The 57671-nt window shown below is 42.2% G+C and carries 44 protein-coding genes, 2 tRNA genes and 6 rRNA genes (1 of these 52 running past the window's edge); 37 read left to right on the top strand and 15 right to left on the bottom strand.

What is annotated here, in order from left to right; genetic code table 11:
- The 6 genes from rpoB to tuf form a co-directional block, all read left to right on the top strand.
- Positions 1–1228, top strand: the 3' portion of a protein-coding gene (gene rpoB / locus ABX891_RS00260; protein ID WP_138488388.1) for a DNA-directed RNA polymerase subunit beta. It extends 2798 nt beyond the left edge of the window; the window shows 1228 of its 4026 coding nt (coding positions 2799–4026); its start codon lies beyond the left edge, outside the window; its stop codon occupies positions 1226–1228.
- 104 nt (positions 1229–1332) lie between these two features.
- Positions 1333–5508, top strand: coding sequence for a DNA-directed RNA polymerase subunit beta' (gene rpoC / locus ABX891_RS00255; RefSeq protein WP_165743938.1), 4176 nt, complete (start codon positions 1333–1335; stop codon positions 5506–5508).
- Positions 5509–5702: 194 nt separating this feature from the next.
- Positions 5703–6077, top strand: coding sequence for a 30S ribosomal protein S12 (gene rpsL / locus ABX891_RS00250; protein WP_002958885.1), 375 nt, complete (start codon positions 5703–5705; stop codon positions 6075–6077).
- A 97-nt stretch (positions 6078–6174) separates the two neighbouring features.
- Positions 6175–6645, top strand: coding sequence for a 30S ribosomal protein S7 (gene rpsG / locus ABX891_RS00245; RefSeq protein WP_010555004.1), 471 nt, complete (start codon positions 6175–6177; stop codon positions 6643–6645).
- A gap of 27 nt (positions 6646–6672) precedes the next feature.
- Positions 6673–8787 carry an elongation factor G gene (gene fusA / locus ABX891_RS00240; RefSeq protein WP_002958887.1) on the top strand — a complete coding sequence of 705 codons (2115 nt, stop codon included), beginning with the start codon at positions 6673–6675 and terminating at the stop codon, positions 8785–8787.
- 62 nt (positions 8788–8849) lie between these two features.
- Entirely contained in the window at positions 8850–10034 is a 1185-nt protein-coding gene (tuf, locus tag ABX891_RS00235) for an elongation factor Tu (RefSeq protein WP_024596766.1), read from the top strand.
- A 434-nt stretch (positions 10035–10468) separates the two neighbouring features.
- Here the strand turns inward: tuf and ABX891_RS00230 are convergent, their stop codons facing one another.
- The 7 genes from ABX891_RS00230 to ABX891_RS00200 all read right to left on the bottom strand — a co-directional run bounded on the left by ABX891_RS00230 (position 10469) and on the right by ABX891_RS00200 (position 17367).
- Positions 10469–10903, bottom strand: a complete 435-nt coding sequence (locus ABX891_RS00230) for a hypothetical protein (RefSeq protein ID WP_502936037.1) — start codon at positions 10901–10903, stop codon at positions 10469–10471.
- Positions 10904–11344: 441 nt separating this feature from the next.
- Positions 11345–13753: a TOTE conflict system archaeo-eukaryotic primase domain-containing protein gene (locus ABX891_RS00225; protein WP_354628692.1), complete on the bottom strand. Its 2409-nt coding sequence runs from the start codon at positions 13751–13753 to the stop codon at positions 11345–11347.
- 25 nt (positions 13754–13778) lie between these two features.
- Complete coding sequence (locus ABX891_RS00220; protein ID WP_354628691.1) at positions 13779–14150, bottom strand: helix-turn-helix domain-containing protein; 372 nt, start codon at positions 14148–14150, stop codon at positions 13779–13781.
- 31 nt (positions 14151–14181) lie between these two features.
- Complete coding sequence (locus ABX891_RS00215) at positions 14182–14484, bottom strand: type II toxin-antitoxin system HigB family toxin (RefSeq protein WP_024603720.1); 303 nt, start codon at positions 14482–14484, stop codon at positions 14182–14184.
- A gap of 196 nt (positions 14485–14680) precedes the next feature.
- Positions 14681–15019, bottom strand: a complete 339-nt coding sequence (locus ABX891_RS00210; protein WP_354628690.1) for a hypothetical protein — start codon at positions 15017–15019, stop codon at positions 14681–14683.
- A 1-nt stretch (position 15020) separates the two neighbouring features.
- Positions 15021–16271: a tyrosine-type recombinase/integrase gene (locus ABX891_RS00205; RefSeq protein ID WP_354628689.1), complete on the bottom strand. Its 1251-nt coding sequence runs from the start codon at positions 16269–16271 to the stop codon at positions 15021–15023.
- Positions 16272–16506: 235 nt separating this feature from the next.
- Positions 16507–17367, bottom strand: coding sequence for a YicC/YloC family endoribonuclease (locus ABX891_RS00200; RefSeq protein ID WP_138488390.1), 861 nt, complete (start codon positions 17365–17367; stop codon positions 16507–16509).
- A 179-nt stretch (positions 17368–17546) separates the two neighbouring features.
- Here ABX891_RS00200 and rph point away from each other — a divergent pair, with 179 nt between their 5' ends.
- The 6 genes from rph to rrf (ABX891_RS00170) all read left to right on the top strand — a co-directional run bounded on the left by rph (position 17547) and on the right by rrf (ABX891_RS00170) (position 24958).
- On the top strand, positions 17547–18260 hold the full coding sequence (rph, locus tag ABX891_RS00195) for a ribonuclease PH (RefSeq protein ID WP_002958890.1): 714 nt from the start codon (positions 17547–17549) through the stop codon (positions 18258–18260).
- Between the two features lie 18 nt (positions 18261–18278).
- Positions 18279–18923 (top strand): orotate phosphoribosyltransferase, encoded by a 645-nt coding sequence (gene pyrE / locus ABX891_RS00190; protein WP_002958891.1) that lies wholly within the window; start codon positions 18279–18281, stop codon positions 18921–18923.
- 56 nt (positions 18924–18979) lie between these two features.
- Positions 18980–19360, top strand: a complete 381-nt coding sequence (locus tag ABX891_RS00185; RefSeq protein ID WP_002958892.1) for a diacylglycerol kinase — start codon at positions 18980–18982, stop codon at positions 19358–19360.
- Between the two features lie 609 nt (positions 19361–19969).
- A 16S ribosomal RNA gene (locus tag ABX891_RS00180) occupies positions 19970–21505 on the top strand.
- Between the two features lie 298 nt (positions 21506–21803).
- Positions 21804–24693: ribosomal RNA gene (locus ABX891_RS00175) — 23S ribosomal RNA — on the top strand.
- Positions 24694–24843: 150 nt separating this feature from the next.
- Positions 24844–24958, top strand: a 5S ribosomal RNA gene (gene rrf, locus ABX891_RS00170).
- Together the 16S, 23S and 5S rRNA genes form the textbook arrangement of a ribosomal RNA operon.
- A gap of 801 nt (positions 24959–25759) precedes the next feature.
- Here rrf (ABX891_RS00170) and ABX891_RS00165 read toward each other — a convergent pair.
- The 4 genes from ABX891_RS00165 to hslR all read right to left on the bottom strand — a co-directional run bounded on the left by ABX891_RS00165 (position 25760) and on the right by hslR (position 30154).
- The gene (locus tag ABX891_RS00165; RefSeq protein ID WP_294120242.1) at positions 25760–26881 is read right to left on the bottom strand and encodes a PepSY-associated TM helix domain-containing protein; all 1122 of its coding nucleotides are present in this window, start codon (positions 26879–26881) and stop codon (positions 25760–25762) included.
- 182 nt (positions 26882–27063) lie between these two features.
- A complete protein-coding gene (locus tag ABX891_RS00160) occupies positions 27064–28602 on the bottom strand; it encodes a phosphoenolpyruvate carboxykinase (protein WP_024605970.1) in 1539 nt (512 codons plus the stop codon).
- A gap of 271 nt (positions 28603–28873) precedes the next feature.
- Positions 28874–29719, bottom strand: coding sequence for an Hsp33 family molecular chaperone HslO (gene hslO / locus ABX891_RS00155; protein WP_002962025.1), 846 nt, complete (start codon positions 29717–29719; stop codon positions 28874–28876).
- 12 nt (positions 29720–29731) lie between these two features.
- The gene (gene hslR, locus ABX891_RS00150; RefSeq protein WP_024605969.1) at positions 29732–30154 is read right to left on the bottom strand and encodes a ribosome-associated heat shock protein Hsp15; all 423 of its coding nucleotides are present in this window, start codon (positions 30152–30154) and stop codon (positions 29732–29734) included.
- A gap of 209 nt (positions 30155–30363) precedes the next feature.
- Here hslR and gspC point away from each other — a divergent pair, with 209 nt between their 5' ends.
- The 13 genes from gspC to ABX891_RS00085 all read left to right on the top strand — a co-directional run bounded on the left by gspC (position 30364) and on the right by ABX891_RS00085 (position 42372).
- Complete coding sequence (gene gspC, locus ABX891_RS00145) at positions 30364–31305, top strand: type II secretion system protein GspC (protein ID WP_024605968.1); 942 nt, start codon at positions 30364–30366, stop codon at positions 31303–31305.
- A gap of 23 nt (positions 31306–31328) precedes the next feature.
- Positions 31329–33392 (top strand): type II secretion system secretin GspD, encoded by a 2064-nt coding sequence (gspD, locus tag ABX891_RS00140; RefSeq protein WP_039488559.1) that lies wholly within the window; start codon positions 31329–31331, stop codon positions 33390–33392.
- Complete coding sequence (gene gspE, locus ABX891_RS00135; RefSeq protein ID WP_002962032.1) at positions 33385–34950, top strand: type II secretion system ATPase GspE; 1566 nt, start codon at positions 33385–33387, stop codon at positions 34948–34950. Before gspD ends, gspE begins: the two co-directional genes overlap by 8 nt.
- Positions 34951–34952: 2 nt before the next feature.
- Entirely contained in the window at positions 34953–36188 is a 1236-nt protein-coding gene (gspF, locus tag ABX891_RS00130; RefSeq protein ID WP_002962033.1) for a type II secretion system inner membrane protein GspF, read from the top strand.
- Between the two features lie 82 nt (positions 36189–36270).
- Complete coding sequence (gspG, locus tag ABX891_RS00125) at positions 36271–36693, top strand: type II secretion system major pseudopilin GspG (RefSeq protein WP_002962036.1); 423 nt, start codon at positions 36271–36273, stop codon at positions 36691–36693.
- Between the two features lie 49 nt (positions 36694–36742).
- On the top strand, positions 36743–37330 hold the full coding sequence (locus tag ABX891_RS00120; RefSeq protein WP_294120270.1) for a pilus assembly FimT family protein: 588 nt from the start codon (positions 36743–36745) through the stop codon (positions 37328–37330).
- Complete coding sequence (gene gspI / locus ABX891_RS00115; RefSeq protein WP_002962039.1) at positions 37330–37704, top strand: type II secretion system minor pseudopilin GspI; 375 nt, start codon at positions 37330–37332, stop codon at positions 37702–37704. Before ABX891_RS00120 ends, gspI begins: the two co-directional genes overlap by 1 nt.
- Positions 37705–38343 carry a type II secretion system minor pseudopilin GspJ gene (gene gspJ / locus ABX891_RS00110; RefSeq protein ID WP_165744596.1) on the top strand — a complete coding sequence of 213 codons (639 nt, stop codon included), beginning with the start codon at positions 37705–37707 and terminating at the stop codon, positions 38341–38343.
- Complete coding sequence (gene gspK, locus ABX891_RS00105) at positions 38336–39325, top strand: type II secretion system minor pseudopilin GspK (protein WP_024596391.1); 990 nt, start codon at positions 38336–38338, stop codon at positions 39323–39325. The genes gspJ and gspK overlap by 8 nt, the downstream gene beginning before the upstream one ends.
- Positions 39322–40530, top strand: a complete 1209-nt coding sequence (gspL, locus tag ABX891_RS00100; protein WP_294120280.1) for a type II secretion system protein GspL — start codon at positions 39322–39324, stop codon at positions 40528–40530. The genes gspK and gspL overlap by 4 nt, the downstream gene beginning before the upstream one ends.
- Positions 40527–41000, top strand: coding sequence for a type II secretion system protein M (locus ABX891_RS00095; RefSeq protein ID WP_024596393.1), 474 nt, complete (start codon positions 40527–40529; stop codon positions 40998–41000). The genes gspL and ABX891_RS00095 overlap by 4 nt, the downstream gene beginning before the upstream one ends.
- Positions 41001–41003: 3 nt before the next feature.
- Positions 41004–41762, top strand: coding sequence for a type II secretion system protein N (locus tag ABX891_RS00090; protein WP_294120283.1), 759 nt, complete (start codon positions 41004–41006; stop codon positions 41760–41762).
- A 22-nt stretch (positions 41763–41784) separates the two neighbouring features.
- A complete protein-coding gene (locus ABX891_RS00085) occupies positions 41785–42372 on the top strand; it encodes a UPF0149 family protein (protein ID WP_165744588.1) in 588 nt (195 codons plus the stop codon).
- 27 nt (positions 42373–42399) lie between these two features.
- On the opposite strand, the gene ABX891_RS00080 is transcribed toward ABX891_RS00085, so the two are convergent.
- Together ABX891_RS00080 and ABX891_RS20550 are read right to left on the bottom strand one after the other, a co-directional pair.
- Complete coding sequence (locus ABX891_RS00080; protein WP_024605961.1) at positions 42400–42606, bottom strand: hypothetical protein; 207 nt, start codon at positions 42604–42606, stop codon at positions 42400–42402.
- Entirely contained in the window at positions 42606–42965 is a 360-nt protein-coding gene (locus ABX891_RS20550; protein WP_002962051.1) for a hypothetical protein, read from the bottom strand. The genes ABX891_RS00080 and ABX891_RS20550 overlap by 1 nt, the downstream gene beginning before the upstream one ends.
- Before the next feature lie 288 nt (positions 42966–43253).
- Here ABX891_RS20550 and ccoG point away from each other — a divergent pair, with 288 nt between their 5' ends.
- The 4 genes from ccoG (at position 43254) to ABX891_RS00055 (ending at position 47057) form a co-directional block, all read left to right on the top strand.
- A complete protein-coding gene (gene ccoG, locus ABX891_RS00070; RefSeq protein ID WP_294120288.1) occupies positions 43254–44684 on the top strand; it encodes a cytochrome c oxidase accessory protein CcoG in 1431 nt (476 codons plus the stop codon).
- Positions 44685–44769: 85 nt separating this feature from the next.
- Positions 44770–45744: a serine/threonine protein kinase gene (locus tag ABX891_RS00065; RefSeq protein WP_024596396.1), complete on the top strand. Its 975-nt coding sequence runs from the start codon at positions 44770–44772 to the stop codon at positions 45742–45744.
- 34 nt (positions 45745–45778) lie between these two features.
- Positions 45779–46402 (top strand): thiol:disulfide interchange protein DsbA/DsbL, encoded by a 624-nt coding sequence (locus ABX891_RS00060; RefSeq protein ID WP_149594832.1) that lies wholly within the window; start codon positions 45779–45781, stop codon positions 46400–46402.
- Between the two features lie 16 nt (positions 46403–46418).
- Complete coding sequence (locus ABX891_RS00055; RefSeq protein WP_002962055.1) at positions 46419–47057, top strand: thiol:disulfide interchange protein DsbA/DsbL; 639 nt, start codon at positions 46419–46421, stop codon at positions 47055–47057.
- A gap of 65 nt (positions 47058–47122) precedes the next feature.
- On the opposite strand, the gene trmA is transcribed toward ABX891_RS00055, so the two are convergent.
- Positions 47123–48220 carry a tRNA (uridine(54)-C5)-methyltransferase TrmA gene (gene trmA / locus ABX891_RS00050; RefSeq protein WP_294120299.1) on the bottom strand — a complete coding sequence of 366 codons (1098 nt, stop codon included), beginning with the start codon at positions 48218–48220 and terminating at the stop codon, positions 47123–47125.
- 162 nt (positions 48221–48382) lie between these two features.
- On the opposite strand from trmA, the gene ABX891_RS00045 reads away from it, so the two are divergent.
- The gene (locus tag ABX891_RS00045; protein ID WP_182197436.1) at positions 48383–49522 is read left to right on the top strand and encodes a DUF5610 domain-containing protein; all 1140 of its coding nucleotides are present in this window, start codon (positions 48383–48385) and stop codon (positions 49520–49522) included.
- A gap of 65 nt (positions 49523–49587) precedes the next feature.
- Positions 49588–50388, top strand: coding sequence for a glutamate racemase (murI, locus tag ABX891_RS00040; RefSeq protein WP_294120296.1), 801 nt, complete (start codon positions 49588–49590; stop codon positions 50386–50388).
- Here murI and ABX891_RS00035 read toward each other — a convergent pair.
- Positions 50351–50830 (bottom strand): RNA recognition motif domain-containing protein, encoded by a 480-nt coding sequence (locus ABX891_RS00035; RefSeq protein WP_354628688.1) that lies wholly within the window; start codon positions 50828–50830, stop codon positions 50351–50353. The genes murI and ABX891_RS00035 overlap by 38 nt on opposite strands.
- Before the next feature lie 681 nt (positions 50831–51511).
- On the opposite strand from ABX891_RS00035, the gene ABX891_RS00030 reads away from it, so the two are divergent.
- From ABX891_RS00030 to ABX891_RS00005, 6 genes are all read left to right on the top strand, one after another.
- Positions 51512–53047: ribosomal RNA gene (locus ABX891_RS00030) — 16S ribosomal RNA — on the top strand.
- A 76-nt stretch (positions 53048–53123) separates the two neighbouring features.
- A tRNA-Ile gene (locus ABX891_RS00025) sits at positions 53124–53200 on the top strand.
- A gap of 50 nt (positions 53201–53250) precedes the next feature.
- Positions 53251–53326, top strand: a tRNA-Ala gene (locus tag ABX891_RS00020).
- Positions 53327–53630: 304 nt separating this feature from the next.
- Positions 53631–56520, top strand: a 23S ribosomal RNA gene (locus ABX891_RS00015).
- 211 nt (positions 56521–56731) lie between these two features.
- Positions 56732–56846 (top strand): 5S ribosomal RNA (gene rrf / locus ABX891_RS00010).
- A gap of 499 nt (positions 56847–57345) precedes the next feature.
- The coding region (locus ABX891_RS00005) for a VOC family protein (protein ID WP_354628687.1) at positions 57346–57671 on the top strand (326 nt) is incomplete at its 3' end.

The raw sequence follows: 57671 nt of genomic DNA, 5'->3' as shown, positions 1-57671 counted from the left end.
TTTCACCCGTGATGGTGTTGAAAAAGATAAACGTGCGTTAGAAGTTGAAGATATGCAGCTTCGCGAAGCGAAGAAAGACTTCAACGAAGAGTTCCGTATTCTAGAAGCAGGCGTTTTAGACCGTGCACGTAAGCTACTTATAGCTGCTGGTTTTGATGAAGATAAACTTGCATCTCTTAATGCTGAAAAAGTACTTACGCAAAGCCTTGCTGAAGAAGACAAGCAAGCTGAGCTTGAGCAACTAGCTGCACAGTACGATGAGCTTAAAGCTGAATACGATAAAAAGTTTGAAAACAAACGTCGTAAAATTACCCAAGGTGATGATTTAGCACCAGGCGTACTTAAGATTGTTAAAGTATACCTAGCTGTTAAACGTCGTATCCAACCGGGTGATAAAATGGCGGGTCGTCACGGTAACAAAGGTGTTATCTCGACTATCGTACCAGTAGAAGATATGCCTTACGATGACAAAGGTCGTACGGTAGATATCGTATTGAATCCACTAGGTGTACCATCGCGTATGAACATCGGTCAGATCCTTGAAACACATATGGGTCTTGCTGCACGTGGTATCGGTGAACGTATTGAAGAGATGATGAAAGAACAACGTGAGCTTCATGAGCTACGTGAATTCATCAAGCAAGCTTACGAAATTGGTGAATCTCGCCAAGTTGTAGACATTGCTAGCTTCACTGATGACGAAATTCGTCGTCTAGCTGAAAACTTAAAAGGTGGTTTACCAATAGCTACTCCTGCATTTGATGGCGCGAAAGAAAGCGAAATCAAAGACATGCTTGAGCTTGGTGGATATCCTCGAAGTGGTCAGGTTACACTTTATGATGGCCGTACTGGCGATCAGTTTGAACGTCAAGTAACTGTTGGTTACATGTATATGCTTAAACTTAACCACTTGGTTGACGATAAGATGCACGCACGTTCTACTGGTTCTTACAGCCTTGTTACTCAGCAGCCGCTGGGTGGTAAAGCACAGTTCGGTGGCCAGCGTTTTGGTGAGATGGAAGTATGGGCACTTGAAGCTTACGGTGCTGCTTACACTCTACAAGAAATGCTAACAGTGAAATCGGATGACGTGAACGGTCGTACTAAGATGTATAAAAACATCGTTGATGGTAACCATAAAATGGAACCAGGTATGCCAGAATCGTTCAACGTATTGTTGAAAGAAATCCGCTCACTGGGTATCAACATCGAGTTGGAAGAAAATTAAGCCAATTAGATGCTGCAGTTAACGCTGCAGCATCTGTTACGGCTGAATAGAATGTAGGGACGAGACTATCCGTCCTCAAGATTAACTCCGACAGGAGAGCTAAGGTGAAAGACTTACTTAAGTTTCTGAAGCAACAAAATAAGACCGAAGAATTCGATGCAATTCGCATTGGTCTTGCTTCACCAGACATGGTTCGTTCATGGTCATACGGTGAAGTAAAGAAACCTGAGACTATTAACTACCGTACTTTCAAGCCTGAGCGCGACGGCTTATTCTGTGCCCGTATTTTCGGCCCAGTGAAAGATTATGAGTGTTTATGTGGTAAATATAAACGCCTTAAACACCGTGGTGTGATCTGTGAAAAGTGTGGCGTTGAAGTAACACTCACTAAAGTGCGACGCGATCGTATGGGTCATATCGACCTTGCGAGCCCAGTTGCACATATATGGTTTTTAAAATCATTACCGTCACGTATTGGCTTAATGCTAGATATGACGCTTCGTGATATTGAACGTGTTCTTTACTTCGAATCATTCGTAGTAACTGAGCCTGGTATGACAACGCTTGAGCGTGGTCAACTATTAGGTGAAGAAGAATACTTAGATTCACTAGAAGAGCACGGTGATGAATTTGAAGCGAAGATGGGTGCTGAAGCAGTTTTAGACTTGCTTCGTGAACTCGATCTTGCTCAATTAATTGCTGAGATGCGTGAAGAGTTACCAACAATTAACTCTGAAACTAAGCGTAAAAAAATCACTAAACGTCTTAAGTTAATGGAATCGTTCCACCAATCAGGCAATAACCCTGAGTGGATGATCATGACAGTACTTCCAGTATTGCCACCAGATCTACGCCCATTAGTACCATTAGACGGTGGTCGTTTTGCGACATCTGATCTAAATGACCTTTACCGTCGTGTTATTAACCGTAATAACCGTCTTAAGCGTCTACTAGATTTAGCAGCACCAGACATTATTGTACGCAACGAAAAACGTATGTTACAAGAAGCGGTAGATGCGCTACTTGATAACGGTCGTCGTGGTCGTGCAATTACAGGTTCTAACAAACGTCCTCTTAAATCTCTTGCTGATATGATCAAGGGTAAGCAAGGTCGTTTCCGTCAGAATCTACTTGGTAAGCGTGTAGATTATTCAGGCCGTTCTGTTATCACAGTAGGTCCTACACTTAAGCTTCACCAATGTGGTCTTCCTAAGAAGATGGCACTTGAGCTATTCAAACCATTTATCTATGGTAAATTAGAGCGTCGCGGCATGGCTACGACAATCAAAGCAGCTAAGAAGATGGTTGAACGTGAAGTTCCGGAAGTATGGGATGTACTTGACGAAGTAATTCGTGAACATCCAGTATTACTTAACCGTGCACCAACACTTCACCGTTTGGGTATCCAAGCGTTTGAGCCTGTGCTTATCGAAGGTAAAGCGATCCATTTGCATCCATTAGTATGTGCGGCGTACAACGCCGATTTCGATGGTGACCAAATGGCGGTACACGTACCGTTAACAATCGAAGCGCAGCTTGAAGCTCGTGCATTGATGATGTCAACAAACAACATTCTATCTCCTGCGAATGGTGAGCCAATCATCGTTCCTTCACAGGATGTTGTATTGGGTCTTTATTACATGACTCGTGACCGCATTAACGCTAAAGGCGAAGGCGCGATATTTAAAGATCCAAAAGAAGCAGAAAAAGCATACCGCAGTGGCAATGCTGACCTTCACGCAATCGTGAAAGTACGTATTAGCCAATCAGTTAAAAACGAAGACGGCATAGTAGAAGACACTGTTACTGTAATCGATACAACTGTTGGTCGTGCAATTCTATCTTTAATTTTACCTAAAGGTATGCCGTTTGAGTCAATCAACCAAGCATTAGGTAAAAAGCAGATTTCTAGCTTATTGAATGAATGTTACCGTCGTCTAGGTCTTAAAGACACTGTTGTTTTTGCTGACCAAGTTATGTACACCGGTTTCCATTATGCAATGAAATCAGGTGTTTCTATCGGTATTGATGACTTAGTTATCCCACCGGTTAAAGCACAGATCATTGAATCAGCTGAAGCTGAAGTTACTGAAATCAACCAACAATTCCAATCAGGTCTTGTAACGGCTGGTGAAAAGTACAATAAAGTTATCGATATCTGGTCACGTGTAAACGAAAACTTGTCACGTGAGATGATGGCTAACTTGTCAAAAGATACAGTTATCAATGCAAAAGGTGAAGAAGTAGAGCAACCGTCATTTAACTCAGTGTTTATGATGGCCGACTCAGGTGCTCGTGGTAGTGCTGCACAGATTCGTCAGTTGGCGGGTATGCGTGGTCTAATGGCACGTCCAGATGGTTCAATCATCGAGACGCCAATCACAGCTAACTTCCGTGAAGGTCTAAACGTACTTCAGTACTTCATCTCAACGCATGGTGCGCGTAAAGGTCTTGCCGATACTGCACTTAAAACAGCTAACTCGGGTTACCTAACGCGTCGTCTAGTAGACGTAGCACAAGATTTGGTAATCAACGAAGATGATTGTGGCACAGAAGATGGCTTAACAATGAAACCGCTTATTGAAGGTGGTGATGTTGTAGAAGCACTTCGTGAACGTGTTCTTGGTCGTGTTGTTGCTGAAGATATTGTAATTCCAGGTACTAATACTGTACTTGTTGAGCGTAATATCATGCTTGACGAAAAACTGTGTGACCTTTTAGAAGAGCACTCAGTGGATGAAGTTCGCGTACGTTCTGTTATCACATGTGATAACGACTTTGGTGTATGTGCTAAGTGTTATGGTCGTGACCTTGCACGTGGTCATATCATCAACGCGGGTGAATCAGTAGGTGTTATCGCGGCGCAGTCAATCGGTGAGCCGGGTACACAGCTTACGATGCGTACATTCCACATCGGTGGTGCGGCATCAAGAGCGTCAGCTGAAAATAATGTACAAGTTAAAACTAACGGTACATTAAAACTTCATAACGCTAAATATGTATTAAATACAGATGGTAAGATTGTTATTACCTCACGTTCTACTGAGATCACTATCATTGATAGCTATGGTCGTGAAAAAGAACGTTATAAAGTACCTTACGGTGCGGTATTAACAGTGCAAGACAATGCTGAAGTTCAAGGTAACGACATCGTTGCTACTTGGGACCCGCATAGTCACCCAATCGTTCTTGAGCATAAGTCAAAAGTATCGTTTAGCGACATCGATGACTCAAATACTGAAGCACAGACTGATGAACTAACAGGTTTAACCCGTGTAGTTGTTAAAGATCTTGCTAAAGTAAATACTAAAGAACCTAAGCTTATCATTGAAAGTGAAGAGCGCGGTCTGCAAGAAACACGTCTTCCTTCATTCACTACGATTGAAGTTATTGACGGCGTTACAGCAAACCCTGGTGACGTGTTAGCACGTATACCACAAGAAGGTTCGAAAACTCGTGATATCACGGGTGGTCTACCACGCGTAGCCGACTTATTTGAAGCGCGTAAACCTAAAGAGCCAGCTATCTTAGCTGAGATCACAGGTACTATTAGCTTCGGTAAAGAGACTAAAGGTAAGAAACGTTTAGTTATTACTCCAGCTGAAGGTGATCATTACGAAGAAATGATTCCTAAGTGGCGTCAACTTAACGTGTTTGAAGGTGAGCAAGTGTCTAAAGGTGAAGTTATCGCCGATGGTCCTGAATCGCCGCATGACATCTTACGCCTACGTGGTGTGACTCATGTTGCTAACTACATCGTTAACGAAGTGCAAGAGGTTTACCGTTTGCAAGGCGTTAAGATCAATGACAAGCACATTGAAACAATTATCCGTCAGATGATTCGTAAATGTACCATTATACACGGCGGTGATACTGACTTCTTAGCCGGTGAACAAATCGAAGTGGCGCGCGTTAATATCGCAAACCGTGACCTTGAAAAACAAGGTAAGATACCAGCTAAGTTTGAAATCCAGTTAATGGGTATCACAAAAGCATCACTAGCAACAGAATCTTTCATCTCTGCAGCGTCTTTCCAAGAGACAACACGTGTTCTTACAGATGCGGCAGTGAATGGTAAGAGCGATGAGCTTCGCGGTCTTAAAGAAAACGTAATTGTGGGTCGTTTGATCCCAGCCGGTACCGGTTTTGCGTATCATCAAGAACGTATGGCTCGCCGTAAACAAAGCAAAGTAGTAGTAGAAGAGCAAACAGTAAGTGCAGAAGAGGCGACTCAAGCACTTACAGACGCTCTAAATGCTGATTTGTCTGGAAATCAATAAACTGTTCTTAATCAATAGATTAAGTGATCGTAAGGCAGTTATATGCTGTCTTACGATTAGTTTAGGTTGACAGGTTAAACTTTGCTCATTAAAATTCCGCCACCCATTTACTTGTGTGCTTAATGCAGGCTCGTAAATAAAGGGCGGATTTTTTATTTTTTTCAGTAGTAATTTTAATTTCAGGAGCTATTTAAATGGCAACTATTAACCAGCTAGTGCGTAAGCCACGCCGTAGCAAGGTTACGAAAAGTAACTCAGCTGCACTAAAAGCGTGTCCGCAAAAGCGCGGTGTATGTACTCGCGTATATACAACTACACCTAAGAAACCAAACTCGGCGTTACGTAAAGTAGCACGTGTACGTTTAACTAACGGTTTCGAAGTAACTTCATACATTGGCGGTGAAGGTCATAACCTTCAAGAGCATAGTGTAATCCTAATCCGTGGTGGTCGTGTTAAAGATTTACCAGGTGTGCGTTTTCACACTGTTCGTGGTGCACTTGACTGTGCAGGCGTTAGCGATCGTCGTCAAGCTCGTTCTAAATACGGTGCAAAACGCCCTAAAGGCTAATTGTTTTCCGTTAGTAAGGCCAAGCACTAAATATTTATAATTATTGTTTTGGGTGATTGACTCGAAAGAGCAAACCTGAATAAACCGGAGATACAAAATGCCTAGAAGACGCGTAATCGGTCAACGTAAAATTCTTCCAGATCCTAAGTTCGGATCGGAACTTCTTGCTAAATTCGTTAACATCGTGATGTTAGACGGCAAGAAATCTACTGCTGAAAAAATTGTTTATGGTGCGCTAGACGTGGCTGCTGAGAAATCAGGCAAGTCGCACCTAGAAATCTTTGAAACTGCACTTGATAACATCCGCCCACAGGTAGAAGTTAAATCTCGCCGTGTTGGTGGTTCAACTTATCAAGTACCAGTTGAAGTACGTCCAGTTCGTCGTAACGCATTAGGTATGCGTTGGTTAGTAGACGCTGCACGTAAGCGTGGCGAAAAATCTATGGGCTTACGTTTAGCTCAAGAAATCGTTGACGCTTCTGATAATAAAGGCACTGCGGTTAAGAAACGTGAAGACGTTCACCGTATGGCTGAAGCGAATAAAGCATTCGCTCATTACCGTTGGTAATCTGTCTTTAACCTTTAAGAGGATCATATGGCACGTACAACTCCACTTGAGCGCTATCGTAATATAGGTATTGTTGCTCACGTAGATGCAGGCAAAACCACCACAACAGAACGTGTTCTGTTCTACACAGGTCTTTCTCATAAGATCGGTGAAGTACATGATGGCGCTGCAACTATGGATTGGATGGAGCAGGAACAAGAGCGTGGTATCACAATCACTTCTGCTGCAACAACGTGTTTTTGGAAAGGGATGGACGCTCAATTTGACGCCCATCGTATCAATATTATTGATACTCCAGGACACGTAGATTTCACTATCGAAGTAGAGCGTTCTTTACGCGTACTAGATGGTGCGGTAGTTGTTCTTTGTGCTTCATCTGGTGTACAGCCGCAAACTGAGACAGTTTGGCGTCAAGCGAACAAATACGAAGTTCCGAGAATGATCTTCGTAAATAAAATGGATCGCACGGGCGCAGACTTCTTAGCAGTGGTCAGCCAGGTGAAATCTCGTCTTGGAGCAACGCCTGTTCCAATTCAGTTGCCTGTAGGCGCTGAGGACGACTTTAAAGGTGTTATTGACCTTATAAAAATGAAAGTGATTAACTGGAACGAAGCGGACCAGGGTATGACTTTCTCTTATGAGGCAATACCGGCAGAACTTCTGGAATTAGCTGAAGAATGGCGCGCTCATTTAGTTGAAAGCGCTGCTGAAGCAACAGAAGAACTAATGGATAAATACTTAGAAGGTGAAGAGTTAAGTGAAGCAGAAATTAAAAATGCTTTACGCCAACGAACATTAGCAAATGAGATTGTTCCAGTTACTTGTGGTAGCGCATTTAAAAACAAAGGCGTTCAAGCTGTGCTTGATGGCGTTGTTGAATATATGCCGTCACCAGAGCAAGTGAAACAAATCCAAGGTATCTTAGAAAATGGTACTGAGGAAGAACGTCCAGCTAATGATAAAGCGCCGTTTGCTGCACTCGCATTTAAGATTGCAACAGACCCGTTCGTTGGAACCTTGACCTTTTTCCGTGTTTACTCTGGTACTGTTAAACAGGGTGACACGGTATATAATCCAGTAAAAAGTAAGCGTGAGCGACTTGGCCGTATCGTACAGATGCATTCAAACTCTCGTGAAGAGATCAAAGAAGTTTTCGCAGGCGACATCGCGGCAGCTATTGGTCTTAAAGACGTAACAACAGGTGAAACACTGTGTGATCCGAATTCTATTATTACGCTTGAGCGTATGGAATTCCCAGAACCAGTAATCTCTATTGCGGTTGAGCCCCGCACTATAGCTGACCAAGATAAGATGGGTATCGCACTAGGTAAACTAGCTGCTGAAGATCCTTCTTTTCGCGTACAAACTGACGAAGAATCAGGCCAGGTTATAATCTCTGGCATGGGTGAACTTCACCTAGATATCATCGTCGACCGTATGAAACGTGAATTCAGTGTTGAATGTAACGTTGGTAAGCCGCAGGTCTCATACCGAGAAGCTATTCGTTCAACTGTTAAGGTTGAAGGGAAGTTTATACGTCAGTCAGGTGGTCGTGGCCAATATGGACACGTTTGGATTAAACTTGAACCGATGGATATTACGGATGATGAGTCACCAATTTACGAGTTCGTTAACGAAACCGTAGGTGGTTCAGTTCCTAAAGAATTCGTTCCTGCGGTAGACAAAGGTATCCAAGAGCAAATGTCTCAAGGTGTACTGGCAGGCTACCCATTACTTGGCGTTAAAGCGACTTTATATGATGGTTCATTCCATGATGTAGATTCGAATGAAATGGCATTTAAAATAGCAGGTTCACTGGCAATGAAAAACGGGGCGCTTGAAGCTAACCCTGTACTTTTAGAGCCAGTAATGAAGGTTGAAGTACTCACTCCTGATTCAAATATGGGTGATGTAGTTGGCGACTTAAACCGTCGCCGCGGCATAATCGAAGGCATGGAAGATGCATTAGGTGGACTTAAGCAAATTAATGCGCAAGTTCCTCTTTCTGAAATGTTTGGTTATGCAACTGCTTTACGATCTGCAACACAGGGCCGTGCCTCATACTCTATGGAGTTTGTGAAGTACGCTGAAGCCTCTAAAAATGTCGCAGATACAATAATTTCAGCTCGCGCTGTTATATAATTTTAGCTTGTCTGGCTCAATAGTGAGTCAGGCTTTAATTTCTTTATTAGGAATTTTTTAAGATGGCAAAAGAAAAGTTTGAACGCGTAAAACCGCACGTAAACGTTGGTACAATCGGCCACGTTGACCACGGTAAAACTACACTAACTGCAGCAATCACTAACGTACTTGCAAAAGTATACGGCGGTGTTGCTAAAGATTTCGCATCAATCGATAACGCTCCAGAAGAGCGCGAACGTGGTATCACTATTTCAACGTCTCACGTTGAATACGATACACCTACACGTCACTACGCACACGTAGATTGTCCTGGTCACGCCGATTATGTTAAAAACATGATCACTGGTGCTGCTCAAATGGACGGCGCGATCTTAGTAGTTGCTGCGACAGATGGCCCTATGCCACAAACGCGTGAGCACATCCTTCTTTCTCGTCAGGTTGGCGTTCCTTACATCATCGTATTCATGAACAAATGTGACATGGTTGATGACGAAGAGCTACTTGAACTAGTAGAAATGGAAGTTCGTGAACTTCTTTCTGAATACGATTTCCCAGGTGATGACTTACCTCTAATCGCTGGTTCTGCGCTTAAAGCGTTAGAAGGCGAGAAAGAGTGGGAAGATAAGATTGTTGAGCTTGCAAACGCACTTGATTCTTACATCCCAGAGCCAGAGCGTGACATCGATAAGCCATTCATCATGCCTATCGAAGACGTTTTCTCAATCCAGGGTCGTGGTACTGTTGTAACTGGTCGTGTTGAAGCTGGTATCATCCGCATCAATGACGAAGTAGAAATTGTTGGTATCAATGATACAACTCGTTCTACTTGTACTGGTGTTGAAATGTTCCGTAAGCTTCTTGACGAAGGTCGTGCTGGCGAAAACATCGGCGCACTTCTACGTGGTACTAAGCGTGAAGACGTTGAACGTGGTCAAGTACTAGCTAAGCCTGGTTCAATCAACCCACATACTACATTCACTTCAGAAGTATACGTACTTTCTAAAGATGAAGGTGGTCGTCATACTCCATTCTTCAAAGGTTACCGTCCACAGTTCTACTTCCGTACAACTGACGTAACTGGTGACGTACAGTTACCAGAAGGCGTAGAAATGGTAATGCCTGGTGATAACATCAAGATGACAGTAACTCTAATCGCACCAATCGCGATGGATGAAGGTCTTCGTTTTGCTATCCGTGAAGGTGGTCGTACTGTAGGTGCTGGTGTTGTAGCAACTATCGTAGCGTAATTATTAGCCTAGCTAATTATTACCAAAAAGCCCGAGCTTAGTCTCGGGCTTTTTAATGTCTAAAATAAAGTACGATTTAAGATGCCGCTTTAACCTTAGGTGAAGATACTTGGTAACAATACTCAAAGTATCATTAGTGGTATTACTAAAAACCCGAGCTAAGCTCGGGTTTTTTAATGTCTAAAATAAAGTGCCATATGAAGGTGGTGCTCTTACTTCAGGTGTAGGTGCGTTTTAGTAACGTTCAAAGCGTAATTATTAGCCTAGCTAATTATTACCAAAAAGCCTGAGCTTCGTCTCGGGCTTTTTAATGTCTAAAATAAAGTACGATTTAAGATGCCGCTTTAACTTTAGGTGAAGATACTTGGTAACAATACTCAAAGTATTATTAGTGATATTACTAAAAACCCGAGCTAAGCTCGGGTTTTGATAAGTTATGAATGTGTCATACTTAGCTGAAAACTATTCAATATTTTGAATTTGCTCGTGTAATCCACATATACCGGTAACAAATGCGCTGCTAACAAAACTAGTCCGCCTTGCGCGTGGCCATCAATCTCAGGTAAAGGCAACCAATACAGGTTTGGCCATTGCTCGGGGTGCTGCCATTTCTCTACGATCACTTGTACGCCAATGCTATTCAGCCATTGGTGAATCGGGCAGCCAGGGTGTGCTTGTTTAACGCGCGGTAACTGATAGGTCAGCCAGCGGGTTAAGCGTTCGGCGGCATTCTCGCATTGGCTTAATGCTGGGTAGAGGGTAAATGCGTCATGCCCAACGAGTAAATCGACCACCTGTTGTATCCACTCTCTATCCCAATCGTTGCCTCTAGCCCATAACACGTCACTTATCACCTTTTGGTTCTTCATGCCGTCTATTTTTAGTGGTCGGGTGCAGACTCGGTGGTGAAATAGATGAAAGAAATGGCCATCAAACTAACCAGTCAAAACGGTTTTTCCTGATGGCCTGTGTGCGGCTAACTCTTTGATATACATAGTCCAATACGGCACTGTTTGGCGGCATTTGGCTAATGCAAAAAAATCGAGACGCCAAACGATCGTTTGTATTCTGGGTTTAAAAAATCAAACGGTTTGTACTTGGGATTCGAGGTTGGTTTAGGGCGAAAAAAGTGCTAAACCTTGCTTTGAGCCAGTATTGGCAAGGCCTAGCAGCGTTGGATTTCAATCGAGAAGCCAAACAGTAAATGGGCTAATTTCCCTGTTTGGCGTTTCGATCCAAAAGCCAAACGGATAGTGGTTTTGGCGTATGGGGGTAAAGGCATGGGGAAGTGTTTAATGAAGTGCTGCTGTTTATTTTGGCTTGGTATTTGATGAAGGGACGTTTTCTAACTTCAGTGAAGGTTGTTTGTCACTGTTACCCGCAAAGTATTCAAGGGCGTACCCCATTGCCTTGTAGCTTTTCTCGCGTTTTTTAAACATGCGTTGCAGCATTGGGAGGGCGCAGTCTACATAGTCGTGAATGGTCACTTGTGTTTTTCCTTCCGATTCACGATGAATACGACCGGCATATTGGGCCAACGTGCCTTTCCATGCGATTGGCATGGCCAAAAACAACGTATCCAGTCTTGGCAGGTCAAATCCTTCACCTACATATTTTCCCGTTGCGACGACAACTTGAGCCGATTGCAGATGATTGTCAGCGTTCTTGCGTTCGGCAGCTTTCATGGCGCCTTTGAGTACGACAGTGCTTATACCCATCTCGGTAAGTTGTGAGTGTATGTACTCTGCGTGCTCTCTACGCTCTGTAAGGACTAACGGGTGTCCGCCATTTTGAACACACTGAGAGGCGTCCGAGACGATTTTTGAAGTGCGCTGTTCGTTATCGACGAGCCAGCGGTAGGCATCGCTTATTTTTGGGCGCTCATCTGTTTTTATTAGCTCAGCTGGCGGTATATCGTAGTGCTGATGAATAATCACGGTTTGAGTAAATTGCTCATTAGAGCTTTGCTTCACTTTGTAGCGAATAGGCCCTGCCGCCATAAAAATGATCTTTTGGTGGCCATCTTGTCGCTCAGGTGTTGCTGTTAGGCCCAATACATATTTTGCTCTTACCTCATTGAGTACCATTTCAAACCTTGGTGCGGATAAGTGATGGCATTCATCAACAATAATGTGGCCGTAGTCTTGGATGAAATCTGCGATGGAATTGTCTTTTTTATTGACCAAACTTTGGTAGGTAGCAATATCTATAATGCCACTCGGCTTTCTTTTACCTCCTCCTATACTGCCAATGTTTACTTCGGGTAGGAACGTGCGTAAGCGCTCTTGCCACTGTTCGAGCAGCTGTCGGCTATGAACCAGTATTAGGGTGTTTACTTTACGCCTTACGATCATGCCAATGGCTGTAACCGTTTTTCCAAATGCGGTTGGCGCATGCAAAATTCCGAAGTCGTGTTTAGTTATTGCGGCGACCGCGTCACGCTGGTTCTTTCGCAAAGTAAACTCGGGGGTAAGTTTTAATAATGGTTTGCCGATTTCACGCTTATCGTCAAACAGTGGCGAAATGTTTTGCTCTTGTAGCAAAGCAATCGCGTCATCGAGACAGCCTCGCGGTAGTGCTAGATAACCGTTTTCAATACGAGCACAGGAAATAAACCTCGGAATGCCATGGGTTGAAAAGCGCAACGCTTGTGTTTTAAAAAACACAGGATTAGAAAAACTAGCTAATCGCTTTAGTCCGGCCAGTAGTGGCCCAGGTAACTCGCTCATCAAAAAGTAGATATGGTTGGCCAAGGTAATGGTCACGTTTTTCGGCAAAGACTCTAATTTTATTGGTGCGGCTTTGGCTGTGATTTCCCAAGGAGGGCGGTTGTCTGTTAGCCCTTGTTCGGACAGTAATAGGGTGTTGGGTGAAATAGTTGTTATGAGTTGGTCAATACTCGACTGAGTGAGCGTTTTAAGCTCAGCAAGGTACCGCCATTGATCATCAATGGCATTCAGGTCACTGTCAACAAAGCAACTACGACCTGAAAGGCGAGCCTCCTTTTGAAGTGGTAACGCAATGAGATTGCCAAACCCGCCTTCAGGAAGTACATCTTGGTTAGGAAAGAGCCTGTCATAGGAGTCAAACGATAGATTTGGAAATATTTCCATGGCTTTATCAAGCAAAGCGAAACCCAGTGCCCGAGCCTGGTTCGCTGGGATATTGGTTTCAAAAAATATCCATAAGTGAGCCCCGTTGCCAGAACGCGAGATTTCTATCGCGTGCGGAATATCAAACGCTTGGCACGCTTTAGACATTGCTTTGACTTCTTCTTGCCAACAGCCTTTGTCAAAATCGGCTGCCAACAAATAGCACGAATTATCTTTAAGTAGTGGATACAGACCAACCACTTGATGACCGGCAAGGTGCCTGTAAATAATGTGCTCGTTTAATTCGCTAAACTTTCGGTGTGAACAGTCTTGGCATTTAATGCGGGGTTTGTTGCATAGCCCGCTTACCCACTCATTATCACAGGCTACGGAATAGCCACTGCGCCCCTGTTGATTTTGCCAACGATTGGCAAAGATATCCTCTCTTCCACGAAATCGTTGTCTGAATAAGGCGACCTTTTGTTCTGGCGTGAATGTCTGTACTGAACGCTCGATTTGAGCGCTACGCAAAGCCTCTCTTAATGCGAGAAGCTGCTGCTTTTCGTTTTCAAGCTCAGCTAGCCTGTTATCAATAGCAGAAATGTTTGGGTAGCGAGCGTCATTCATAACAAACTAATTTTGATTCGCAGCACTATAAAGCGCGAACTTGCGGTGGCTTGATCAGCGACTCTGCTGGAATACCTAACCCTTCATGAAGTTTCCAAATCATTTTTAGCGTGAGTGATCGCTTATGGTTTAGGATTTCATAAACACGATTGCTTTTACCTATCATGGGTTCAAGATCTTTAACGGTTAAGCCTTTGCGCTCCATCTCAAACTTTATTGCCTCAACAGGGTCTGGCAAATCCATTGGAAAATGCTTTGCTTCGTAGGCCTCGACTAACGTAACCAAAATGTCCAGCTTTTCGCCTTCAATGGTATCTGGCTCCGCTATCATTAGGTTTTCGATGTCGTTTAATGCCGCGCGGTAGTCGGCATCTGTTTTAATAGGTCTGATGTCCATTATATTTACCTCTTGTTACTACCTTTTGGCTTCAAATCGTTTGTACATCAATTTTATCGTATTGCGCATGGCTGCCGATAAACCGTATGTAAACCACTTTGTAGGCATAATTGATCCAAACAACTAACCGGTATTTATTACCGGCAATGTTAAACACGACACGCCCATCTTTGAGGATGCTGGCATTTCTAAAGTCCTGTTTCACATCCGCCGGTGCTCCCCAATCAGCGTTTAATGCATGCCTATACCACGCTAACGTTGGCTCTTTAGCGTCAATGTATTCTGAGCTGTCTTCCCAAAATGTTTTTAAGGTTGATAGTGCGATAATTCTCATAAATAGATGTTAGTCCCAATTTGGGACTTTTGCAAGTTTGGTATTCTTGATGCGGTTAGGAGTTGTTACCGCATCCCCAATTGCCCCATTCCTTGGGGCGGTTCAAATCCCTCTTATTCACCTTCTAAAGCCTGTGGTATCAAATGTTGCCCCATTGTCCCAACTGCCCACAGTAAGTGAGCAGTTGGCTGTCTTGTTAGTTTCGCCTGATTGGCTTTTTTGGCATACGGCTGCGTTTGCCATCGAAGAACGCCAATACTCTGAACCAATAGAGTGATTCTTCATAACCTAGGCTGTACGTTGGGCGTGCAGGCGGGATGAGTCCTAGTTTACGTCCTAGGCTGACAATCACGTAGAACGTGAGTTTTAACGTCAGCCAAGGAGCGAGTACCACGAATACCATCAGGCAATGCCGGGTAAGTGCGTAGCCTATGCCATGAGGTTGTTCGAGTAAGGCAATGCCAATACACCAACCAAGGCCTGCCAGCACGGCTATTGGAAAGGTAATGGGGGCGAGTCGCATCATCAGTTGCATGTTAACGCCCTCCTGTGTGGTGTTGTGAAGCGGGCTCAAAGTTCACCAGCGGTTCAACCACATCAGCTACGGTTTGGTGGGCAATACGGCGCTCTTCAAAGTAATCGTGTCGGTCGTAGATACCCTCAACGCCTTTTAGCTTATGGTTAAGACAGCGTTCGGCCACGTTGCCTGCAATGCCTAAAGATGCAGCAAGACTGCGAAAGGTGCGGCGTAAATCGTGTACGGTAAAGTGTTCGAGTTTACCCATTTTATTGGGAGGCTGTTTTTTGCGCCCAGGCTCGCGACCAAAGAGTTTAGAAATGGCCCGGTTTAGCGTATCTGGCCCCATATGTGGACGATGGCTTGCTCGTCTGGCCGGGAAAACATAAGGCGAGCCACAAGCGCGGATTTGCAGCTCGTTAAACCAAGCAATGGCTTGGCGCGGTAAGGGGATGCTGATTGGCACGCCGGTTTTGCTGCGTTCTTTGGGTAGATCCCACACGCCCGTGGTTAAATCCATTTCACGCCACATGGCTTCGCACAGTTCGCTTTTGCGCACGCCCAACACCAAAAACAGGCAGCAAGCGAGGTAGTTGTCGCGGCCAAAGCTATTGATATGGTTATGAAACACGCTAAAGGCGTAGTGAATTTCCTCTTTGCTAAGCATCCTGTCTTTACTGGACTCCACGCCATCGGCATCGTCCACGGTAAATGCTGCGGCTGGGTTGTTCAGCGTTAAGTCGAGCTTTATCGCATGCCGAAACAGCTGCTTCATGTACATCAAGGTATCGTTGGCAATGGTAGGGCGGTTACTTTCTCGAATACGCTCTAATACTTCGCGCACGTCTCGTGCGGTCACCTCAGCAATACACTTAATGCCAATGACAGGGCTTATGTCTTTGGTGTAAACCCGATACGGAATCTTGGGATGCTTTAGTCGTCTACTCAGATCGGTTCGATACCAGTCATGGAACAGTTGATCCACGGTTTCAATGTCAGGTAACTCGATTTTCTGTTTTTCTAGAAGAGGATCTATGCCGTCACGTACTTCCTTTCGAAAGTATGCGGCGGCAATTCTGGCGTCTGCCAACGACATTAAAGGAAATTGCCCCAAGGTTGCTTCTCGTCTTCCTTTGGCTGTGGTGTAGCGGATCATCCAGTAAGGCGAGCCTTGTTTGCGGACGCAAAAGTATAGACCTTCACCATCTGAATATTTTTTTGGGTCGGCTTTGCTGTATGCAATAACCTGTTTTGCTGTGAGTTTTTCCATGTTTACTCCATAGTTGCTGAAATAATGGAGGGGGCAATAATGGCTGCCCACCAATTTGCTCACCGCAAAACGCTTATTGAGCCAAAATGAGGGGGCTGCCCACCATTCTGCCCACCACTAAACAGGTAGTTGGTAACGGATATCTGCAAACCAATTTGGACGGGAAAAATAAAAAAGCCCTGTATTTACAAGTAAATAACAGGGCTTTTAAGACATTCTTGGACGGGTAAAAAAACTATTCGATGTTTTGAATTTGTTCTCTCATTTGTTCAATTAGTACTTTTAGCTCTACGGCTGCAGTAGTGATGTCACTATTGATAGACTTAGACGCTAGCGTGTTAGCTTCACGATTAAATTCTTGCATCATAAAATCTAAGCGGCGGCCACATGCGCCTCCTTTTTTAAGGATTTTTTTAGTTTCTTTAACGTGAGACTTTAAGCGATCTAGTTCTTCAGCTACATCTTGTTTTTGAGCAAGATAAATAAGTTCTTGTTCAAGGCGTGACTCGTCAATGTTTGCTGCTAAGTCTTCTAGCTTTTGAGCAAGTTTTTCACGCTGCCATTTAGCAATCTCAGGCATATGCGTTTCTACAATTTCTACTTGCTCTAGAATTGCATCAAGGCGTATTGCTATCATTTCTTCAAGGTTTGCACCTTCATCGCCACGTGCAGATTTAAAATCTTCGATTACTTGATCAAGACCAGCTATTAATGCTGTATTAACGCTATCCATATCAAGCTCTTCTGCTTCCATAACGCCAGGCCAACGTAATATATCAACAGGGTTAATATCACCATTACTTTGTTGTTGAACCCATTTAGCGCTATTTATTAGTTGTTCAGCAAGGGCTTGGTTAATTGATAGCTCGCCAACGTGGGCTGGATTTGCCACAAACTTTAAAAAGACCTCAACTTTACCGCGTTGTAAGTGTTTGCGTAAACGCTCACGAATAACTGGCTCCATGCCACGAAATTGCTCTGGTGCGCGTATAAATGTTTCAAGGTAACGCTGGTTTACTGAGCGAACTTCCCAAGTGCCAGTACCCCAATCGCCTTTTATTTCGCGACGCGCATAAGCTGTCATACTGTGGATCATGGATATTTTCCTAAATTTATAAATACAATATTATGATGATTATACCGTAACACTGCTTAAGCTCTAGGGAAAATTTAATACACTGAATATTTTGCATACAGCTATTTATTTAAATCAACATGGTATCTATACCCACATACACTTATAATGTCGCAAATTCTGAATTAAGGGGATCGTCAATGCGTCCAAGCGAAAGAACACCTAACCAAATTAGACCTGTTACATTTACACGTAATTATACTTTGCATGCTGAAGGCTCAGTACTTGTTGAGTTTGGTAACACCAAAGTACTTTGTACAGCTACTGTTGAATCGGGCGTTCCTCGTTTCATGAAAGGTCAGGGTAAAGGTTGGATCAATGCTGAATACGGTATGTTACCGCGAGCAACGCATACGCGTAATGCTCGAGAAGCTGCACGTGGTAAGCAGGGCGGTCGTACTATGGAAATTCAACGCTTAATTGCACGTGCACTTCGTGCGGCTGTTGACTTAAAAGCACTTGGCGAAAACACAATTACCATTGACTGTGACGTTATTCAAGCTGATGGCGGTACACGTACAGCTTCTATAAGTGGTGCATGTGTTGCACTTGTTGATGCACTAACACATATGCGTGCAAAAGGTATGATTAATTCAAACCCACTTAAACATATGATTGCAGCTATTTCAGTTGGTATTTACAAAGGCCAAGCAATTAGCGATTTAGAATACATTGAAGATTCAGCAGCAGAGACTGATATGAACGTAATTTTAACCGAAACAGGTAAAATTATTGAAATTCAAGGTACAGCTGAAGGCGAACCTTTTTCGTTTGATGAGCTAGATGAGTTACTTACTTTAGCTAAACATTCTATTCGTGAAATAATTGACGTACAAAAGCAAGCATTAGCATAAATAGGTAGGCCACAAGATATGAAAGATTATCAAAAAGAGTTTATAGAATTTGCTCTAGAGAAGCAGGTGTTAAAATTTGGTGAGTTTACATTAAAGTCTGGACGCACAAGTCCTTACTTTTTTAATGCTGGTTTGTTTAATACTGGTCGAGACTTAGCGCGTTTAGGTCGCTTTTATGCATCGGCACTCGAAGATTCTGCTATAGAGTACGATGTATTATTTGGTCCTGCGTACAAAGGTATTCCAATAGCGACAACAACAGCGGTTGCCTTAGCGGATCATCATGATAAAGATGTACCTTACTGCTTTAATCGTAAAGAGAAAAAAGCACACGGTGAAGGCGGTACATTAGTAGGCTCAGAACTCAATGGCAAAATTATGCTAGTTGACGATGTAATTACTGCAGGTACTGCTATTCGTGAGTCGATGGAAATCATTGCACAAAATGGTGCTGACCTTAGTGGTGTTTTAATTGCGTTAGATCGCCAAGAAAAGGGTAAAGCTGAATTATCAGCTATTCAAGAAGTTGAGCGTGACTTTAATACCAAAGTGATTTCAATTGTAAAATTAGCTGATCTTATCAGTTACCTTGAAAGCCAAGGCACAATGGATGAGCATTTAGCCTCAGTTAAAGCTTACCGTGATCAATACGGCGTAGCATAAATAAAAAGCCTCGCAGTGCGGGGCTTTATTTTGACCTTCATTCATAGAGTTTATTAATGAAAGATGTATTAAAACCAAATGGCTTAGGCCTCAAGCGTGTTTTCAAAGCAACCTATTGCTCTTACCTTGGCTTTAAAGCAGCATTTAAAGAAGAAGCAGCATTTAGGCAAGAGCTACTATTAAGCCTTATATTATTTCCTATTTCATTTTGGCTTGCTTCATCACTATTGCACTGGGCAATACTAATTAGCTCATTGCTTATTATATTAATAGTTGAATTACTAAACTCCGCCATTGAAGCATTAACAGATCGAGTAAGTACAGAGTTACATGTATTGTCAGGTAGGGCCAAAGATATGGGATCTGCAGCCGTAACACTTTCATTAACGATCGTATTGATCATCTGGGGTGTAAGCCTCTATATGAAGATCGTTTAACTCTACTTCTAATATAAAATAGGTTTAAACCCCCTTAGTTGTTAATAATTTGATGGTTATGTTGTGTTTTTAACGTGTTTAGCTCAAATTCTCAGCGAACAGCATATTATTTCAAGTTTTCTTCAAAAAAGGGTTGATCTGTTTTCGGATCTCCCTATAATGCGACCCCACTGAGACGGGAAACGGCAACGCATAGCGAGGCACGAACTACTCAGAGAGTTAAATAAAACTTCGGTTTTAAATCTTCCAAAAGAAAGTTTAAAACAAAGTGTTGACTCGAAAAATAAAGGGTGTATTATTCGCATCCCTTGAGACGCTAAAGCGACTCAAAACGTTCTTTAACAATATAAAGCAATCATCTGTGTGGGCACTCGTACAGATTGAGTTCTAACAGCCAAGCTACTTCGTTCTTTATTGAGCAAGTAATGAGGCAAACAAATTAGAGTCTCAATTGAAACTGAGTGACCATATGTTATTAAAAGATTCAGCCTTGAGCTGTTTTGATTTTACTTTTTTAAAAGTGAAAATAATAACGCACAGTCAATTCGTTTTTGGCAACAAAAACAAAAATTCAGAATTCATTGAGCTGTCGAAAGACATAAAACTTTTTAATTGAAGAGTTTGATCATGGCTCAGATTGAACGCTGGCGGCAGGCCTAACACATGCAAGTCGAGCGGTAACAGAGAGTAGCTTGCTACTTTGCTGACGAGCGGCGGACGGGTGAGTAATGCTTGGGAACATGCCTTGAGGTGGGGGACAACAGTTGGAAACGACTGCTAATACCGCATAATGTCTACGGACCAAAGAGGGCTTCGGCTCTCGCCTTTAGATTGGCCCAAGTGGGATTAGCTAGTTGGTGAGGTAATGGCTCACCAAGGCGACGATCCCTAGCTGGTTTGAGAGGATGATCAGCCACACTGGGACTGAGACACGGCCCAGACTCCTACGGGAGGCAGCAGTGGGGAATATTGCACAATGGGCGCAAGCCTGATGCAGCCATGCCGCGTGTGTGAAGAAGGCCTTCGGGTTGTAAAGCACTTTCAGTCAGGAGGAAAGGTTAGTAGTTAATACCTGCTAGCTGTGACGTTACTGACAGAAGAAGCACCGGCTAACTCCGTGCCAGCAGCCGCGGTAATACGGAGGGTGCGAGCGTTAATCGGAATTACTGGGCGTAAAGCGTACGCAGGCGGTTTGTTAAGCGAGATGTGAAAGCCCCGGGCTCAACCTGGGAACTGCATTTCGAACTGGCAAACTAGAGTGTGATAGAGGGTGGTAGAATTTCAGGTGTAGCGGTGAAATGCGTAGAGATCTGAAGGAATACCGATGGCGAAGGCAGCCACCTGGGTCAACACTGACGCTCATGTACGAAAGCGTGGGGAGCAAACGGGATTAGATACCCCGGTAGTCCACGCCGTAAACGATGTCTACTAGAAGCTCGGAGCCTCGGTTCTGTTTTTCAAAGCTAACGCATTAAGTAGACCGCCTGGGGAGTACGGCCGCAAGGTTAAAACTCAAATGAATTGACGGGGGCCCGCACAAGCGGTGGAGCATGTGGTTTAATTCGATGCAACGCGAAGAACCTTACCTACACTTGACATACAGAGAACTTACTAGAGATAGTTTGGTGCCTTCGGGAACTCTGATACAGGTGCTGCATGGCTGTCGTCAGCTCGTGTTGTGAGATGTTGGGTTAAGTCCCGCAACGAGCGCAACCCCTATCCTTAGTTGCTAGCAGGTAATGCTGAGAACTCTAAGGAGACTGCCGGTGATAAACCGGAGGAAGGTGGGGACGACGTCAAGTCATCATGGCCCTTACGTGTAGGGCTACACACGTGCTACAATGGCGCATACAGAGTGCTGCGAACTCGCGAGAGTAAGCGAATCACTTAAAGTGCGTCGTAGTCCGGATTGGAGTCTGCAACTCGACTCCATGAAGTCGGAATCGCTAGTAATCGCGTATCAGAATGACGCGGTGAATACGTTCCCGGGCCTTGTACACACCGCCCGTCACACCATGGGAGTGGGTTGCTCCAGAAGTAGATAGTCTAACCCTCGGGAGGACGTTTACCACGGAGTGATTCATGACTGGGGTGAAGTCGTAACAAGGTAGCCCTAGGGGAACCTGGGGCTGGATCACCTCCTTATACGATTTAGAACTTATTTGTTCGTAGTGTCCACACAGATGATTGTTAATTAGTGCGTGTCCTTCGGGATAACTAATTAATATGCTCTTTAAAAATTTGGAAAAGCTGATAATAAAATTCTGATAGATACATTGTATTTATCAAGAGTTTTCAAAAGTAAAAAAAGAATGGTAGCAGTACCATTCAGTGCCATTTAATTAACTCTTAGGAGTTGATTGATTGGTATCTACTTTAGTATTCAATATTGACTTCTGGCGAAGTTAAACTGTCACAAAACAAAGACCCGTTTGGGTTGTATGGTTAAGTGACTAAGCGTACACGGTGGATGCCTTGGCAGTTGGAGGCGATGAAGGACGTATTAACTTGCGATAAGCCTAGTCAAGCTAGTAAAAAGCGCTTGAGACTAGGATTTCCGAATGGGGAAACCCACCTGCTTGCAGGTATCGTTAACTGAATACATAGGTTAACGAGGCGAACGCGGAGAACTGAAACATCTAAGTACCCGTAGGAAAAGAAATCAACCGAGATTCCGAAAGTAGCGGCGAGCGAAATCGGAACAGCCCTTAAGCTTATTATGTGTTAATGGAAGGCTCTGGAAAGTGCCACGATACAGGGTGATAGTCCCGTACATGAAAAGACATTTTAAGTGAAATCGAGTAGGTCGGAGCACGTGAAACTTTGACTGAATATAGGTGGACCATCATCTAAGGCTAAATACTCCCAACTGACCGATAGTGAACCAGTACCGTGAGGGAAAGGCGAAAAGAACCCCTGTGAGGGGAGTGAAATAGAACCTGAAACCGTGTACGTACAAGCAGTAGGAGCCCACTTGTTGGGTGACTGCGTACCTTTTGTATAATGGGTCAGCGACTTATATTTTGTAGCGAGGTTAACCGAATAGGGTAGCCGTAGGGAAACCGAGTCTTAACTGGGCGACTAGTTGCAAGGTATAGACCCGAAACCCGGTGATCTAGCCATGGGCAGGTTGAAGGTTGAGTAACATCAACTGGAGGACCGAACCCACTAACGTTGAAAAGTTAGGGGATGACCTGTGGCTAGGAGTGAAAGGCTAATCAAACCGGGAGATAGCTGGTTCTCCCCGAAATCTATTTAGGTAGAGCCTCGGACGAATACTTACGGGGGTAGAGCACTGTTAAGGCTAGGGGGTCATCCCGACTTACCAACCCTTTGCAAACTCCGAATACCGTAAAGTAATATCCGGGAGACACACGGCGGGTGCTAACGTCCGTCGTGAAGAGGGAAACAACCCAGACCGCCAGCTAAGGTCCCAAAGTCATAGTTAAGTGGGAAACGATGTGGAAAGGCCCAGACAGCCAGGAGGTTGGCTTAGAAGCAGCCATCCTTTAAAGAAAGCGTAATAGCTCACTGGTCGAGTCGGTCTGCGCGGAAGATGTAACGGGGCTAAACTATGCACCGAAGCTGCGGATTCAGAATTTATTCTGAGTGGTAGGGGAGCGTTCTGTAAGCGGTTGAAGGTGTACCGGGAGGTATGCTGGACGTATCAGAAGTGCGAATGCTGACATGAGTAACGATAATGGGAGTGAAAAACTCCCACGCCGGAAGACCAAGGGTTCCTATCCCATGTTAATCAGGGTAGGGTAAGTCGACCCCTAAGGCGAGGCCGAAAGGCGTAGTCGATGGGAAACAGATTAATATTTCTGTACTCGATATAATTGCGATGGGGGGACGGAGCAGGCTAAACAAGCATGGCGTTGGTAGTCCATGTGAAAGTGAGTAGGTTGGCGACTTAGGTAAATCCGGGTTGCTATTAAGACTGAGACACGAGACGAGTCACTAAGGTGATGAAGTTGTTGATGCCATACTTCCAGGAAAAGCCTCTAAGCTTCAGATTATATGGAATCGTACCCCAAACCGACACAGGTGGTCAGGTAGAGAATACTAAGGCGCTTGAGAGAACTCGGGTGAAGGAACTAGGCAAAATCGTACCGTAACTTCGGGAGAAGGTACGCTCCTATCTGTGATGAGACTTGCTCTCTAAGCGGACGGGAGCCGCAGTGACCAGGTGGCTGGGACTGTTTATTAAAAACACAGCACTGTGCAAAATCGCAAGATGACGTATACGGTGTGACACCTGCCCGGTGCCGGAAGGTTAATTGATGGGGTTATCCTTAGGGAGAAGCTCTTGATCGAAGCCCCGGTAAACGGCGGCCGTAACTATAACGGTCCTAAGGTAGCGAAATTCCTTGTCGGGTAAGTTCCGACCTGCACGAATGGTGTAACCATGGCCACGCTGTCTCCACCCGAGACTCAGTGAAATTGAAATCGCAGTGAAGATGCTGTGTACCCGCGGCTAGACGGAAAGACCCCGTGAACCTTTACTACAGCTTGGCACTGAACATTGAACCTACATGTGTAGGATAGGTGGGAGACTTTGAAGCAGCGACGCTAGTTGTTGTGGAGTCGTCCTTGAAATACCACCCTTGTAGTTTTGATGTTCTAACGTTGGCCCCTGAATCGGGGTTACGGACAGTGCCTGGTGGGTAGTTTGACTGGGGCGGTCTCCTCCTAAAGAGTAACGGAGGAGCACGAAGGTTGGCTAAGTACGGTCGGACATCGTACGGTTAGTGTAATGGTAGAAGCCAGCTTAACTGCGAGACAGACACGTCGAGCAGGTACGAAAGTAGGTCATAGTGATCCGGTGGTTCTGAATGGAAGGGCCATCGCTCAACGGATAAAAGGTACTCCGGGGATAACAGGCTGATACCGCCCAAGAGTTCATATCGACGGCGGTGTTTGGCACCTCGATGTCGGCTCATCACATCCTGGGGCTGAAGTCGGTCCCAAGGGTATGGCTGTTCGCCATTTAAAGTGGTACGCGAGCTGGGTTTAGAACGTCGTGAGACAGTTCGGTCCCTATCTGCCGTGGGCGTTTGAGAATTGAGAGGGGTTGCTCCTAGTACGAGAGGACCGGAGTGAACGAACCGCTGGTGTTCGGGTTGTCATGCCAATGGCATTGCCCGGTAGCTACGTTCGGAACTGATAAGCGCTGAAAGCATCTAAGCGCGAAGCAGGCCTCGAGATGAGTTCTCACTAGACTTTTAAAGTCTCTGAAGGGCCGTTGAAGACTACAACGTTGATAGGCAAGATGTGGAAGTGGTGTGAGCCATTAAGCTAACTTGTACTAATTACCCGTGAGGCTTAACCATACAACGCCAAACGCGTTTTATGTGATAGTGAAACAAGCGAAGAAGTTAATATAACTAAAGTAGAAATTACTTAGAAAGACTTAAAAAATATTATCAGATATTTTCCAAATTCAGTTAGTGCGTAGAAATACGAATTAACGCCCATATTTGCTTGGTGACAATAGCGTTTTGGACCCACCTGATTCCATGCCGAACTCAGTAGTGAAACGAAACAGCGCCGATGATAGTGTAGCATTTGCTATGTGAAAGTAGGACATTACCAGGCTTCAAATTAAAGAAACCCGTTACAGCAATGTGACGGGTTTTTTGCTGTCTGGGATTTAGTAAATAGCCAAGAGCCCAAACCGCACTCAGTAGTGAAACAAAACAGCTCGAAGGCGAGACCCATTGAAGGCCGCCCTGACACAAAGAGAGTGTAGCATTTGCTATGTGACTTTCTACCGCTGTGGGCACTACGACACCACCAAGCTTCAAATTGTAGAGAGCCCGACTAGAAATAGTCGGGCTTTTTTACGTCTGAAGAAAAGTAAAATACGCGCAATTAACACACACTCACATCAACACCCATCACGTAGGTCGGGCGATCGTAGCGACTCCCGACGTCAAAAGCATTAAAAACCTTCGCTCGACAATGAGTGGTAGCATTTGTACTATGGGTAAATAATACCAATTGGTTTAACATCTGACCTAATATAAAAGCGTTAATTATCTGGTCTTGTGATAAGTATTGAACATGACCTTTAAGCCTTTATATACGCTTTGGGTAGGTTACTGAAGAGAATAAAAGTAGTTATGCAGAGGTTGATATAGAGGTTCACGCATAGAACTTAAATCTAATGGGCATGAGGTTTTTAAATAATAGTGTTCATGGAGTGCCTATCTAAACTTGCAGTATTAACTACCCTTCATTAATTGTTTTATAGCCAGATAAGCGGTTAGGGGCTGCTTTAATTTCATATGTACTGAGCGTTATTAATTTTTAATCCTAAGATTAACGAAGGCCATATACTTTATATTAAAAACTATCGACAAGACTTACTGAAAAGCAATTCATGTACTCCTTCAACTAAAGTTTATTTTGTATTCTCTTGGTTCTAACTAACCACCTATATACGCCAATAAAGAACAATGCAGCAGATCCGAAGCCACTTAACACCCAAATGACTTTTAAAATGTTACCGCCAATGCTGCCGTCATGTAGAGGGTGCATCCAGTTTTTTATTTTACTAGTCGTACTTTGCTTATCTATATTAAACACGCTCTCTAACTTTCCTGTAAGTGCATTAACCTCTATATAGCTATGTGGAAAGCGATACGAAGGATCGTTTACAGTTTGAAATCTTAATCTGTAAATAGCATTTAAGTTTGATGGTGTTTCAATCCAAGCTAAACGCGCATTCGGTAATGCTTTTTCAGCTATTAATACCGCTTGTGATAAAGGAATATCGGTTTGTTTGCTCGGTTGAATTTGTGTTTTTGGTGGGGAGTTTATATCGCTAACTAGAGCGGTTAATATAGGATCTGTTTGTTTTGGAATAGCGAGCATAACACCTGTAACAGTTAAAGCTAGTAGCGGTATGCAGAAGGTTAAACCAATTAGTTTATGCCAGTCGTATAGCAAACCTATTTTAGAGCTACGAGATTTAAATTTTAGTGCCTTTACCCACTGCCCAGGCTTTGGAAACCAAGCAAAGAACCCAGAGATAAGAAGAACTATTGAGGCTATGCCTATATAGCCAACGACGAGAGTGCCCGTTGCTCCTGTTAGTAATGAAAAATGTAAGTTGTACATCCAAGTTACTAAGTATTTTCCCCAATAATTTTTACGTATTACTTTATCACTACTGCTAGATAGCCATACCATTAAGGGGGCAAAGCCTTGCTCTTTTGTTTCTATTGGATTGTAGTATCGCGCGGGAATTACTGAGTTTATACCTGTGTTTTCTAATCGCCATGGCCCTTGCTTTGAAGGGAAATTGGCTCTTAGCGTATTATATGCTTGATCCCAATTAGGCGTTTTTATGTTTGTAGTAGCGTCATTTGCTGGATTTAGCAGTAAGTCTATTTGCGGATAGTAAACTAATATAGAGCCAGAAAGAGTGATAATAGTAAGTAAAACACCTACTGATAGGCCTAAGTATAAATGTAACCGCCTGAATGTTTTTCGCCATGAAAGCTTTAGTGTCATTAATTAAATAGCCGTAATGAGTAATGCAGGTTTATTGGGTATAAAGGAATGATTAATTACGCGGTATATTATATGGTTTTTGATATGAGTTGTGCGGCATTTTGTCGCACTTAGTAAATTAGGTATTTAGAAAGTAAAACGCCAGCCCTTGGCTGGCGTTAGAATACAAGCTTGAAGCTTATTTAAGCTTTAGGCCCTGCATTTTTTATATCGTCAGATACGTCATACTTAGCAAAGTTTTCAGTGAAGTCAGCGGCAAGTTTTGCTGCATATTCATTGTACTTAGCTTTATCTTCCCACGTATTTATAGGATTAAGTAAGTTAGTATCTACACCTGGAACTGCTACCGGTACATCTAGGTTTAAAACATCAATGTGCTGAGTTTCAACACCGGCTAATTTACCAGATACGATTGCATCAACTACTGCGCGAGTAGTCGGAATATCAAAGCGCTTACCTGTGCCGTAAGGACCGCCAGTCCAACCTGTATTTACAAGGTATACTTTAGCGCCAAACTCGCGTACACGCTTCATAAGAAGCTCAGCGTAAACACCAGCAGGACGTGGGAAGAATGGCGCACCAAAGCAGGTTGAAAACGTTGATTCAATATCGCTAGTAGAGCCAATCTCAGTTGAGCCAACTTTAGCTGTGTATCCACTTAAGAAGTGAAAGGCAGCCGCTTCTTCGCTAAGAACAGATACCGGTGGTAATACACCGCTTACATCACAAGTTAAAAATACAACAGCTTTTGGTTCGCCTGCGCGGTTTTCAATTTTACGTTTTTCAACATGTTCAAGTGGATATGCTGCACGGCTATTTTGAGTAAGGCTAGTATCGTTAAAATCTGGAACGCCTTTTTCATCTAGCACTACATTCTCTAAAATAGTACCAAAGCGAATTGCATTCCAAATTACAGGTTCGTTCTTTTGTGACAGGTCGATACATTTAGCATAGCAACCGCCTTCAATATTAAACACGCTTCCAGGTGCCCAACCGTGTTCGTCATCACCAATTAAAAAGCGAGTAGGATCTGCTGAAAGAGTTGTTTTGCCCGTACCAGATAAACCGAAGAATAATGCTGTATCGCCTGCTTCACCAACGTTAGCAGAACAGTGCATTGGTAATACACCTTTTGCTGGTAGTAGGAAGTTTTGTACAGAAAACATCGATTTTTTCATTTCACCGGCGTAGCGCATACCTGCTAGTAATACTTTACGCTGTGCAAAGTTAATAATAACGGTGCCATCGCTATTTGTGCCATCACGTTCCGGCTCGCATACAAACGAAGGAACGTTCATTACTTGCCATTGTGGTAAGTTTGAAGCGTTATAGTTTTGTGGTTCGATAAACATGTTTTTGGCAAAAATATGGTGCCACGCTGTTTCTGTAGTTACGACTACAGGTAGATAATGCTCAGGGTCAGCGCCAACTTCTAGGTGAGAGGTGAAGTGGTCATTACTTTGAACATGTGCTTCTACGCGAGCCCATAATGCGTCAAATTTTTCTGCATCAAATGGGCGGTTAACGTTGCCCCATTGAATGTCATCTTGAGTTGTTGCTTCTTGAACAATAAAACGATCTTTTGGTGAACGGCCAGTTCGTTTTCCTGTAATTGCAACAAAAGCACCATTTGCGGCTAAAGTACCTTCGCCACGGCGGATCGCATGCTCGACAAGTTCAGCTGCGGTTAAATCGACAAAACGTGTAGCGCCTGTAGTCATGTTTATACCTAACTATAATGTGTGAGAGTTTGAACGGGATAGCTCTGGGGTTATCAGTGCCCTTAAGCTGAAATTATAGTAACAGAAGGTTTTGAGATATTCGAGCCCGTAAAGCCTCTAAAAACACATATATTTGCTAAAAAACATGAATAATTTCAATGATACCGGTGTCAGTAAATTAACAAAATTCATGACACCGGTATCATCTTTTTATAATATAAAACCGCATATTTTGCGGCTTTAATTACTATATATAAATGAAGCTGAACATTTAGTTGAAAATGCTTTTTATGTCTTGTTCGTTAAAAACATACTCTTTTAAACAGTAATGACAGTTAATGTTAACAGTCCCTTTCTCAGCTACATCTTTGAGTAGTTCTTCTTGTCCAATATTAACAAGTGCAGTAATTGTTTTATCACGACTACAACCACATTTGAATTTAATAGCTTGAGGTTCAAATACGCGAGGATTATCTTCGTGATAAAGACGTGTAAGAACAGTGTTCGCATCTAAGTGTAACAACTCTTCATTTTTAATCGTGTTACTTAATGCTTCTAGGTGTGCAAAGTCTTCAATTGATTTTTGTTTATCAACTGGAAGCACTTGTAAAAATAGACCACATGCTTTTGCGCTACCTTCAGTAGTGTCAGTTGCAAACCAAAGACGTGTTTTTAGCTGCTCAGATTGCTCAAAGTAACTTTCAATACATTCACTAAGAGTATCATGCTCTAGCGGCACTATACCCTGGTAGCGCTCACCTTTTTCAGGGGTAATAGTGATTACCATATAGCCTTGGCCAATAAGCTCTTTTACAGTTGTGCCCGTAATTTCGCTTTGCAGGCGTGCAATGCCACGCATATTTTGTTTGTCATCACCATTTATAACAGCATATTTAACTGGGCCATCACCTTGAAGCTGTACAGCAATTTCACCTTCAAACTTTAAGGTGGCAGTAAGTAAACAGGTTGCAACGAGTAACTCACCAAGTAATGCTTTAACAGGGTCTGGGTAATTATGGTCGGCAATCATTTCATTATAAGCACTCTCGATTTGTACGAGTTCGCCACGAACATCTAGTTCGTTGAATAAATAACGGTGAAGTAAATCTTGTTGCATGAGCGGCTATACCTAACTTGATTTCATTTTTAAAAGTTCGCGTCTTTGCTTTTTATCCGGTTTTTTATCCGGATGGGGGGCAAAAAAGCTGTTATTTTTGCGTGCGATGCTGTTCTCTTCGCGTTTAGCAATACTGGCATCAGATTCTTGATACATGGTCTGTGCAATGGGGGCGCTTTGGCGTTTTTCAAGCACTGAGAGTATGGTTATCAGCTTTTCATCTACTCCTTGTGCAAGTTTTATGTTTGCGCCAACTTCTACTATTTTACTCGCTTTTGTACGTTGTCCATTATAATGCACTTTGCCGCCTTGTACCATTTCACGTGCAATAGCACGAGTTTTATAAAATCGCGCAGCCCACAACCATTTATCTAATCGAACTTTTAACCCATCCGCATGGTCTGGGTTGGTATTAGCGTTACTTTTTTTACTCATAAGGCATTTCCCCACGTTTTATAGCTTAAAATTTATCATGAAATCATCGTAGGATGAAGGTATTACAATAGCCGTTTACTTTTTATACGGTTATGTAAAGTTAATTTAATCTGTTTACAAAGTTTAATATTAGTGTGCTTGTTGAAAGAAAAATGAAAGGGTACTATGGGTACGCGCTAACGCAGTAAATTAAAATAAGAACACTATTTATGGAACAGCAAATCCAACAACTAAAACAATTTTTAACTCGTTTACCGCATGCTAAGTTAAGTGCATTAGTGACACTCTTAGTTGTTGTTTATCTTGCATTTTTATTATCAAAACTAGTTTGGCTTTTATGGCCAAAACCACCGATAACTCTGCTTACCCCTAGCCATCATGCTAATCAGACATCTGGTGCGAGTAATAACTCTGCGAAGCATATTGTTGAGCAATTCTTATTTGGTAAAAAAACTGTAACAAACAACAATAATACTGCAAAGCAATCGCAGGTTATAAACAACGCGCCAGAAACACGCCTAAGTATAAATTTAACCGGTATTGTAGCGGTTAATAACGATGATAAAGCAGGTATCGCAATTATTGAATCACAAGGTAAGCAAGTAAGCTATCTTGTTGAAGAAGTTGTATTAGGCACGCGTGCTGAAGTAGCACAAATATTACCAGATCGCGTTATTTTGAATGTTAATGGGCGTTTTGAGACATTGATGCTTGATGGGCTCGATTTTAATAAAACGGTATCTATGCCAGTACTCGCTGCCCGTGATGATGCTGAAATGGGTCCGCAAAAAGTAGAGCCAAGTGAACTACAAATAGATGCTACTGCAGATCCAGACGTTAAAGAAGCAATTATAGAAACACGTGAAGAACTGCTCGAAGAGCCAGGCAAATTATTTGACTATATACGTGTTTCACAAGCTATGAATGATGGCGAACTAATCGGATATCGTTTAAGTCCAGGTAAAGAGCCTGAACTGTTTAAACAAATGGGATTAAAAAATAACGATTTGGCTATTTCTATAAATGGCTATCAATTAACAGATTTAAAACAGGCTATGTCAGCTATCAACGAGCTGCGTAATAGTACAGATGCCAATATCACTATAGAACGTGATGGTGAACAAATCGATGTGCAATTTAGTCTGCAATAATTTAGCTTTGGAGTTTTAATATAATGGTTCAGGTGCTACACCTCAAAAAAATTAAAAAAGGGTTAGCTAAGTACGCAGCACTTTTTTTGGCGGCAAGTATTTCTTTGTCTGTTTCTGCTGTTGAATATGCTGCTAACTTTAAAGGAACTGATATCAACGAGTTTATTAATATTGTTGGTAAAAACCTTAATAAAACAGTGATTATTGACCCTAACGTGCGCGGCAAAGTAAATGTTCGCAGCTATGAGTTAATGGACGAAGCACTTTATTATCAGTTCTTCTTAAATGTATTGGAAGTTTATGGCTACTCAGCTGTTGAAATGGACAATGGCATAATTAAGATAGAAAAAAGTTCAGACGCCAAAAAATCAAATGTACCACTTATTGACGAAGGTAGTGAAGCTAGCGGCGACATGATGATTACACGTGTTGTACGTGTTAAAAATGTAAGTGTACAAGAGCTTGGCCCTTTGGTTCGTCAATTTAGCGATCAAAAAGATGGTGGTCACGTTGCCAACTTTAATGCGGCTAACGTTATGATGCTAACGGGTCATGCAGCATCGGTTAATCGCTTAGTTGAGATTATTCGCTCTGTTGATCAGGCGGGTGACAAGCGTGTAGACATCGTTAAGCTTAAATATGCGACGGCAGATGATGTTGTCTCTGTGGTAGATAATATTTATAAAGACAGCGGTAAAGGCAGTGTACCTGAATTCTTAATTCCAAAAGTTGTGGCTGATGGCCGAACTAATAGCGTTATTGTAAGTGGTGAAGGCCAAGCACGTACACGTGCTATTGAGCTCATTAAGCGCTTAGATGGTGAGCTAGAAAGCCAAGGTAACACCAAGGTGTTTTACTTAAATTATGCTAAAGCTGAAGATTTAGTCAAAGTATTACAGGGTGTTAGTAAGTCCCTTGTTGAAGATGCACAAGGCGGTACTACTAAAACTCGTAGCAGAAGCAATAATGAAAGCAGTATAGAGTCTCACCCTGACTCAAACTCATTAATTATTACCGCACAGCCAGACACAATGCGATCACTTGAATCTGTAATTGAACGCCTTGATATTCGCCGTGCCCAAGTACTAGTTGAAGCCATTATTATTGAAGTTATGGAAGGCGACGGGGTTAATTTAGGCCTGCAGTGGATTTCTGAGCAGGGCGGTATGCTGCAGTTTAACAACGGCACTACGGTTCCCGTGGGTTCATTAGCTGTTGCTGCAGAGCAAGCACAAGATACAACCGTAACTAAAACTATCATTGGTACAGAAACTGGAACCGTTACTAGTTATGACGAAACGACTGAGGGTGACTATGATGCGCTTGCTTCATTGCTAAGTGGCATTAATGGTTTAGCGCTAGGCGTTGTTAAAAATGATTGGGGCGCAATTATTCAGGCTGTTGCCACTGATACAAATTCAAATATATTGGCTACCCCTTCTATTACTACAATGGATAACGAAGAAGCCTCTATTTTAGTCGGTCAAGAAGTGCCTATTATTACAGGCTCACAAACGGGCAGTAATAATGCTAACCCATTTCAAACAGTTGAGCGTCAAGAAGTCGGTATTAAACTGATAGTTACGCCACAGATTAACGATGGCTCTGCAGTACAACTTACTATTGAGCAAGAAGTATCGAGTGTAAGTGGTGCAACTGCTGTTGATATTTCAGTTAATAAACGTGCAATTAAAACAACGGTTATGGCCGATGATGGCGGTATGGTTGTACTTGGCGGTTTAATTGACGAAGACGTACAAGAAAGTGTTTCTAAGGTACCGTTATTAGGCGATATCCCTATTTTAGGTCACCTGTTTAGATCAACAAATACAACGCGTCGTAAGCGTAATCTTATTGTATTTATTCGGCCAACCATTATTCGTGATGGCGTAAGCATGAATAAGTTAAGCTTTAATAAATATAACTTTATTCGTGGTGAGCAGTTTAAACAAAAAGAAGACGGTATTGAGTTAATGCCAATGACAGATACGCCTATTTTACCTGAGTGGAATGACGAACTAGTACTTCCACCTACGTATGAAGAGTCTCTACGTAAACAAAATGCACAAGAGCGTAAAGATGACTAATGCGATTCAAGAGATAAACCAAGATGTGGTTCATCCTCAAACGCATAATCAGGATGAGCTATTAACGAGTGATGTGTTAGTTGAGTTACCAGCAAAGCGTTTGCCATTTTCCTATGCAAGACGCGCAGGTGTGTTGCTTGGTAAAAACAAAGATCATCGTATAGTTTACTACCGTGGTGAGCTAGATGTGGAAGTACTATTAGAAGTACGCCGTATCGCAGGCCATGGTTTTACACTTGAGCAATTGGATGATGATAAATTTGAGCTATTGCTTGAAGCGTCATACCAACGTGATAGCTCTGAAACACAACAAATGATGGAAGATATTGGCAACGAGGTTGATTTATTCTCGCTTGCTGATGAGCTCCCGCAAACGGAAGATTTACTTGCTGGTGACGATGATGCGCCAATCATCAAGCTTATTAATGCCATGCTAAGTGAAGCGATTAAAGAAGGGGCTTCTGATATTCATATCGAAACCTTCGAGCAAGAGCTTGTTATTCGCTTTAGGGTCGATGGCGTGCTTAAAGAAGTGCTTAAGCCTAATCGTAAACTTGCATCGTTACTTGTATCTCGTATTAAAGTAATGGCTAAGCTTGATATAGCTGAAAAACGTATTCCACAAGATGGTCGTATTAGTTTACGTATTGCTGGGCGTGCAGTTGATGTGCGTGTATCTACAATGCCATCGAGCTTTGGTGAGCGCGTAGTACTGCGTTTACTTGACAAAAATAACGCGCGCTTAAACCTTGAAGATTTAGGTATGACCGCAGAAAATCGCGCATTGTTTTCAGATTTAATTAGTAAACCCCACGGCATTATTTTGGTAACAGGGCCTACGGGCTCTGGTAAAAGTACCACTTTATACGCTGGTATGAGCCAAATTAACTCACGCGATCGTAATATTCTTACCGTTGAAGATCCGATAGAGTACGAAATTCCAGGCATTGGGCAAACACAAGTTAATGCAAAAGTTGATATGACATTTGCACGTGGTTTACGTGCAATATTACGTCAAGATCCTGATGTAGTAATGGTGGGTGAAATACGCGACCTTGAAACTGCGCAAATTGGTGTTCAAGCGTCACTTACCGGTCACCTTGTTATGTCTACTCTGCATACAAATACCGCATCGGGTGCAATTACACGTATGGAAGATATGGGTGTTGAACCCTTCTTACTTTCATCGTCGTTACTCGGTGTGTTGTCGCAACGTTTAGTACGTACGTTATGTAATACCTGTAAAGAAGGTCACACGGCTGATGAGCATGAATGCCAGCTGTTAGGGGTTCCTTTTGAAAGCCAACCGACAATCTATCGAGCTGTGGGGTGTGAAGAGTGTAACTTTAATGGTTACCGTGGTCGTACAGGTATTCATGAGTTACTTGTAGTTGATGAAACTATACGCGAAATGATTCACAACGGTAAAGGCGAGCAAAGCGTAGAAAAATACATTCGTAAGCGCAGCCCAAGTATTCGCCAAGATGGGTGTAGCCGTGTACTGGCAGGCAAAACAACGCTTGAAGAAGTATTGCGTGTTACCCGTGAGGAAGGTTAACTATGGCGGCGTTTGAATATCGTGCCTTAGATGGCCGAGGTAAAGAAAAAAAAGGCATTTTAGAAGCCGATACAGCTAAACAAATCCGCCAAACTTTACGTGATCAAAAACTAACGCCGCTTGAAGTTGTTCCTGCGGCGCAAAGTGATAAACAGGTCAAAGGCGAAAAAGCCCCTTTACTCGGTGGCTTTTTTAAGCCGACAATTTCAACCTCAGACCTAGCATTAATTACAAGGCAATTAGCAACACTTATTCAATCGGCACTTCCTGTTGAAGGCGCTGTTATGGCGGTTGCTGAGCAATGCGAAAAGCCGCGTTTAAAACGGATGCTTATGTCGGTACGCTCAAAAGTAGTTGAAGGTTACACCCTTGCCGATGGTCTTAGTGAGTTTCCTCATGTTTTTGACGATTTATATCGTGCAATGGTAGCCGCAGGCGAAAAGTCGGGTCACCTTGACCAAGTACTTAATCGTTTAGCCGACTATACCGAGCAGCGCCAACATATGCGTAGCCAAATAACTCAGGCTATGGTTTACCCTATTATATTAGTGGTATTTGCAATTGGTATTGTGTCGGTATTACTGGGCACCGTAGTACCAAAAATATTAAAAACGTTTGAAAAAACGAAACAAGTACTTCCTTGGACAACCGAATGGGTTATGGCAGGCAGCCATTTTGTGCAAAATTATTGGTTTATTAGTTTAATAGCTATTACAGCTATAGCCATTGGTATTAAGCATGCACTTAAGCAGCCTAAAATACGTTTTTGGTGGGATGACCGAGTGCTACATATGCCAGGTATAGGTAAAGTGGCTCGTGGTATTAACACCGCACGTTTTGCGCGTACTTTAAGTATTTTATCGTCAAGCTCAGTACCATTACTTGAAGGAATGCGTATCTCGGGCGGCGTATTAATTAACGAAAAAATTAAAAAAGCGGTTGCAGATGCATCCGATAGAGTGAGTGAGGGTGCAAGCTTAAGAGCTGCACTTCAGCAAACTAAGTTGTTTCCACCAATGATGCTGCATATGATAGCAAGTGGTGAAAAATCAGGTGAACTAGAGCAAATGTTAGAGCGTGCTGCAAATAACCAAGATCGCGAATTTGAGAGCATGGTTAATGTATCGCTTAAACTACTAGAGCCTGCGATGATCGCCTCAATGGCGGTTATTGTATTATTTATAGTAATGGCAATATTGCAGCCAATAATGGCGATGAATAAAGCTGTTGGACTTTAAGTTAGAATCAATTTTTAAATATATTAATGGTTTTACCTAAACCATTTTTACTTAAATGTTTTTAGAATAATGAGGTAATTACGTGAATAAACAATCAGGTTTTTCTTTACTAGAAGTGATGGTGGTATTGGTTATCATCGGGATGATTATGTCAATTGTTGCACCTAACATTATGGGTCAGCAAGAAGAGGCTGCTATTGATAAAGCACATCTAGATATCCAGCAATTAGAAGATGCAATGAGCTTATACAAGCTTAAAAATAAGAGCTACCCAAGCACAGAGCAAGGTCTTGAAGCGCTAGTTACCCAAACAAGCATTGAACCGGTTCCAAAACGTTTCCCTGATGGTGGCTTTATTAATGAATTACCAGAAGATCCTTGGGGTAATACTTATCAGTTAATTAGCCCAGGTGAAATTGGCAAGTTTGATATTTTTTCTATGGGCCCAGACGGTGAAGCAGGTACTGATGACGATATCGGTAACTGGGACGAAGAAAAACAATAATGCCTAAGTACACCGTTCTGTATGAACATGTTAATGCTAGAGGCTTGCTATGAAAGCAAGCCTTAAGCAGCGCCATGCAAAAAACAGAGGCTTTAGTCTAATAGAAATTTTAGTGGTATTAGTGATCATCGCTTTTGCCACCAAAATGGTGGTATATAGCTTAGAAGGCGGTGCTGAGGAGGAGTTAGATACTCAAGCACTAAGGCTGCATACCACCATTAATATGGCATCGGAATTTGCTATTTTAAACCAAGTTGAATTGGGCTTATTAGTAGAAGAAAATACATTAGAGTATTTAATTTTCGATGGTGAAAAGTGGATTACTTTTGACCGTGAAGATCTTTTTAAACCAATAGAATTAGATGAAAGATTAAAGCTCACTCTTAACTTAGAAGATTTAGCGTGGGCGCAAGATAACCTCTTAGAGCAATCTAACTGGCGCGAGCTTATGAGTGGCGGCGATGAAGACAGTTTACTTGAGCTTAAAAAGTTGAAAATCCCACAAGTACTTATTTTGTCATCAGGTGAGGTAAGCGCGTTTCAACTTATATTAGAGTTAAAAGAGCAAAGCGAGCCTGTGTATTACATTGAAGGTGAATTTACTGCACCAGTAAACTTTCGCCGAGAGCCAGAATAATGAAGCGCACTAAAGGGTTTACCTTATTAGAAGTGTTAGTGGCATTAAGTATTTGTGCCATGGCGGGTATAGCTGCAATGCAAGCAACAAGCGAGCATATACACCACTTAACGACTATTGAAGAGCAAACCTATGCATCTTGGGTCGCCGAAAACGTTATTATTGAACAGCGTACTAAAGGCGAACAATGGCAAGGTAAAAATAACCTTAAAGGCAGCGAAGTAATGGGCGGTGTTGAATGGTTTTGGCAACAAGAAGTTACAGCCACTGCTGACAAAAGCTTTGTAAAACTAACCATAAATGTTTTTACGGATGAAAAATATGAGCATTCAGCATATGAGTTATCAACGTATTTAAATAAAGGCAAAAAGTAAGTGAAGCAGCGCGGGTTTACATTACTTGAAGTTATGGTTGCACTGGGTATTTTAGCTTTTGTTATTATTGCTACTCATCAAATACTCGAGACGACAACAAGAGCAAAAGATGCCTCCGATGAAAAGATCGCTGAGCTAAATGGATTGCAAACAACATTTAGATTAATGGATCAAGATTTTAGCCAAATGACCAAACGCGCAGTTCGCAATGAGTCGGGTGATGTTCAAGAACAATATTTACTTGCTGGTCGTTACGTTTTAGAAAGCCAATACGATGGTATCGCGTTTGTACGAGATGGCTGGATAAATCCAATTAACTTATTGCCACGTTCAGAACTACAAGCTGTTGGTTATAGAGTGATTGACGATAACCTTGAGCGTGTTTATCGGGTTTATGTTGATCAGCTTGATAATATGGAGCCGCGAGTTCAACGTGTGCTAGAAAATATTGAAGAACTTAAGTTTGAGTTTTTAGATGATAAAAACGAATGGCAAGAACAGTGGGAAATTAAAGCCCTCCCTAAAGCGGTTGCTGTTACGTTGCAACAAATAGAAGCAGAGCCAATTCGTCGTGTATTTTTAGTTCCTGGGCAAGGCAAAGTTGTTGCTACACAAACTACGGATGTGAATAATGGTTAAGCAGCAATCATCGCGCGGCGCAGCACTTGTTATTGTTTTGTTTATTGTGGCATTAGCGGCTATTTTAGCAGTAGAAATGAGTGCTAATTTAATGGTTCAAGTGCAAAAAAGTACAAACTTGCAAGGTCACCAACAAGCTAAATGGTACGCCTACGGTGCAGAAGAGCTTGCTATTAAAGGGCTAATACAAAGTAAAAAAGATGATGCCGATAAAACAACACTCGATCAAGTGTGGGCAACTCAAGGAGATGCTTCATACCCTGTTGATAACGGCACGTTAAGTGGCAAAATTACAGATTTACAAGCATGTTTAAATTTAAATGCGTTAGCCATAGCGCCAGAAGAAAATAGCGCAAGTAAAACAAACCCTGCACATAAAGCACTCTTTGCATTACTTGAAAACATTGAAGATTTACCTGCTGACGAATCAGAAGAGACGATGGCAGATAGTGTGTTTGATTGGCTTGATGAGAACAGTATTACGTATCGCTCAGGTGCAGAAGAAGACGAGTACTTATCACGAGATTTTCCGTATATGACAGCCAATAGTTTATTTGCATCAACATCGGAGCTGCGTTTAGTTAAGGGCTTTAACCCATTAGTGATGGAAAAAGTATTGCCATATGTATGTGTAATACCAGGCAGTACGCTTTTATCTATTAACGTAAATACATTATTGCCAGAGCAAGCGCTCATACTCAGTGCCTTGATAGAAAGCTTAAGCTTATCTGGCGCAGAAGCGGTGTTAGGCGCAAGACCGCAAACTGGCTTTGACACCATCGATGAATTTTTTGAACAGGTGAAGCAGCAAGGCGGTACTAATACTGACTCAATAAAAAGTCTATTTAGTATTAAAAGCGAATATTTTAAATTACAAACGCAGGCAAACTTTGTCGACCTGCGTTTTTCGATGACCACATTACTGCACGCTAAAGACGGCGACGTAACGATACTGGCGCGAAAATTTGGAGGCGTACAGTGACAGAAATACTGTTGATCCGCACGGGTCAAACCGAACAAGAATTACTTAACTGGTTAATTTACTCACCACAAGAACAAGAAATAATAGCCAGTGGCGAGTTACCAAATGCAGAGCATTTAAGTGAGCTAAGCGAAAAAGCACTTACCCGAGAAGTTGTCGTGTTATTACCCAGTGACCAAGTGCAATTAAAAACGGTCGCTTTGCCAACAAAATGGAATCGCAAGCTTGAGCAAGCATTGCCATACATGCTTGAAGAAGATATAGCATGTGACGTAGATGAACTGTTTATAGCAGTAGCGCAGCCGACAATGCTTGGTGAGCAACATGCAATTCGTGTAGCAATGACAGACCGTGAATGGTTTGAACAATGGCTCGCATTATTTGCTGAGCATAATCTATCAGTATACAGAATATTACCCGATGCTTTGTTGTTACCGCTTGCAGATAATGGCGCTGTAACTGCTATTGAGCTCAACAACCAATGGTTGTTTAAGCAAGGGCAATGGCATATTAGTGCGGTTGAATCTAGTTGGTTGAATGGCTATTTATCAGCCATGGGTAACCCCGACATTAAACATTTTAGTCCTGCTAATCAGTTTCCTGAAAGCGTTAACTTACAAGCCCAAATAAGCGATTACGATTTACCTCTAGCATTATTTGCAAAACAGTTAGATAGCGTTAATTTTAACTTACGCCAAGGTATGTATCAGCTTAAAAAACAAAGCGCTTTGTGGTGGGGTTACTGGAAAGGCGCCGCAATTATAGCAAGTGTTGCATTGGTTTCTACAATTACAATAAAAGCTATTGAGTTACACCAACTTAATACACAAGTAGAAGTAGCTAAAGCTCAAGTAGTCGACAGATATCAAAAAGCATTTCCGGGAACTAAAGTTCGCCCTAATCTAATTAAAAGCCAAATTAAAGGCGCGTTAGATAAAATACAAGGCTCAAGTGAATACGGCTTTTTAGACTTAACGACTAATTTGGTTGATGTATTTTCGCAAGTCAGCGAATTTACACCTGAAACACTTCGTTATGACAAACGTCGTAATGAGCTGCGCATTCGTGCACGGGCTAAAGACTTCCAAACTTTTGGTAAAGTAAAAATCATACTTGAAAAGCAAGGTTTAACTGTTGAGCAAGGGTCTTTAAATAATGACGGTGATTATGTCGTAGGCGAAATTAAACTGCGAGGTGCAGTATGAAAAAGCAGTTAATGAAACAGTGGCGTTCGCTTAAAGAGCAAGAACAACAATTGGTAATGGTCGCTGGTGGCGTGTTTATTATTTTTGTTTTAGTAATGGGGATATTTAGGCCATTAAATAACGCGATAGAAAAAGCACAGCAATCTCAAATTAAACAACAAGAGCTATTAGCTTGGGTTGATGACAGTATTGTTAAGCTAAAGGCTGCAGGCAACACCAGTGTTGCTAGCAATACAAACTTAAGCCAAGTGGTAAACTCTACTCGTGGACGCTATAAAATCAATATTAGTAAAATGCAGCCCAGTAGTGATTCACTTCGTTTGACGCTTGACTCAGTAGAGTTTAATCAGTTAATAGAATGGCTAGATGAGCTAGTAAATCAGCATGGTTTAAAAATTGAAAATTTAGATTTAAGTCGCGATGATAAATCAGGCTATGTGCGCGTAAGCCGTTTAGTATTAGAGAATTAATTAATGAAAAAAATAATAACGTTATCGGCTGTCTTTTTAATTAGTTTTATTGTGTTTTATATTATTAAATTACCAGCACATATTGCACTAGATATAGCAAAACCGTACTTTCCAAAGCAATTAGAAGTAGGCCAAACTGTAGGCACTGTTTGGCAAGGTCAAATGATGCAAGTTCGTTTTGATGGTGAACAGTTAAATAATGTGCGCTGGGATATTGCAGGCTGGAAATTATTTACGGGCAAACTAAATGCGAACATAAAATTTGGTAACCCACGAGAACGCAGTGATATTTCGGGTTACGCAGATGTAAGTTATGGGTTTTTTAATAAAAAAGTAATAGTGACTGATGCCCTAGTACGCTCCACTGTAGAGCGTGCAATGCAACGTGTGCAACTTCCTCTGCCTGTTACCGCTAAAGGGCGTGTGATTTTAGAGCTTGATGAATACAGCTCAGGCGCACCTTATTGTGATTCACTAAAAGGTGAAATAGCGAGCCCTGATATTGATGTTCAAGGTTTAAATGGATGGTTTAATATTGGACCTCTAGCTGGTAAGTTAAGCTGTAAGTCGGGTGATGTTGCTATATTAATTGACCCAGATAATACGCTTGGGCTTGAGGCAGATGCTACACTTAAAGCTAATTTCGACTTTAGAGTGGCAGGTTATGTAAAACCAGATGCCAACTTACCTAAAGATGTACATGATGCGGTTAAGTTTTTAGGCCGACCAGATAACCAAGGTCGCTACCCGCTCAACTTTTAATGTTTTAATATAAAGAGTTTTAATGCAAATACCCCAATTTACTGAGTTGCACGCAAAGCAGCTCAGCTCATTTTTAAATACCCAATCTCAAGCAATGACCCTTGTACAAAGCCAAGGCTATTTATTTGGTGTAATTTGTTCGCCCAACCCATTAGATGTACATGAGTGGCTTGAGCAGATATTGCCAAACACAGCTGATGATTTAGATGAAGAAATGCTTTTTTTGTTTATGGCGCTTTATCACAAAATTAGTGAGCAGGTGTTCGAAACTGGATATAAATTACCAGACACATTTGATGCGGAATTTTGTAAGTCGTGGAGTAAAGGCTTCTTAGTTGCAACGAAAGCTTATGCAGAACCTTTGTTAAATGCACCGCAATTAGACGTTGATTTTAAACAAGCACTAGAAAGTGCGTTAAGCACACTAAGCTTTTTTGCACTCGACCAGCTAGCAATAGCTCAGATTGCCAAACAAAATAACATGACAATAGAAGCTTTGTGTCAGTATCAGTATGAATCTATGGGTGACTTTGCATTAGGGTTTGCTGAACTAATTGAAGTGGTCGCAATTAATAGCGGCTTGATAACCGACGAGAGTTGGGAAGAGTAATTATTAATACTAGGCGCTTAGTTTAATCTAAGTGCCTAGCTCTAATATAATATCCGTACAGCCTTGTTTGCACTTTACTATGCCTTTACCAGGCTCGCTGGTGGCTAAATCAAGTGTTAAAACCCCATTACACTTCTCACACTCTAATGTTTTGCCTTGCGCTAATTGCTTGAGCATATTGCGCTGCTTATGAAATGAGTCGCTTGCTTTTTTATTTAATCCTGAAAAATCCACTACTTTGCTCGCTTTTGTTCTAATGCTTCAGTCACTATTTTACATACCGTATTTAAACGGTCGTCATAAAAATAAAGGTTTAAGTCACGCTCACGACAATAGCGTAGGTGAAATAACTGAACAGAGTCATCTGTTGTAAACGTTTTTTCTACATACTCACCTTCAGATTCAGATAGTTTAAGTTGACTGCTGATCCTATTTTTAGCCATATTTGCAGCTGGGCTTCTATTGACCTTGCTTGCATCACTTAAAAAGCCGATGCCTTCACCTAGTAACCTTTCGCGAGGTTCTTTTATAAGTGGGTGATCGATTGTAAAAAAGGCAAGGATCACAACTACCAAAATAATAAATTTTTTCATGGATACGTAAACCTTGATCTAAGTAGGGTTGAATTACCATGCAGTGTAATAAACTGCATTTTAAAAGCAAGTAACTGGGATGAATAAATTATTAGCAATCTATACCAGTAATTTTAACCAACATTGTTATAATGGTTAACAGCAGTCAGATATTTCTGAAATATCTGAAAGTATTCGAGAAGGCAATTTATTAAAGTAAATATGCCTAGCAAGTAACTTGCTAGCTTTAAGTATAGAGTACTTGAGTATTGCTGGATTTTTATTTCCAAGCGGCGTTGAGGAACTTCGATGGACAAGCAAATTAAAGTAAAGAATATCCCTGTAGAGGTGAAAATCCAAAAACCGGATTTAAGCCGTCAAGATGATAGGTTCAATCCCCGAAATCGTATTTATGTGCGTGCTGTAAAAGGCCTACATCAATTACTTAGACAGCGCATTGGCTTCTTAGGCCTGCTTGCGTTTATGTTACTACCTTGGATTAATTTTAATGGCCAGCAAGCTGTGCTGTTTGATCTAATTGGTCAAAAATACAATATTTTTGGTTTAACGCTATGGCCTCAAGATTTTACTATATTAGCGTTTATCTTTATGTTGGCAGCATTTGCGTTGTTTTTAGTGACCACCTTCTATGGACGGGTGTGGTGTGGCTACACATGTCCGCAAACTGTTTGGACTTTTATTTTTATTTGGTTCGAAGAAAAGCTTGAAGGCACGGCTAATCAACGTAAAAAACTCGATCAACGACCCATGAATTTTGATAAGTTTTGGCGTAAGACGGCAAAGCATACTAGTTGGGTATTGTTTTCGTTGTATACCGCAATTTCTTTTGTTGGTTATTTTACGCCAATAAGGGAGTTACTCCCTGACTTTGTAACGTTTGATATAGGCGGTTATGCACTAGTCAGCATTATTTTCTTTGCTGCGTGTACCTATGGTAATGCCGGTTGGATGCGAGAAATTATGTGTTTACACATTTGCCCTTACTCTCGTTTTCAATCAGCTATGTTTGATAAAGACACATACACAGTAACGTACGACGAAAGCCGAGGTGAAAGCCGTGGTCCTCGTTCACGTAAAGTAGACCATAAAGATTTAGAGTTAGGCGACTGTATAGACTGTAACTTGTGCGTTCAAGTGTGCCCAACAGGTATTGATATTAGAAATGGGCTACAAGCTGAGTGTATCAACTGTGGTGCATGTATTGATGCGTGTGATGGCGTAATGGATAAAATGGAATATCCGCGTGGGCTTATTTCATATACGACTGAGCGAAATCTCGAAACCCCAGAAAATAAAACGAATCCACTGCGAGCTAAAATTATTGGTTACACGGTCATACTTGTTGTGCTTACGGGAGCGCTTGTCGCTAATATAGCACTGCGTAAAACAATGGACTTTGATATTATTCGTGACCGAAACCAATTATATCGTGTCGATTTTGATGGTTTAGTAGAGAACACCTATACATTAAAGGTAATTAATAAAGCGCAGTATGAGCAAACCTTTAATATTAAAGTACAAGGGTTAGATAACTTTAAGTATATTGGTAAGCAGTCATTTACTGTGCAGGCAGGGGAATCTCATAACGTACCATTGTCACTTGTAATGGACCCTTATGATTTGAAGGCGCCGATGACTGAGTTTAATTTTGTGCTTTCACCGGTTAGTGAGCCGGATGAGACAATATCGCAGTCGAGTAACTTTTTTAAAGCGCGATAATCGCAACTTACCTTAATTAGGTAAGTTGATATAGCAATTAACAAAAGCGGGTATATAACCCGCTTTTATTTTATATAAGAAGAGTATGAGTAAATTTAGTTTTATTGACTTAACACCTGACCTAATACTCGATGCAATAGAAAGCGTAGGTGTGTACGCCGAATCTGGTTTATTAGCGCTCAATAGCTATGAAAACAGAGTGTACCAATTTAAAGCCGATGATGGCCTGCGTTACGTAGTGAAGTTTTATCGCCCAGAGCGATGGAGTAAAGAGCAAATTCAAGAAGAGCATGACTTTGCATTTGAACTAGCGGATGCAGAAGTACCCGTTGTTGCCCCTATTTTATATAATGGGCAAAGCTTGTTTGAACACGAAGGGTATTTGTTTGTGTTGTTTCCAAGTGTAGGCGGGCGTTTATTTGAGGTTGATAATTTAGATCAGCTTGATGTAATGGGGCGATTAATTGGCCGTATGCACCAAGTAGCTAAAACAAAACCTTTTACTTATAGGCCAACAGTTACCTGCGAGGAGTATTTGCATACAGCCAAAGTTCATCTTCAGAAAAGTAACTTAGTGCCAATGGGAATAAATACTGCCTTTTATACTATTTTAGATTTAGTGATAGAGCAGGCGCAAAAACAGTATAAAGATGTGCAAAGTATTCGCTTACATGGTGACTGCCACGTTGGTAATATTTTATGGGCAGGTGATGCGCTAATGTTTGTTGATTTAGATGACAGCCGCCAAGGTCCTGCAATCCAAGATTTATGGATGATGCTCAGTGGCGATAGAGCGACGCAACTGTTACAGTTAGACACCCTTGTAAATGCGTATGAAGAGTTTTGTGATTTTGATCACTCTCAACTCAAATTAATTGAACCGCTGCGAGCAATGCGTATTATTCATTATATGGGATGGGTAGCTAAACGATGGAGCGATCCTGCTTTTGTGCGGAACTTTACATGGTTTGCTGATGACAAATACTGGGAGCAACAAATTTTAGCACTGAAGGAGCAACTTGCAGCATTGCAAGAAGCACCGTTAAAGTTATTGCCGTAATATTTTATTTAAAGACAAGTACAACGAGATACAAATGCTTAAAAAATTAAAACTGAGTTTATTACTTTTATGTTTACCATTTGCAGCACTTGCTGCACAGTTTGAAGTTGATAATCAATACACTGTTATTGATGTAGACAAAAGCAAGTCACCGCAAGTAACCGAGTTTTTCTCATTTTACTGTCCACATTGTTTTAAGTTTGAACCAGTAGCAAAAGCAATTGAAAAAGGCTTGCCAGAAGGCGCTGAGTTTATTAAAAACCACGTTAACTTTTTAGGTGGCGTGTCACCACAAGCACAAAGCAATTTAAGCTTTGCCTACTTAATTGCTAAGCAGCATGGTCAGGCGCAAAGTATTAGCGATCAAATTTTTAAAAGTATTCATGTTCAACGTGCACCATTAACTGAAATGAAAGACGTTAAAAAATTACTTGAAGTAAACGGTATTGATAGCGCAACATTTGATCAAGAGATTGCAAGCATGCCAGTCATTTCAGCTGAGCAAGCAATGCAAGACAAACAAAATAAATATTCAAAATTAGGCGCACTTACAGGTGTACCTACTTTTATTGTTAACGATAAATATAAAATAAACCTCAACACCATCAAAAATCAAAAAGAACTTGATGAGTTAGTAGCGTTTTTATTAGCACTATAAATTTCGGAGTATAATAATGATTAAATTAGTTAAAGCAGGTTTGCTTGCAATATTACTTCCTATGGCAGCAACAAGCTTTGCAGCAACGTATGAAGAAGGCGTGCATTACGACGTAGTTTCTGAGCGTGCAACTAAAAAGCCAGAGGTTAAAGAGTTTTTCTCATTTTACTGCCCTGCATGTAATAACATGGAAGCACTAATTGGTGAGTTTAAGCCTAAGCTTGATAAAAACGTTAAATTTAAAAAGAGCCATGTTGATTTTGTAGGTGTACGTGACCCAGAAAACCAACAGATGATGAGCCAAGCACTGGCGACAGCTGAAGTGCTTCCACAAAAAGATCAGATTATTTCTGCAATCTTTAATCATATCCATACAAAGCGCGCTAAATTTAATGAGCTTGCAGATGTAAAAGATATATTTGTAGCGCAGGGCGTTGATGGTGATAAGTTTGATAAGCTGTTTAAAAGCTTCTCGGTACGTACGCTGAGCTCTAAAATGAAACGCGATCAAGACTACTTTAAAGAAAAAGGCGCACTACGTGGCGTACCTACCTTTATTGTAAATGGTAAGTACAAATTAAACCTAGGTCGTGAGTCGGGTATTACTAAACCTGAAGACATTAGCAAATTAATTAATTACTTAGCTAACAAGTAAGTTTAGCTAAAATAAAAAAAGCTCCTTAAGGAGCTTTTTTTATGGGTAACGTTTACTGAGCGTATTTATTTGCGCTGTAAGAAAACGCCCGACTCAATGTGATGCGTATAAGGGAACTGATCAAATATAGCAAAGCGCTTAACGTTATGCGTACGTGTTAAGTGATCAAGGTCACGCTCAAGAGTTTCAGGATTACAGGATATATAAATTATGTTTTCGTAGTTAGCCACAAGGTCACACGTTAATTCATCCATGCCCGCGCGTGGTGGATCAACTAATATGGTTTGGCAATCATAGCTTTTTAAATCAATCCCTTCTAAACGCGAAAAAGTACGCTCGCCATTCATTGCTTGAGTAAACTCTTCACTCGACATACGAATAATATCTAAGTTTTCTACGTTGTTTTTAGCAATGTTGTATTGAGCAGAGTGAACAGATGATTTTGATATTTCCGTCGCTAATACTTTATTAAAACAGCCCGCTAATGCAATTGAAAAGTTACCGTTACCGCAATACAGTTCTAATAAATCATTTTTAAGTGGTTTACATAAATCTTGCGCCCACTCCAGCATATTAATATTTACTTTTGCATTAGGCTGAGTAAAGCTATTTTCTACTTGTTGATAAATAAGCTCTTGACCATTAACTGTTAAACGCTCAGTTACAAAGTCATCACCCAGCACTTCTTTTTGTTTGCGAGCACGGCCTATAAAGTCAATTTTGTATTTACTGCTAAGCTTTTCTTTCAGTGCTTTAATTTCACTTAACCATTCATCATCCAGTGGTTTGTGATAAAGCAAGCTTACTAAAATTTCACCGCTTAGCGTTGATAGGTAATCGATTTGAAATAACTTACGGCGTAATATTTCACAAGGCTTAAGATTCTCAATCATCACCTGCATTATTTCACCTACTAGAGGCGCTGCTGGATCAAATGTATCAACACGGATTTTTTCTTTTGTTTGTTGATCAAACATAATGTGAAACAGATCGTCACCGTCGTGCCATACTCTAAATTCAGCACGTTGGCGGTAGTTAGTTGGCTCTGAGCTAAATACTTCTAATTGCTCCACACCAAAACGTTGAAACTGCGCACTAATACGCTGCTCTTTTTCACTTAACTGCGCTTGGTACTGTGTGGTATCTATTTTAATAACTGCCATTAACGCTACTACCTTATCTAAGATCTGTTTATCGGCGCTATTGTAGGGAGCGCTGCGTATTTGTCTAGTTTTGGCTAGCATTTATGCTGTTTTATTGAACATTGTACTTTAGTTTTTATTGTTATAGCCGATAATAAACTACGCACGCTTAGGAGACGAATCATGAAAATAGGTAATTATGGCTTTACGCCAAACAACAACATCAATAAATTCAATAATAAAGCTGATATACAGCAACCTACAATTACGTCTCCTCAAGATAGCTATCAACAACGAGGCCGAGAGTTGGCTGCAAAGGTGCTTGGCGATAAAATGGCTGAGCAGCTTGGATTACCTATCGCAGAAAAAAAAGCAGATAAACCACTATTTGATTTTGATGAAATAGTAAAAAACGTACTCGATTTTGTAAGTAGTGCTGTAAATAAAGCAAAAGCTAACGGCGCTGATGACGAAAAGCTCAAAGATATGCTAGGCGATGCGCGCAAAGGAGTCCAAATAGGGATTGATGACGCTGTTGATGAACTCAAAGGTACTGGCGTATTTAATGATGACATGGAAGAGGGCATTAATAAGTCCAAAGAGGGAATTTACAATGGGCTGGATAAGTTTGAAGAGTCGTTATTTAACCCACAACCTGCCAGCGTAAATATAAGCCAGGCTCAATATGTCAGTATGACTAGCAATGCAGAGTATAAATTCACTACCGCAGAAGGCGATGAGGTAAGTATTAGCTTTGCTGATGCATTTGAATCTCAATCGGCAAGTGGCTATCAGCAAAACAGTAATAGTGAGTCGTTTGCAAGCTCATCATCGCAATCTCGACAGGTATCATTTTCGATGTCGGTAAATGGTGACTTAAACGAGCAAGAGCAAGAAGCTATTAATGCGATGATGGAAGACTTACAAGATCTAAGTAAAACCTTTTTTGGTGGTGATTTAGATGAAGCATTTGAACAAGCGCAAGAGCTGAGTTTAGACAGCGATCAGCTGGTGGCTTTTTCTATGGATTTACGCCAAACAAAAACAATAGCAACAGTTAAAAGCTATGAAGAATATAAACCAGCACCAGAAAAACAAGTAGCAGAGGGGTTAGCCCCTTTTAATGACGACCTTAAAAATGCTTTTGAAAAAGCGGGTGAGCTTGGATTACAAAATCAGCTAGCTGGCATTCTCCAATGGTTAAATCAAGATCAGGAACAAATAGATAAGTTAGTAGATTATACAAAGTCTATGTTCGAAAACCTTAATCAGTTAAATTCAGCAGCCGACAGGCTTACTGATTTAGAAGCCACGCAAAGTTAAACTACTTTCTTTTATAAAAACCTCATGGCAAACTGCCGATCTTAAAGTAAAGTAGGAACGGTAGTTTGTCAGCGCATATAATGGTCTTTGATTCAGGTATTGGTGGAACTACTGTACTTGAACATATCAAGCAAAGTATCCCCAATGCTCAGTACAGCTATTTTATGGATAATGCATTACTACCTTATGGTGCTCAGTCCCAACAAACTATAATTAACCGATTATGTTCACTTATTCATTTCATCAAAGCCAACACGCTTAACGTCGATTTAATTGTAATAGCGTGTAACACCGCTTCTACATCTGCACTCAGCGCTGTTCGCCAAATTACGGATATTCCTATTGTAGGTGTTGTACCAGCAATAAAGCCTGCGGCAGAATTAACACGCTCAAATCATATTGGCTTGTTAGCCACACCGGCAACGGTCGCCAGTTCATACACAAAAACATTAATTGCTGAACATGCACGTAATGTAATCGTTAACCTTTATAGCAGTGTTGAATTAGTAACGTTAGCTGAGAAATGCTTTTTTACAGGCTCTTTCGATACAAATAAGTTGTATCAAGTACTTGATGAACTACATATAGATAAAACTATAGATGTACTTGTACTAGGGTGTACGCACTTTCCGATATTAGCAGGGCCGATTAGTCAGTACTTTGAAGGGAATGTAAAATTACTTGATTCAGGTGTAGCGATAGCAAATAGAGTCAACTTCCTACTTAACCAACTTAACTTATGTGTGGATAAACAAACAGACATAAAAAAGCCGCTGCAATATTATGCAACGGCTGATGTGTTTAGCAATAAGCTAGCGGTAAAGCTAGTTACACTGACTGATCCGTCTCAGTACGTAGAGCATTAGAATCATCTTCTTGTTTTTGTTTTGCTTCACGTACCTTTAAAGTACGTTGTTGGAACTCGCTATCGTTCAAGTTATCAATTGCATTGTCTGCATCAGCTTGCGCCATTTCAACAAAACCAAATCCACGACGTTTGCCAGTATTCTTATCCTTTAATAAACGAACATTGAATACTTTGCCTTGTTCTTCAAATAATGCACGAACCACACCTTCGTTTGCACGATAAGGAAGGTTACCAACATAAAGCGTTTTTGTTTTAACTTCAGCTTCTTCAGTCACATCAGATGATATTGCAGCAATAGCAATCGCACCTATTAATAAACCAGCACCAAATAGTAATGCAGGGTCTAAAGCTAAGCCGCCTAAAGCAAACTCAACAACAACAAAACCAACTACAGCAAGAATAACAGAGAAGATAAAAGATTTTTGATCGGGTAATTTCATTTTAGATCTACCAATAAACAGGAAATAAACATTAATTTAACATTGTGAACTTGCTATCTTAACGCCTAAATCAAACATAGCAATGATATTTGTATTAAATAATAAATAAGAGCATAAAAAAGCATCATCTTAGACGGGTTTTCATGTGGTTTTACGTGGTTTTGTTCTATTTTTGTTCGAACAGTAAAAAGATCTAAAAAAAGGGTTGATCTGTTTTCGGATCTCCCTATAATGCGACCCCACTGAGACGGGAAACGGCAACGCATAGCGAGGCACGAACTACTCAGAGAGTTAAATAAAACTTCGGTTTTAAATCTTCCAAAAGAAAGTTTAAAACTAAGTCTTGACTCGAAAAATAAAGGGTGTATTATTCGCATCCCTTGAGACGCTAAAGCGACTCAAAACGTTCTTTAACAATATAAAGCAATCATCTGTGTGGGCACTCGTACAGATTGAGTTCTAACAGCCAAGCTACTTCGTTCTTTATTGAGCAAGTAATGAGGCAAACAAATTAGAGTCTCAATTGAAACTGAGTGACCATATGTTATTAAAAGATTCAGCCTTGAGCTGTTTTGATTTCACTTTTTTAAAAGTGAAAATAATAACGCACAGTCAATTCGTTTTTGGCAACAAAAACAAAAATTCAGAATTCATTGAGCTGTCGAAAGACATAAAACTTTTTAATTGAAGAGTTTGATCATGGCTCAGATTGAACGCTGGCGGCAGGCCTAACACATGCAAGTCGAGCGGTAACAGAAAGTAGCTTGCTATTTTGCTGACGAGCGGCGGACGGGTGAGTAATGCTTGGGAACATGCCTTGAGGTGGGGGACAACAGTTGGAAACGACTGCTAATACCGCATAATGTCTACGGACCAAAGGGGGCTTCGGCTCTCGCCTTTAGATTGGCCCAAGTGGGATTAGCTAGTTGGTGAGGTAATGGCTCACCAAGGCGACGATCCCTAGCTGGTTTGAGAGGATGATCAGCCACACTGGGACTGAGACACGGCCCAGACTCCTACGGGAGGCAGCAGTGGGGAATATTGCACAATGGGCGCAAGCCTGATGCAGCCATGCCGCGTGTGTGAAGAAGGCCTTCGGGTTGTAAAGCACTTTCAGTCAGGAGGAAAGCGTGGTGGTTAATACCCATCATGTGTGACGTTACTGACAGAAGAAGCACCGGCTAACTCCGTGCCAGCAGCCGCGGTAATACGGAGGGTGCGAGCGTTAATCGGAATTACTGGGCGTAAAGCGTACGCAGGCGGTTTGTTAAGCGAGATGTGAAAGCCCCGGGCTCAACCTGGGAACTGCATTTCGAACTGGCAAACTAGAGTGTGATAGAGGGTGGTAGAATTTCAGGTGTAGCGGTGAAATGCGTAGAGATCTGAAGGAATACCGATGGCGAAGGCAGCCACCTGGGTCAACACTGACGCTCATGTACGAAAGCGTGGGGAGCAAACGGGATTAGATACCCCGGTAGTCCACGCCGTAAACGATGTCTACTAGAAGCTCGGAGCCTCGGCTCTGTTTTTCAAAGCTAACGCATTAAGTAGACCGCCTGGGGAGTACGGCCGCAAGGTTAAAACTCAAATGAATTGACGGGGGCCCGCACAAGCGGTGGAGCATGTGGTTTAATTCGATGCAACGCGAAGAACCTTACCTACACTTGACATACAGAGAACTTACCAGAGATGGTTTGGTGCCTTCGGGAACTCTGATACAGGTGCTGCATGGCTGTCGTCAGCTCGTGTTGTGAGATGTTGGGTTAAGTCCCGCAACGAGCGCAACCCCTATCCTTAGTTGCTAGCAGGTAATGCTGAGAACTCTAAGGAGACTGCCGGTGATAAACCGGAGGAAGGTGGGGACGACGTCAAGTCATCATGGCCCTTACGTGTAGGGCTACACACGTGCTACAATGGCGCATACAGAGTGCTGCGAACTCGCGAGAGTAAGCGAATCACTTAAAGTGCGTCGTAGTCCGGATTGGAGTCTGCAACTCGACTCCATGAAGTCGGAATCGCTAGTAATCGCGTATCAGAATGACGCGGTGAATACGTTCCCGGGCCTTGTACACACCGCCCGTCACACCATGGGAGTGGGTTGCTCCAGAAGTAGATAGTCTAACCCTCGGGAGGACGTTTACCACGGAGTGATTCATGACTGGGGTGAAGTCGTAACAAGGTAGCCCTAGGGGAACCTGGGGCTGGATCACCTCCTTATACGATTTAGAACTTATTTGTTCGTAGTGTCCACACAGATGATTGTTATTGTAAAGAGAACAACACTTATTGTTTTGGGTCTGTAGCTCAGCTGGTTAGAGCGCACCCCTGATAAGGGTGAGGTCGGTAGTTCAAATCTACTCAGACCCACCACTTCTTGTCTAATCAAGAAGATGGTTAAAACAGTAAGTACCAGCATATGTGGGGCTATAGCTCAGCTGGGAGAGCGCCTGCCTTGCACGCAGGAGGTCAGCAGTTCGATCCTGCTTAGCTCCACCACTTTTACTTCTTAAAAATAAATATTCTTTATCGGGCCATTAACCGCCTGAGAATAGAGTGTGTTTAATTTTGAGAGGTTTTTGTATCTCTTGCTCTTTAAAAATTTGGAAAAGCTGATAATAAAATTCTGATAGATACTTTGTATTTATCAAGAGTTTTCAAAAGTAAAAAAAGAATGGTAGCAGTACCATTCAGTGCCATTTAATTAACGTTTACGTTGATTGATTGGTATCTACTTTAGTATTCAATATTAACTTCTGGCGAAGTTAAACTGTCACACAACAAAGACCCGTTTGGGTTGTATGGTTAAGTGACTAAGCGTACACGGTGGATGCCTTGGCAGTTGGAGGCGATGAAGGACGTATTAACTTGCGATAAGCCTAGTCAAGCTAGTAAAAAGCGCTTGAGACTAGGATTTCCGAATGGGGAAACCCACCTGCTTGCAGGTATCGTTAACTGAATACATAGGTTAACGAGGCGAACGCGGAGAACTGAAACATCTAAGTACCCGTAGGAAAAGAAATCAACCGAGATTCCGAAAGTAGCGGCGAGCGAAATCGGAACAGCCCTTAAGCTTATTATGTGTTAATGGAAGGCTCTGGAAAGTGCCACGATACAGGGTGATAGTCCCGTACATGAAAAGACATTTTAAGTGAAATCGAGTAGGTCGGAGCACGTGAAACTTTGACTGAATATAGGTGGACCATCATCTAAGGCTAAATACTCCCAACTGACCGATAGTGAACCAGTACCGTGAGGGAAAGGCGAAAAGAACCCCTGTGAGGGGAGTGAAATAGAACCTGAAACCGTGTACGTACAAGCAGTAGGAGCCTACTTGTTGGGTGACTGCGTACCTTTTGTATAATGGGTCAGCGACTTATATTTTGTAGCGAGGTTAACCGAATAGGGTAGCCGTAGGGAAACCGAGTCTTAACTGGGCGACTAGTTGCAAGGTATAGACCCGAAACCCGGTGATCTAGCCATGGGCAGGTTGAAGGTTGAGTAACATCAACTGGAGGACCGAACCCACTAACGTTGAAAAGTTAGGGGATGACCTGTGGCTAGGAGTGAAAGGCTAATCAAACCGGGAGATAGCTGGTTCTCCCCGAAATCTATTTAGGTAGAGCCTCGGACGAATACTTACGGGGGTAGAGCACTGTTAAGGCTAGGGGGTCATCCCGACTTACCAACCCTTTGCAAACTCCGAATACCGTAAAGTAATATCCGGGAGACACACGGCGGGTGCTAACGTCCGTCGTGAAGAGGGAAACAACCCAGACCGCCAGCTAAGGTCCCAAAGTCATAGTTAAGTGGGAAACGATGTGGAAAGGCCCAGACAGCCAGGAGGTTGGCTTAGAAGCAGCCATCCTTTAAAGAAAGCGTAATAGCTCACTGGTCGAGTCGGTCTGCGCGGAAGATGTAACGGGGCTAAACTATGCACCGAAGCTGCGGATTCAGAATTTATTCTGAGTGGTAGGGGAGCGTTCTGTAAGCGGTTGAAGGTGTACCGGGAGGTATGCTGGACGTATCAGAAGTGCGAATGCTGACATGAGTAACGATAATGGGAGTGAAAAACTCCCACGCCGGAAGACCAAGGGTTCCTATCCCATGTTAATCAGGGTAGGGTAAGTCGACCCCTAAGGCGAGGCCGAAAGGCGTAGTCGATGGGAAACAGATTAATATTTCTGTACTCGATATAATTGCGATGGGGGGACGGAGCAGGCTAAACAAGCATGGCGTTGGTAGTCCATGTGAAAGTGAGTAGGTTGGCGACTTAGGTAAATCCGGGTTGCTATTAAGACTGAGACACGAGACGAGTCACTACGGTGATGAAGTTGTTGATGCCATACTTCCAGGAAAAGCCTCTAAGCTTCAGATTATATGGAATCGTACCCCAAACCGACACAGGTGGTCAGGTAGAGAATACTAAGGCGCTTGAGAGAACTCGGGTGAAGGAACTAGGCAAAATCGTACCGTAACTTCGGGAGAAGGTACGCTCCTATCTGTGATGAGACTTGCTCTCTAAGCGGACGGGAGCCGCAGTGACCAGGTGGCTGGGACTGTTTATTAAAAACACAGCACTGTGCAAAATCGCAAGATGACGTATACGGTGTGACACCTGCCCGGTGCCGGAAGGTTAATTGATGGGGTTATCCTTAGGGAGAAGCTCTTGATCGAAGCCCCGGTAAACGGCGGCCGTAACTATAACGGTCCTAAGGTAGCGAAATTCCTTGTCGGGTAAGTTCCGACCTGCACGAATGGTGTAACCATGGCCACGCTGTCTCCACCCGAGACTCAGTGAAATTGAAATCGCAGTGAAGATGCTGTGTACCCGCGGCTAGACGGAAAGACCCCGTGAACCTTTACTACAGCTTGGCACTGAACATTGAACCTACATGTGTAGGATAGGTGGGAGACTTTGAAGCAGCGACGCTAGTTGTTGTGGAGTCGTCCTTGAAATACCACCCTTGTAGTTTTGATGTTCTAACGTTGGCCCCTGAATCGGGGTTACGGACAGTGCCTGGTGGGTAGTTTGACTGGGGCGGTCTCCTCCTAAAGAGTAACGGAGGAGCACGAAGGTTGGCTAAGTACGGTCGGACATCGTACGGTTAGTGTAATGGTAGAAGCCAGCTTAACTGCGAGACAGACACGTCGAGCAGGTACGAAAGTAGGTCATAGTGATCCGGTGGTTCTGAATGGAAGGGCCATCGCTCAACGGATAAAAGGTACTCCGGGGATAACAGGCTGATACCGCCCAAGAGTTCATATCGACGGCGGTGTTTGGCACCTCGATGTCGGCTCATCACATCCTGGGGCTGAAGTCGGTCCCAAGGGTATGGCTGTTCGCCATTTAAAGTGGTACGCGAGCTGGGTTTAGAACGTCGTGAGACAGTTCGGTCCCTATCTGCCGTGGGCGTTTGAGAATTGAGAGGGGTTGCTCCTAGTACGAGAGGACCGGAGTGAACGAACCGCTGGTGTTCGGGTTGTCATGCCAATGGCATTGCCCGGTAGCTACGTTCGGAACTGATAAGCGCTGAAAGCATCTAAGCGCGAAGCAGGCCTCGAGATGAGTTCTCACTAGACTTTTAAAGTCTCTGAAGGGCCGTTGAAGACTACAACGTTGATAGGCAAGATGTGGAAGTGGTGTGAGCCATTAAGCTAACTTGTACTAATTACCCGTGAGGCTTAACCATACAACGCCAAACGCGTTTTATGTGATAGTGAAACAAGCGAAGAAGTTAATATAACTAAAGTAGAAATTACTTAGAAAGACTTAAAAAATATTATCAGATATTTTCCAAATTCAAGAGGTGACTCTTAGCGCGTAGCGTTAAAGTTGAGGCACCTTGCGCAAAGAAAATGGTAGCACTACGTGCTTGTCATTGATTCTTTGCACCTAATTTGCTTGGTGACAATAGCGTTTTGGACCCACCTGATTCCATGCCGAACTCAGTAGTGAAACGAAACAGCGCCGATGATAGTGTAGCATTTGCTATGTGAAAGTAGGACATTACCAGGCTTCAAATTGTAGAGAGCCCGACTAGAAATAGTCGGGCTTTTTACGTCTGAAGAAAAGTGAAATTCGCGCAATTAATACACACTCATATCGCGACACAAAGATAGTGTAGCATTTCACTGTGACTTCCTACCGCTGTGGGCACTACGACATCCTACTGCGTAGCGCACCGACTTCAAATTGTAGAGAGCCCGACTAGAAATAGTCGGGCTTTTTTACATCTGCAGAAAAGTGATTTAGGTATTCCTCTAGAGCGAAGGACTTCTTGGTAAATAATTTATATCGATCAGCAATAATATTTAATCAATTTGAGGGATTAAATCTGACCCTAACTGCGTTAAAAACCTCAAATATGAAACAACTGAATAACGAATTTTTGCCCTTCTTTTATCGACTCCGCTTAGTTATTGCTCTAATCTCAATTTATAGTCTGTTCCATTATCTCGTTTATAAAATGTGACAGAGTTCGTTTAGGTAAAATTAGAATAATAAGGGCTTAATCATGAGTAAAGTTGAAAACCATCCGCATGGTATTTTTTGTTGGTCAGAGCTTTGTACGCACAATTGGAAAGACGGTAAGGCGTTTTATACATCATTATTTGATTGGGGGCATGACGATCAACCTATTGGAGAGAACATATACTACACCATGCTACAAAAGCAAGGTGATGATATCGCTGCAATGTACGAAATGCCTAAAGAGCAAATTAGTGCAGGTATCCCAAGTCATTGGTTGGCTTACATTGCCGTCGAGAATGTTGATGATTGTGCGCTAAAAGCAAAAGAACTGGGTGCTGAAGTTATTGCCGGCAACACGCGATCTAGTGT

This window comes from Pseudoalteromonas sp. NCIMB 1079, from assembly GCF_040567695.1.
Lineage (GTDB): Bacteria > Pseudomonadota > Gammaproteobacteria > Enterobacterales > Alteromonadaceae > Pseudoalteromonas > Pseudoalteromonas distincta.
The sequence above is the reverse complement of the archived record's forward strand: the minus strand, read 5'-3'. Positions and strand labels throughout refer to the sequence as shown.

Bases quoted from the DNA above. Each gene is read 5' to 3' on its own strand.
- rpsL (WP_002958885.1), top strand. From the start codon at position 5,703: ATGGCAACTATTAACCAGCTAGTGCGTAAGCCACGCCGTAGCAAGGTT.
- rpsG (WP_010555004.1), top strand. From the start codon at position 6,175: ATGCCTAGAAGACGCGTAATCGGTCAACGTAAAATTCTTCCAGATCCT.
- fusA (WP_002958887.1), top strand. From the start codon at position 6,673: ATGGCACGTACAACTCCACTTGAGCGCTATCGTAATATAGGTATTGTT.
- tuf (WP_024596766.1), top strand. From the start codon at position 8,850: ATGGCAAAAGAAAAGTTTGAACGCGTAAAACCGCACGTAAACGTTGGT.
- ABX891_RS00230 (WP_502936037.1), bottom strand. From the start codon at position 10,903: ATGAAGAACCAAAAGGTGATAAGTGACGTGTTATGGGCTAGAGGCAAC.
- ABX891_RS00225 (WP_354628692.1), bottom strand. From the start codon at position 13,753: ATGAATGACGCTCGCTACCCAAACATTTCTGCTATTGATAACAGGCTA.
- ABX891_RS00220 (WP_354628691.1), bottom strand. From the start codon at position 14,150: ATGGACATCAGACCTATTAAAACAGATGCCGACTACCGCGCGGCATTA.
- ABX891_RS00215 (WP_024603720.1), bottom strand. From the start codon at position 14,484: ATGAGAATTATCGCACTATCAACCTTAAAAACATTTTGGGAAGACAGC.
- ABX891_RS00210 (WP_354628690.1), bottom strand. From the start codon at position 15,019: ATGCAACTGATGATGCGACTCGCCCCCATTACCTTTCCAATAGCCGTG.
- ABX891_RS00205 (WP_354628689.1), bottom strand. From the start codon at position 16,271: ATGGAAAAACTCACAGCAAAACAGGTTATTGCATACAGCAAAGCCGAC.
- ABX891_RS00200 (WP_138488390.1), bottom strand. From the start codon at position 17,367: ATGATCCACAGTATGACAGCTTATGCGCGTCGCGAAATAAAAGGCGAT.
- rph (WP_002958890.1), top strand. From the start codon at position 17,547: ATGCGTCCAAGCGAAAGAACACCTAACCAAATTAGACCTGTTACATTT.
- pyrE (WP_002958891.1), top strand. From the start codon at position 18,279: ATGAAAGATTATCAAAAAGAGTTTATAGAATTTGCTCTAGAGAAGCAG.
- ABX891_RS00185 (WP_002958892.1), top strand. From the start codon at position 18,980: ATGAAAGATGTATTAAAACCAAATGGCTTAGGCCTCAAGCGTGTTTTC.
- ABX891_RS00165 (WP_294120242.1), bottom strand. From the start codon at position 26,881: ATGACACTAAAGCTTTCATGGCGAAAAACATTCAGGCGGTTACATTTA.
- ABX891_RS00160 (WP_024605970.1), bottom strand. From the start codon at position 28,602: ATGACTACAGGCGCTACACGTTTTGTCGATTTAACCGCAGCTGAACTT.
- hslO (WP_002962025.1), bottom strand. From the start codon at position 29,719: ATGCAACAAGATTTACTTCACCGTTATTTATTCAACGAACTAGATGTT.
- hslR (WP_024605969.1), bottom strand. From the start codon at position 30,154: ATGAGTAAAAAAAGTAACGCTAATACCAACCCAGACCATGCGGATGGG.
- gspC (WP_024605968.1), top strand. From the start codon at position 30,364: ATGGAACAGCAAATCCAACAACTAAAACAATTTTTAACTCGTTTACCG.
- gspD (WP_039488559.1), top strand. From the start codon at position 31,329: ATGGTTCAGGTGCTACACCTCAAAAAAATTAAAAAAGGGTTAGCTAAG.
- gspE (WP_002962032.1), top strand. From the start codon at position 33,385: ATGACTAATGCGATTCAAGAGATAAACCAAGATGTGGTTCATCCTCAA.
- gspF (WP_002962033.1), top strand. From the start codon at position 34,953: ATGGCGGCGTTTGAATATCGTGCCTTAGATGGCCGAGGTAAAGAAAAA.
- ABX891_RS00120 (WP_294120270.1), top strand. From the start codon at position 36,743: ATGAAAGCAAGCCTTAAGCAGCGCCATGCAAAAAACAGAGGCTTTAGT.
- gspI (WP_002962039.1), top strand. From the start codon at position 37,330: ATGAAGCGCACTAAAGGGTTTACCTTATTAGAAGTGTTAGTGGCATTA.
- gspK (WP_024596391.1), top strand. From the start codon at position 38,336: ATGGTTAAGCAGCAATCATCGCGCGGCGCAGCACTTGTTATTGTTTTG.
- ABX891_RS00095 (WP_024596393.1), top strand. From the start codon at position 40,527: ATGAAAAAGCAGTTAATGAAACAGTGGCGTTCGCTTAAAGAGCAAGAA.
- ABX891_RS00090 (WP_294120283.1), top strand. From the start codon at position 41,004: ATGAAAAAAATAATAACGTTATCGGCTGTCTTTTTAATTAGTTTTATT.
- ABX891_RS00085 (WP_165744588.1), top strand. From the start codon at position 41,785: ATGCAAATACCCCAATTTACTGAGTTGCACGCAAAGCAGCTCAGCTCA.
- ABX891_RS20550 (WP_002962051.1), bottom strand. From the start codon at position 42,965: ATGAAAAAATTTATTATTTTGGTAGTTGTGATCCTTGCCTTTTTTACA.
- ccoG (WP_294120288.1), top strand. From the start codon at position 43,254: ATGGACAAGCAAATTAAAGTAAAGAATATCCCTGTAGAGGTGAAAATC.
- ABX891_RS00065 (WP_024596396.1), top strand. From the start codon at position 44,770: ATGAGTAAATTTAGTTTTATTGACTTAACACCTGACCTAATACTCGAT.
- ABX891_RS00060 (WP_149594832.1), top strand. From the start codon at position 45,779: ATGCTTAAAAAATTAAAACTGAGTTTATTACTTTTATGTTTACCATTT.
- ABX891_RS00055 (WP_002962055.1), top strand. From the start codon at position 46,419: ATGATTAAATTAGTTAAAGCAGGTTTGCTTGCAATATTACTTCCTATG.
- trmA (WP_294120299.1), bottom strand. From the start codon at position 48,220: ATGGCAGTTATTAAAATAGATACCACACAGTACCAAGCGCAGTTAAGT.
- ABX891_RS00045 (WP_182197436.1), top strand. From the start codon at position 48,383: ATGAAAATAGGTAATTATGGCTTTACGCCAAACAACAACATCAATAAA.
- ABX891_RS00035 (WP_354628688.1), bottom strand. From the start codon at position 50,830: ATGAAATTACCCGATCAAAAATCTTTTATCTTCTCTGTTATTCTTGCT.